The organism is Selenomonas sp. AE3005 (genome assembly GCF_000686945.1).
Lineage (GTDB): Bacteria > Bacillota > Negativicutes > Selenomonadales > Selenomonadaceae > Selenomonas_A.
The window spans coordinates 1-57671 of the sequence record NZ_JMME01000013.1; the positions used below are offsets into that span (position 1 = coordinate 1).

At 50.8% G+C, this 57671-nt stretch carries 50 protein-coding genes, 3 tRNA genes and 1 other RNA gene (1 of these 54 running past the window's edge); 14 read left to right on the forward strand and 40 right to left on the reverse strand.

Annotated elements, in window-relative coordinates:
• On the reverse strand, positions 1-3139 hold a 3139-nt coding region (locus DL94_RS15320; RefSeq protein ID WP_028129757.1), incomplete at its 3' end, for an autotransporter domain-containing protein.
• 273 nt (positions 3140-3412) lie between these two features.
• Here DL94_RS15320 and DL94_RS0108340 point away from each other — a divergent pair.
• From DL94_RS0108340 to trxA, 4 genes are all read left to right on the forward strand, one after another.
• Positions 3413-3892, forward strand: coding sequence for an Lrp/AsnC family transcriptional regulator (locus DL94_RS0108340; RefSeq protein ID WP_028129758.1), 480 nt, complete (start codon positions 3413-3415; stop codon positions 3890-3892).
• Between the two features lie 8 nt (positions 3893-3900).
• Positions 3901-5085: an aminotransferase class I/II-fold pyridoxal phosphate-dependent enzyme gene (locus DL94_RS0108345; RefSeq protein ID WP_028129759.1), complete on the forward strand. Its 1185-nt coding sequence runs from the start codon at positions 3901-3903 to the stop codon at positions 5083-5085.
• Between the two features lie 39 nt (positions 5086-5124).
• Positions 5125-5201 (forward strand) — tRNA-Pro (locus DL94_RS0108350).
• A 173-nt stretch (positions 5202-5374) separates the two neighbouring features.
• Positions 5375-5683 (forward strand): thioredoxin, encoded by a 309-nt coding sequence (trxA, locus tag DL94_RS0108355; RefSeq protein WP_028129760.1) that lies wholly within the window; start codon positions 5375-5377, stop codon positions 5681-5683.
• Positions 5684-5746: 63 nt separating this feature from the next.
• On the opposite strand, the gene DL94_RS0108360 is transcribed toward trxA, so the two are convergent.
• The 6 genes from DL94_RS0108360 to DL94_RS0108385 form a co-directional block, all read right to left on the reverse strand.
• On the reverse strand, positions 5747-6286 hold the full coding sequence (locus DL94_RS0108360) for an LOG family protein (RefSeq protein WP_028129761.1): 540 nt from the start codon (positions 6284-6286) through the stop codon (positions 5747-5749).
• A gap of 18 nt (positions 6287-6304) precedes the next feature.
• A complete protein-coding gene (locus tag DL94_RS0108365) occupies positions 6305-8410 on the reverse strand; it encodes a heavy metal translocating P-type ATPase (RefSeq protein WP_028129762.1) in 2106 nt (701 codons plus the stop codon).
• Positions 8407-9048, reverse strand: a complete 642-nt coding sequence (locus DL94_RS0108370) for an HMA2 domain-containing protein (protein WP_028129763.1) — start codon at positions 9046-9048, stop codon at positions 8407-8409. The genes DL94_RS0108365 and DL94_RS0108370 overlap by 4 nt, the downstream gene beginning before the upstream one ends.
• A gap of 3 nt (positions 9049-9051) precedes the next feature.
• The gene (locus DL94_RS0108375) at positions 9052-9333 is read right to left on the reverse strand and encodes an HMA2 domain-containing protein (protein ID WP_037371649.1); all 282 of its coding nucleotides are present in this window, start codon (positions 9331-9333) and stop codon (positions 9052-9054) included.
• A gap of 89 nt (positions 9334-9422) precedes the next feature.
• Positions 9423-9632: a hypothetical protein gene (locus tag DL94_RS0108380; RefSeq protein WP_028129765.1), complete on the reverse strand. Its 210-nt coding sequence runs from the start codon at positions 9630-9632 to the stop codon at positions 9423-9425.
• A 419-nt stretch (positions 9633-10051) separates the two neighbouring features.
• Positions 10052-10537: an HMA2 domain-containing protein gene (locus DL94_RS0108385; protein WP_028129766.1), complete on the reverse strand. Its 486-nt coding sequence runs from the start codon at positions 10535-10537 to the stop codon at positions 10052-10054.
• A gap of 161 nt (positions 10538-10698) precedes the next feature.
• Between DL94_RS0108385 and DL94_RS0108390 the strand changes: the two genes are divergently transcribed.
• A complete protein-coding gene (locus DL94_RS0108390; protein WP_028129767.1) occupies positions 10699-11268 on the forward strand; it encodes a biotin transporter BioY in 570 nt (189 codons plus the stop codon).
• A 6-nt stretch (positions 11269-11274) separates the two neighbouring features.
• Here DL94_RS0108390 and DL94_RS0108395 read toward each other — a convergent pair whose 3' ends face one another.
• The 5 genes from DL94_RS0108395 to ispE form a co-directional block, all read right to left on the reverse strand.
• Complete coding sequence (locus DL94_RS0108395) at positions 11275-11970, reverse strand: Crp/Fnr family transcriptional regulator (RefSeq protein ID WP_081798789.1); 696 nt, start codon at positions 11968-11970, stop codon at positions 11275-11277.
• 129 nt (positions 11971-12099) lie between these two features.
• Positions 12100-13047 (reverse strand): ribose-phosphate diphosphokinase, encoded by a 948-nt coding sequence (locus DL94_RS0108400; protein ID WP_028129769.1) that lies wholly within the window; start codon positions 13045-13047, stop codon positions 12100-12102.
• Between the two features lie 137 nt (positions 13048-13184).
• Positions 13185-14549 (reverse strand): bifunctional UDP-N-acetylglucosamine diphosphorylase/glucosamine-1-phosphate N-acetyltransferase GlmU, encoded by a 1365-nt coding sequence (gene glmU, locus DL94_RS0108405; protein ID WP_028129770.1) that lies wholly within the window; start codon positions 14547-14549, stop codon positions 13185-13187.
• Between the two features lie 6 nt (positions 14550-14555).
• Complete coding sequence (locus tag DL94_RS0108410) at positions 14556-15287, reverse strand: GntR family transcriptional regulator (RefSeq protein ID WP_028129771.1); 732 nt, start codon at positions 15285-15287, stop codon at positions 14556-14558.
• Positions 15288-15314: 27 nt separating this feature from the next.
• Entirely contained in the window at positions 15315-16184 is an 870-nt protein-coding gene (gene ispE / locus DL94_RS0108415) for a 4-(cytidine 5'-diphospho)-2-C-methyl-D-erythritol kinase (protein WP_028129772.1), read from the reverse strand.
• 157 nt (positions 16185-16341) lie between these two features.
• Between ispE and speD the strand changes: the two genes are divergently transcribed.
• Positions 16342-16803, forward strand: coding sequence for an adenosylmethionine decarboxylase (speD, locus tag DL94_RS0108420; RefSeq protein ID WP_028129773.1), 462 nt, complete (start codon positions 16342-16344; stop codon positions 16801-16803).
• A gap of 49 nt (positions 16804-16852) precedes the next feature.
• On the opposite strand, the gene thrS is transcribed toward speD, so the two are convergent.
• Positions 16853-18772 (reverse strand): threonine--tRNA ligase, encoded by a 1920-nt coding sequence (gene thrS, locus DL94_RS0108425; RefSeq protein ID WP_028129774.1) that lies wholly within the window; start codon positions 18770-18772, stop codon positions 16853-16855.
• A 429-nt stretch (positions 18773-19201) separates the two neighbouring features.
• On the opposite strand from thrS, the gene DL94_RS0108430 reads away from it, so the two are divergent.
• Positions 19202-19582 (forward strand): PH domain-containing protein, encoded by a 381-nt coding sequence (locus DL94_RS0108430; RefSeq protein ID WP_028129775.1) that lies wholly within the window; start codon positions 19202-19204, stop codon positions 19580-19582.
• Between the two features lie 36 nt (positions 19583-19618).
• Complete coding sequence (locus tag DL94_RS14560; RefSeq protein WP_028129776.1) at positions 19619-20410, forward strand: vWA domain-containing protein; 792 nt, start codon at positions 19619-19621, stop codon at positions 20408-20410.
• A 104-nt stretch (positions 20411-20514) separates the two neighbouring features.
• On the opposite strand, the gene DL94_RS0108440 is transcribed toward DL94_RS14560, so the two are convergent.
• The 6 genes from DL94_RS0108440 to DL94_RS0108465 are packed head-to-tail and all read right to left on the reverse strand — an operon-like array spanning position 20515 to position 25249.
• Positions 20515-21411 carry a prephenate dehydrogenase gene (locus DL94_RS0108440; protein WP_028129777.1) on the reverse strand — a complete coding sequence of 299 codons (897 nt, stop codon included), beginning with the start codon at positions 21409-21411 and terminating at the stop codon, positions 20515-20517.
• Positions 21412-22425: a 3-deoxy-7-phosphoheptulonate synthase gene (gene aroF, locus DL94_RS0108445; RefSeq protein ID WP_028129778.1), complete on the reverse strand. Its 1014-nt coding sequence runs from the start codon at positions 22423-22425 to the stop codon at positions 21412-21414.
• Positions 22426-22447: 22 nt separating this feature from the next.
• Positions 22448-22900 (reverse strand): N-acetyltransferase, encoded by a 453-nt coding sequence (locus tag DL94_RS0108450; protein ID WP_028129779.1) that lies wholly within the window; start codon positions 22898-22900, stop codon positions 22448-22450.
• A 14-nt stretch (positions 22901-22914) separates the two neighbouring features.
• Complete coding sequence (nth, locus tag DL94_RS0108455) at positions 22915-23544, reverse strand: endonuclease III (RefSeq protein WP_028129780.1); 630 nt, start codon at positions 23542-23544, stop codon at positions 22915-22917.
• A 47-nt stretch (positions 23545-23591) separates the two neighbouring features.
• Positions 23592-24953, reverse strand: a complete 1362-nt coding sequence (locus DL94_RS0108460) for a PFL family protein (protein ID WP_028129781.1) — start codon at positions 24951-24953, stop codon at positions 23592-23594.
• 26 nt (positions 24954-24979) lie between these two features.
• Positions 24980-25249, reverse strand: a complete 270-nt coding sequence (locus DL94_RS0108465) for an ACT domain-containing protein (protein ID WP_028129782.1) — start codon at positions 25247-25249, stop codon at positions 24980-24982.
• A gap of 377 nt (positions 25250-25626) precedes the next feature.
• Between DL94_RS0108465 and DL94_RS0108470 the strand changes: the two genes are divergently transcribed.
• Positions 25627-27015, forward strand: a complete 1389-nt coding sequence (locus tag DL94_RS0108470; protein WP_028129783.1) for a pyruvate carboxylase subunit B — start codon at positions 25627-25629, stop codon at positions 27013-27015.
• A gap of 211 nt (positions 27016-27226) precedes the next feature.
• Here DL94_RS0108470 and DL94_RS0108475 read toward each other — a convergent pair whose 3' ends face one another.
• Positions 27227-28180 carry a magnesium transporter CorA family protein gene (locus tag DL94_RS0108475; protein ID WP_028129784.1) on the reverse strand — a complete coding sequence of 318 codons (954 nt, stop codon included), beginning with the start codon at positions 28178-28180 and terminating at the stop codon, positions 27227-27229.
• A 322-nt stretch (positions 28181-28502) separates the two neighbouring features.
• Positions 28503-30491 carry a methyl-accepting chemotaxis protein gene (locus DL94_RS0108480; protein WP_028129785.1) on the reverse strand — a complete coding sequence of 663 codons (1989 nt, stop codon included), beginning with the start codon at positions 30489-30491 and terminating at the stop codon, positions 28503-28505.
• A 230-nt stretch (positions 30492-30721) separates the two neighbouring features.
• Between DL94_RS0108480 and ssrA the strand changes: the two genes are divergently transcribed.
• From ssrA to DL94_RS0108500, 5 genes are all read left to right on the forward strand, one after another.
• Positions 30722-31062, forward strand: a transfer-messenger RNA (tmRNA) gene (gene ssrA / locus DL94_RS15640).
• 159 nt (positions 31063-31221) lie between these two features.
• Complete coding sequence (locus DL94_RS0108485; RefSeq protein ID WP_028129786.1) at positions 31222-32871, forward strand: RNA-binding domain-containing protein; 1650 nt, start codon at positions 31222-31224, stop codon at positions 32869-32871.
• 179 nt (positions 32872-33050) lie between these two features.
• The gene (locus DL94_RS0108490) at positions 33051-33311 is read left to right on the forward strand and encodes a hypothetical protein (RefSeq protein WP_028129787.1); all 261 of its coding nucleotides are present in this window, start codon (positions 33051-33053) and stop codon (positions 33309-33311) included.
• A gap of 116 nt (positions 33312-33427) precedes the next feature.
• Entirely contained in the window at positions 33428-35053 is a 1626-nt protein-coding gene (locus tag DL94_RS0108495) for an IS1182 family transposase (protein WP_028129788.1), read from the forward strand.
• A gap of 253 nt (positions 35054-35306) precedes the next feature.
• Positions 35307-35585: a hypothetical protein gene (locus tag DL94_RS0108500; RefSeq protein WP_028129789.1), complete on the forward strand. Its 279-nt coding sequence runs from the start codon at positions 35307-35309 to the stop codon at positions 35583-35585.
• Between the two features lie 197 nt (positions 35586-35782).
• Here DL94_RS0108500 and DL94_RS0108510 read toward each other — a convergent pair whose 3' ends face one another.
• The 19 genes from DL94_RS0108510 to DL94_RS0108600 form a co-directional block, all read right to left on the reverse strand.
• Positions 35783-36772, reverse strand: coding sequence for a restriction endonuclease (locus DL94_RS0108510; protein ID WP_028129790.1), 990 nt, complete (start codon positions 36770-36772; stop codon positions 35783-35785).
• 195 nt (positions 36773-36967) lie between these two features.
• On the reverse strand, positions 36968-37735 hold the full coding sequence (locus DL94_RS0108515) for a ZIP family metal transporter (protein WP_037371654.1): 768 nt from the start codon (positions 37733-37735) through the stop codon (positions 36968-36970).
• A gap of 29 nt (positions 37736-37764) precedes the next feature.
• Positions 37765-41634: a helicase-exonuclease AddAB subunit AddA gene (addA, locus tag DL94_RS0108520; RefSeq protein ID WP_028129792.1), complete on the reverse strand. Its 3870-nt coding sequence runs from the start codon at positions 41632-41634 to the stop codon at positions 37765-37767.
• Positions 41618-45190 carry a helicase-exonuclease AddAB subunit AddB gene (gene addB / locus DL94_RS0108525; protein WP_028129793.1) on the reverse strand — a complete coding sequence of 1191 codons (3573 nt, stop codon included), beginning with the start codon at positions 45188-45190 and terminating at the stop codon, positions 41618-41620. The genes addA and addB overlap by 17 nt, the downstream gene beginning before the upstream one ends.
• A gap of 54 nt (positions 45191-45244) precedes the next feature.
• Positions 45245-46222: a phenylacetate--CoA ligase family protein gene (locus DL94_RS0108530; protein WP_028129794.1), complete on the reverse strand. Its 978-nt coding sequence runs from the start codon at positions 46220-46222 to the stop codon at positions 45245-45247.
• A 33-nt stretch (positions 46223-46255) separates the two neighbouring features.
• Positions 46256-47044, reverse strand: coding sequence for a CheR family methyltransferase (locus DL94_RS0108535; protein WP_028129795.1), 789 nt, complete (start codon positions 47042-47044; stop codon positions 46256-46258).
• 240 nt (positions 47045-47284) lie between these two features.
• The gene (locus tag DL94_RS0108540) at positions 47285-47731 is read right to left on the reverse strand and encodes an Hsp20 family protein (RefSeq protein ID WP_028129796.1); all 447 of its coding nucleotides are present in this window, start codon (positions 47729-47731) and stop codon (positions 47285-47287) included.
• 128 nt (positions 47732-47859) lie between these two features.
• Positions 47860-47934, reverse strand: a tRNA-Glu gene (locus DL94_RS0108545).
• Positions 47935-47936: 2 nt separating this feature from the next.
• Positions 47937-48011 (reverse strand) — tRNA-Glu (locus DL94_RS0108550).
• Between the two features lie 32 nt (positions 48012-48043).
• A complete protein-coding gene (gene gltX / locus DL94_RS0108555) occupies positions 48044-49498 on the reverse strand; it encodes a glutamate--tRNA ligase (protein ID WP_028129797.1) in 1455 nt (484 codons plus the stop codon).
• Positions 49499-49527: 29 nt separating this feature from the next.
• Positions 49528-50151 (reverse strand): dihydroxyacetone kinase subunit DhaL, encoded by a 624-nt coding sequence (dhaL, locus tag DL94_RS0108560; protein WP_028129798.1) that lies wholly within the window; start codon positions 50149-50151, stop codon positions 49528-49530.
• Positions 50152-50279: 128 nt separating this feature from the next.
• The gene (locus DL94_RS0108565; protein ID WP_028129799.1) at positions 50280-51191 is read right to left on the reverse strand and encodes a serine acetyltransferase; all 912 of its coding nucleotides are present in this window, start codon (positions 51189-51191) and stop codon (positions 50280-50282) included.
• 114 nt (positions 51192-51305) lie between these two features.
• Complete coding sequence (locus DL94_RS0108570) at positions 51306-53081, reverse strand: methyl-accepting chemotaxis protein (protein WP_028129800.1); 1776 nt, start codon at positions 53079-53081, stop codon at positions 51306-51308.
• A 791-nt stretch (positions 53082-53872) separates the two neighbouring features.
• On the reverse strand, positions 53873-54037 hold the full coding sequence (locus DL94_RS16060; RefSeq protein WP_156031759.1) for a hypothetical protein: 165 nt from the start codon (positions 54035-54037) through the stop codon (positions 53873-53875).
• A 24-nt stretch (positions 54038-54061) separates the two neighbouring features.
• Positions 54062-54925 (reverse strand): 4Fe-4S binding protein, encoded by an 864-nt coding sequence (locus DL94_RS14565; protein WP_037371638.1) that lies wholly within the window; start codon positions 54923-54925, stop codon positions 54062-54064.
• Between the two features lie 4 nt (positions 54926-54929).
• A complete protein-coding gene (locus tag DL94_RS14570; protein WP_037371639.1) occupies positions 54930-55070 on the reverse strand; it encodes a CD1871A family CXXC motif-containing protein in 141 nt (46 codons plus the stop codon).
• Positions 55067-55603 carry a TlpA family protein disulfide reductase gene (locus DL94_RS14575; RefSeq protein ID WP_051586387.1) on the reverse strand — a complete coding sequence of 179 codons (537 nt, stop codon included), beginning with the start codon at positions 55601-55603 and terminating at the stop codon, positions 55067-55069. Before DL94_RS14575 ends, DL94_RS14570 begins: the two co-directional genes overlap by 4 nt.
• A gap of 138 nt (positions 55604-55741) precedes the next feature.
• On the reverse strand, positions 55742-57184 hold the full coding sequence (locus DL94_RS0108595) for an Rne/Rng family ribonuclease (RefSeq protein WP_028129801.1): 1443 nt from the start codon (positions 57182-57184) through the stop codon (positions 55742-55744).
• A 242-nt stretch (positions 57185-57426) separates the two neighbouring features.
• On the reverse strand, positions 57427-57671 hold the end of the coding sequence (locus DL94_RS0108600) for a TIGR03960 family B12-binding radical SAM protein (protein ID WP_028129802.1). Its footprint extends 2368 nt past the window's final position; the window shows 245 of its 2613 coding nt (coding positions 2369-2613); the start codon falls outside the window, past its right edge; the stop codon is at positions 57427-57429.

The following is a 57671-nucleotide window of genomic DNA, read 5'->3' on the forward strand; positions in this document are numbered from 1 at the left end:
CTATGCCCGTTATGCCGCGGCTCAGGTCATTTTTCAGCCAGCCATGGTTCAGGTAAACATAGCCCTCATGCGGGCCGCGCTTATAGCCGGCGTATACGCCCAGGCGCGTATCCTGCACTTTACTGCTGGCCGAATCGGCCGCAAAGGAGCTGTTGCCATAGCTGACAAAACCGCCCACACGCCAGTTTTTCCCGGCCGCCTTGTCATAGCCCAGGGCAAAAGTCGTACCATGATAATTGGCGCCGCCTTTTAACTCGCCCCAGTTCTTGGCCGTCTTGAACCAGATATTATTTTCCACGGGCTGGTCAACTTTAGCCTGCAATTTCAGCCCTTCATTGACAGTTGACGCCTTATCATCAGCCAGTTTGGCCACGGGAACACTGATATCAACATTCTTCATGGCAAAAGCCTCTGACAGACGTGTGGACAGAATATGACTGGTCACCGTATTGGTCTGTGTCATACTTATGCCCTGTGCCGCAGCTGGGGAAGAAATCTCCTTCAGGGCCTGTCTGGCATCTTTCGGCGATAAAGTAAATAGTTTATGCAACTCTACATTCTGGTATTTTTCTTCCTCCATGTTGTCATACATCTTAATTACATCATCGTAAGTTTCAATTACCTCTTCGTCTGTGGTGTCCAAGTTATTGGCAGCTGTTGTTTTTACGGTAATCGTAGTACGGTCACTACTGATTTCCCCCCGGGCATTGAGCATACCAGATACAGGCACTTCTTTATCAGTGATCTTACCTTTGATTTCATCTGCCTTAAGGACAGTCCGATTCTCCTCCCCGGGCAGCATATTGTAGGCAGTCACTGTGGAGCCTTCAATATTGGCCGTACCATTGACGATTATCTGGCCTTTATCACCGCCGCCATAGGCCTGCAGTTTGCCATCGGATACCAAAGTGCCGTTAATTGTCATATTTTTATCAGCCGCCGAGGCGCCGATAGTACCGTGATTGATAAGCTGGCCTGTAGTCGTATCCGCAGCAAAATCTGTATGCTGTTTGCTGCTCATATCATTTACGGTATACGTACCGCCCAACAACGTCGCATCTTTGGCCACCTGTACGCTTACCACATCAGCTGAACCTTCATAAGTCAGCGTGCCGTCATTAACATTCATCTTCATGTTATCTTCGCCGGTGATATTGCCGCTATAGGTCATATTCGTATTGAAATTAAGATTGGTCACCAGGTCTGGAATATACACATCATATTCATACCCAGCGTCCTCATACTGCTGATTATATTGAATACGCAGCGTGTCCAGATCTTCATCATTACTATCACCATCATAAGCCTTTTCACATTCCTTTGCCCCAAACTGTTTCCAATCGGAAGTAATATTGCCCTGAATGCGGGCGCCCTCATTGATGTTGATATTTTTTACAAAGGCATTCTTGGAAATGTAGATGGCATTCTCGCTGCCGATAAGCGTACCGGACAGATTATAGTCATTTACCAGGGGCCCATTTAATTCATCTTTATTGGCATTGTAGGTATTTGCGTCCATATCATTCAGGACAAGATTTTCAGCCGAATCAATTACTCCAGTATTTTTATTAACCGTTCTCTTATAGCGAATATACGAGCCACGATACTCATCACTGGCTCCAATTGAGCTCGAACCAAAGTCAAAGCGTACCCCCGTACCGCCTTCACCTTTGGCCGTTACTGTTCCGACCTGATTTATCGAATGGTTCCTACCATAAGCTATTAACAGACCATTGCCACGCTTGCCGTCCGCATGAATTTCGGTATCTTCCGGCACCACCAAAGTATTGCCCGTACCATCCACACGAATGCCGACAGCCCCCACACCATTGGTCATAATATCCGCATTCTGCGTCACCTTATTATCCGAGCCGTAGATATGCAGACCAACTCCCAACGGCACGAGGCTGTAGGTATTGGCCAGATAATCTGTGCCCTCAGCATTGCGCGCGAAATATCCCTGATTGTTGATGATATTGCCGCCGTTGCCATAGATAGACCGGCCGTAAAAGGCTTTGCGGTCAATCTTGTAGCCCAGGTCCTGCATAACCGCCAGTTCCACCTCTAAAAAGGTCGTATAGTTGGAGTAGGGCCTATGGCTCATCATGCCAGCTGTCTGCAAATGGGCGCCATCAAATTTCACAGGCGTGTTACTATTGTTGTCATCATCTTCCCAGCCATTTACCGGCAGGGCGGAACGGCCGAAGAATTTCGCCCCGTCCAAAACTTCTGTCACATGGTCCCCATAAAAATAAGCATAGCCTTTCCCATCGTTTGTTATTTTCTCATCCACCACAAAATAATTTTTAGCAGAACCTTTTATATCTTCAGTATCCACAATTGGCAGCCCAGCCCGGGCAGGGTTGCCGTTTTGATCCCGCAAATGCAGCGTCCAGGAATTCTTATCCGTTATATTATCTATAATTTGTGTTCTCGCGTCATTAGTTGCCAAACTTATGCCCAGAGCATGTCCGAGTTCATGACGAAAAGCGCCCACAAAATCATTAGCCTGTTCATTGGTCGGCAGTACCGTCTCCGAATCTATCCACCAACCATAACCACCATCATGTCCATAAGCTGTCGCCTGAGTACGCTTAGCTCCCATATACTTGCCAATTGCCACCATACTATAAGCATATTGCCCGGCAGGCAATAAATCATCCTTTGCCTCCTCATAGGTAAGAGGTGTAAACACTTTCCCCTGTTGCAGCTGCTCGCCTAAATAAAACTCAGCATTATAAAAACTATTCGATGCCGGATGCTTTCCATCAGAATTTATCGAGTGTGAAGACGCCGAGGCGTTTTGTATGTCGTATGTTCTGACAAAAATCTGCCAGGGTTTGCTATTTTTTGCTCCAGGCCCCAGAATATTTGTCCAATAATCCGTACTGGTCTTTGTTGCTGCCATGAGGGCAGCAGGTAAATCATAGGTTGACGAGTCAACCAGCCATTTATCCCCGCCAGCACCAATCCCGTAACCTATTTTCAAGAATTTTAATTCCGCAAAATGCTTGCCGTTGTAATCAGAGTATTGCGTTGCCAGATACGGATCTGCTTCTGCTGCCGCTGTATACGATAACGGCATGGCCAGACTGGACAAAACCGCTAATGTCAAAACACAATTCCTTTTGTTTTTCATCGAAATAACATCCTTTCATCGGAAATCCTCTGATTTTAATTTGCACAATCCATTATCCCTATATCGCATATATCGACTTTGGGGAGCAATTTATTAAATTAGAATTTCATTAGAGTATTTATTAGATAATTCCCGGCAAGATTCCTGCACGCTCCGGGCAATTTTCTTGTTCATAAGCCGGCTATATGATATAATTAGCAGGTACGAAATTTGACAAAAAGTCCTCGTCCCCACCGGGCGGGGATTTTACTGTAGCTGGAAAGGGGTTTATATATGCGTGAACTTTTGGAACTGCTGGAACACGATGCCCGTCGTCCTGTAGGCGAACTGGCCTCCATGCTGAAACGCAGCGAATATGAAGTGGAAAAGAACATCAAAGACCTGGAGAAGAACAAAATCATTCTCTCCTACAACACCCTTATCAACTGGGAAAAATTTGGTGATGATACAGTAACCGCTGTCATCGAAATCAACCTGACTCCCCAGCGTGAAGTAGGCTTTGATGCCATTGCTGAACGCATTTACCGTTTCGATGAAGTACGCACCGTTTACCTCATGAGCGGCAGCTTTGACCTGCTCGTTATCATCGAAGGCAAATCCCTTAAAGAAGTGGCCAACTTTGTTGCCACCCGTCTGTCCACCATCGAAGGCGTCACGGCTACGCGCAGCCATTTCATGCTGAAAGCCTACAAAAAAGACGGCGTTATCATCAACGATGAAGAACGCGACCGCAGATTGGTGGTGTCCCCCTGATGGCCGAAATGAATTGGAACGACCGCCTGTCACCGGCAGTAAATGCCATTGCTCCGTCGGGCATTCGCAAATTCTTCGACATCGCCGCCCAGATGGACGATGTTATCTCCTTAGGTGTCGGTGAACCGGACTTCGTCACCCCCTGGTCCATACGTGAAAGCTGCGTCTACGGCTTAGAGCAGGGCTACACTTCCTACACCGCCAACCGGGGCATGCCCGAACTGCGGCAGGAGATTGTAAACCTCTTTAAACGCCGCTATGACGTCGATTATGACTATAACACTGATGTACTTGTTACCGTCGGTGTCAGCGAGGCTCTGGACATTGCCATGCGCGCCATTCTGGCCCCCGGCGATGAAGTGCTTATTCCCGAACCCTGCTATGTGTCCTATCAGGCCTGCACGATTTTAGCCGGTGGTGTGCCTGTAGCCGTGCCGGCAAAAATTGAAAACGAATTCCGCATTACCCCGGAGGAGCTGGAAGAACATGTAACCCCTAAAACCAAAGCCCTTCTTATCGGCTATCCCAACAATCCGACCGGTGCCATCATGACGCGTAAAGACCTGCTGGCCATTGCCGACTTTGCGGAAAAGCACGACCTCATCGTTATCTCCGATGAAATTTACGGGGATTTAACTTACGGCGAAGAAGAACATGTCTGCTTTGCCTCCCTGCCCCGCATGAAGGACCGCACCATTCAGTTAAACGGCTTTTCCAAGGCCTATGCCATGACCGGCTGGCGTATCGGCTACGCGCTGGGTAATCCGGCTGTCATCGCCGCCATGACCAAAATCCATCAGTACACCATGCTCTGCGCGCCCATCACGGCACAGATTGCCGCGGTAGAGGCCCTGCGCCATGGCGAAAAGTACATGAAAAAGATGGTCGCTGAGTACGACCGCCGCCGCCGTCTTATCTATGACGGTTTCATCAAGATGGGGCTGGAATGCTTTGAACCCAAAGGCGCATTCTACATTTTCCCCTCCATCAAATCCACCGGCTATACCTCCGATGAATTTGCCGAAAAGCTGCTGAACACCGAACACGTAGCCCTTGTTCCTGGCAGTGCCTTTGGTAAATGCGGTGAAGGTCATATCCGCTGTTCCTACGCTACCTCCATTGACAAGATTTCCGAGGCCCTTAACCGCATCGAAAATTTCTTGAAAAACCATAAAAAATTAAAAAAGTGTTGACAAGCGTCCCGTTAATCCGTATAATATTTCTTGTGACTACGGGATGTGGCACAGTTTGGTAGCGCGCTTCGTTCGGGACGAAGAGGCCGCAGGTTCGAATCCTGTCATCCCGACCATTGTTAATTCAAGGCGCTGTGATAAAGTTTTACATTTTATCACAGCGCCTTTTTGGTATTTAGTTTTATTTCCGCCTTGTCCCATCTGTGAGTCGGTCACATATATTTATCTGACCTCTTGCTATAATGTAACCAATAAGACAACGTACACACGCAAAGGAGGATTCTATCTTATGGCAACTACGATTCTCACCAACGATAATTTTCAGACTGAGGTCTTAGACTTTTCCGGTACCGTGCTCATCGACTTTTGGGCAGAATGGTGCGGTCCCTGCCGCATGCTGAGCCCCGTCATTGACGAAGTGGCCGCGGAAAATCCTCAGATAAAAGTCGGCAAGGTCAATGTTGATGAACAGCAGGAACTGGCCGCCCAGTTCGGCATTATGAGCATTCCCACGCTGCTCGTATTCAAAAACGGCACTAAAACCAATGAGTCCATCGGACTTATCCCCAAGGAACAGGTGGAAAACTTAATAAAATAAGCCAAGGGCTATGACAGCGAAAATAAACTGTCATAGCCCTTTATCATTGGCGTATATATAATTTTATGCCTTATTCTCGATAAAGCTGTACAAAGCCGCCAGCGAATCAGCATAGAATACTTCCCTGGCCCAGGGCTCTTCCAAAAAGCCCTCTTTCACCATGTGCCCCAAAAACTGCCGCAAAGGCTCATAATAGCCCTCGATATTCAGCAGGCAAAACGGTTTCGGCAGCTGACCGATTTTGTTGAGCGTCATGACCTCGGCAATTTCTTCCAAAGTGCCGATACCACCGGGAAAGGCCACAAACACATCGCCAAGTTCGCGCAGTTTCTCCTTGCGCTGTGCCATGGTGTCCGTGACAATCAGCTGGTCAATGGCGTCATACTGTATCTGCCCGTCCACAAAATAACGGGGCTCCACGCCGATGACCTTGCCGCCGGCCTCTATAACGGCCTCTGCCAGCGCGCCCATCAGCCCCACCCGGCTGCCGCCGTAAATAAGGGTATGCCCCGAGCGTCCGAGCCATGATCCCAACTCCGTCACCGCCTGCCGGAAAACCGGTCTGTTTCCCTCACTTGAACCCAGATAAACCGTAACGTTCATTAAAAGACCTCCAACGATTTATCGCTGCCGGCGGGCATAGCCGCGTTTGCTGGGTGTGAGGATTCGGCAGCTGTTCAAGACCACCGCCAGGGTAGCAGTATTATGAATTACCGCCGCCCACAGGGGATTTATCTTGCCCAAAGCACCCAGGAGCATAGCCGAAGAATTGACCAAAATGGTAGCCATGAAATTCTGGTGTACCAGGTCCATGGTGCGCCGTCCCAGGTCCAAGGCCTCCATCAGACGCGACGGGTCCTCGGAGTGAATGGTCACAGCCGAAGATTCAGCCGCAATATCCGTCTGCCGTCCGCCCAAAGAAACGCCCACATCAGAGAAAGCCAGCGCCGGGGCGTCATTTATGCCGTCCCCTACCATCATAACCGTACCGCGCTGTTTGAGCTTGTTCACATAATGTGACTTATCCTCCGGCAGGATTTCCGCATAGTAGGAATCAATATCCATGCTGTGCGCGACTTCAGCCGCCACTTCCTTGCTGTCACCGGTGAGCATGACGATTTCGTCCACCCCATGACGGCGCATCTGGTTAAGCGTCTTTTTCATCTTGGGACGCACAGGGTCCTCGATACCGATAATCCCCAACAGCTGCTTGTCGCGGGCCACATAGAGGAGGTTTTTAAATGTCTGCCCCTCTGCGAGGCCTTCCGTATCTTCAATGCCATTTTCACGCAGGAATTTCAGGCTGCCGACACGCACGAGGCCGCCCTTGTACCCTTCGAAGTCAGGAACTTCGGCCTGCATGCCCCGGGCCACAATGGTCTTGGAGGACTTATGCTGCGGCGAAGTCCATTCCTTGCCCTGCACGTATTTCTGAATAGCCACAGCCAAAGGATGAACAGAATGCTGCTCGGCGGAGGACGCCAACAGAATCATTTCCTTTTCTTCCACGCCCTTGGTCGTCTTGATAAAAGCAATCTGCGGAATCCCTACCGTGAGGGTGCCGGTCTTATCCAGCACCACCGTATCGGTTTCTGCCAGAGCCTCGATGTAGTTGCCGCCCTTGACCAGAATACCGCGCTTGGCAGCAGCCCCGATGGCCGCCGACATAGCCGTAGCCGTGGACAGTTTCAGACCGCAGGAGAAGTCGATAAACAGCAGGTTCAGCACACGCTGCCAGTCACGGGTTGCCCCGTAGACAATCCCGGCACCGATGAAGGAAATCGGTACGAGGAAGTTGGCCATCTTATCGGCAAAATTCTGTACCGGCGCCTTGCGGTTCTGCGCCTCCTCCACCAGATGGACGATATGGGCCAGCGAGGTATCCTTGCCGACCTTTTCCACCTTGATGGTAAGCTCACCAGCCTCCACCACACTGCCGGCATACACCGCCGATTCAGCATGTTTCATGGCCGGATTCGATTCACCGGTAATGGAGGCCTGATTGACCGCCGCATCACCATTGATAACGTGGCCGTCCACCACGATTTTTTCACCGGTATGGGCCGCAATAACGTCCCCAACCTTCACCTGCTCGACGGGAACCTTGCGCTCCACATCACCTTCCACCAGCCACACATAACGCTGGTCAAGAGACAACAGGCCGGAAATATGGGTACGTGCTTTCTCTGCCGCATAACTAGTGAGCATTTCCGCACCGTTGGACAAAGCCAGCAGCGTCAGACTGGACTCCGGTTTCCCGGCCAGTACCGAGGCAATCACCGCCGTAGCGGTCAAGGTGTCGGCATTGGGCTGGTGGTCCTGCACCACACCCTGCACACCATTCTGAATGAACTTACGGGCAATGCCGAGCACCAGCAGGCTGCGCAGCACCGTAGCTCCGGCAAAAGCCGCCGGCGAAGTACGTTTTAAGATTTCCATGCTGGCAAAGCTGGCCAAAGACATCACGGCGTCACGGCGGTATTCTGCCAGACGTTCGGCCGGCGTAACAGCTGCCTCCTGTGCCTTCTTGACCACTTCAATCAGCATTTTCTGAATCTGTTTTAACTGATAGGGCGTCATTTGCCGCTTGTACCAAAGATGTACCTTGCGTTCATCAACCGTTACCGCCACGACATTGCGGTTGCGGCGGATTTTGGCGGCCAGTCTGGCCCGTTCCTCATGGGACAGAACTGCCTGCAAATGAAAATAACAATTTCCGTATATCATACGGTACGCCATCCTCTCATCAACGTCACAGCCCACCATAACATTTGCGAACCGGAGGGATACTGACCTGTAAGCAGCATTTTACGCAGGCCCCTTAGCAGGAACAACAGGGAGGCCAGTGAACTCATGTCAAACCAGCCGCAGGTATGGTCCTTAATCCACTGGCTGAAAGCTCGGGCCGTATTGCGTACACTGCGCGTAATGGAACCGGCATGGGCCTCACTGCCAGCCAGCAGAGCCATCTTCGCCTTGTTCAGCGGACTGCTGAAGAACTTATTCTCCAGCCACTTGGCCAACTGGTCAATGCTGGCCTCATCGGCCTCCGCAAAGGTCAGCAGAATGCTGCCGCTGACAGCATTTACGCTTACAGACTGCACATAGCTGAGCTTTACCAGCTGTTCTTCGAGCAGTTTCGCCAGTTCCGGGGACACCTTGCCCACACGGTAACGGCGGCGTCCCGGCAGGCTGGATACCAGTTTAAAGCTCTGGGCCGGGCAAACGGCTTTTAAAGCCGCTTTTTTCAGCTGACAGCCAGCTGCAGGTCTTGGCCCGGCAACCGATGCACCGCCTCCGGCTACCATACGGCGAATGCTCTTGCCGATAGCCGCCCCCATCATAAATCCAGATACATACGACATTCGTTATTTCCTCCTTGCATGAGTCATAATATATTCTTCCACCTTGCGCAATTCCGCATTCCGGCGAAGTCTTTCCGGCTGATAAAGGATAAGTATAGAACCCGACGTGGTATTAGTCTGTACGCTGTCTATCTCCGCAAACGCCATCAGCTGTGCCTTAACCTGCAGCTCCAGCTCACTATTGCCAATGAGATTATTAGAATACAGCCGTACCCGTCCCGGCAGATAGGACGATATTTCCACTGAACGGATGAATAAATCCAACTTATTGGTTGGGATTTGCATTTTACCCAGCAAACTCAAACTCTTTCCCTCCACATTATAAGAAAAGACTGCCGCATAAAAGAGCGGCAGTCTCTTTTCGTCAAAAACGATTATTTAGCCTTTTTTGCTTCCTGTGCAGCAATGAGGTCTTCCAGAGCCTCTTTCTGACGCTGCAGTTCAGCCATCGGCAGTTCAGCAGCTGGTTCAGCCTGCTGCATAGCAGCCAGCTGAGCTTCGCGCTCCTGCATAAAACGATAGCCAAAGATACCAGCAACAGCACCTACAGCCAGACCAATCCAAAAATCAGTTTTCTGGAACATCTAATCCATCCTCCTTAAAAATAAACATCCACAAACGGGTTATTCCCGTCTATAGCCAAAGTTTACATGGGCATCCAAGTTTCCCCATTCTGCCATTGGAGAAGAAAACCAATAATGTAGAAATATTATCAATTTCATTCTTCATAATAACAAAATTGAGAGTTCTTGTCAATTCCCGATTATCTTTAACATAAATATATTATACATTTCTGATTTTTTAATTGTCAATAAATTAAGCACAATCATAAATAATTATTATTTATAACGCCGTTGTTCCAGTTTTGCCGTAGGCAAAACTTCCTCTTGGCGTTTCAACGAGGCGGGAGATATGTGCTCACCGCCTGTTATGATATTCGCCCCCCCCACCTGCAGAGGTGGGGGACATCTTCTTCCGAGTTATAATTGACTCTCTTTCCCAATTAGCTTTGTGACTCTGCCAGCCTGGCTATAGCCTTTTCCAGGGCTGCCAGCTTGGGCTTTTTCTGCAATTCATCAGGTTTATAGGTAATGAGCAGCGAACCCGTCAAGGGAGTTACCACCGCGCTTTTTACGCCTGTAAAGGATTTTACATACTCCTCCACCGGCTGCTGCCACTGCGGATTGGCCGCCAAAAGCAAGCTGCGCAGGCGCACCCGGCCCGGCGTATAGGCATCTACCTGAAAGCTGTCCACCATGGCCGCCAGGGTGTTTTCCGCCGGCTCGCCAGCCTCCTTACACCAGGGAATACGACAGACATCAGCCTGCATTTTCTTGCGGTGCTGCCAGCCATGCCATAGTGAAAGCACCGTCCATACCGCACCAAAACCGGCATGAAACCGCTTGCCGGCCACTAGTGTCGCCACGGTACCAATAGAGGCCAAAGTCAGCGGCAGCCCCAGAGGTAATGATTTAAACTTATCTTGCATGAAAATCCCTCCTTTGCAGTTAATTATAACTCTAGTAAAGATTTTTTTCCAAACGAAAAATCCGCACAAGTAAACTATGTGTAATTTATTAGTTGACAATAATAAACAAGCCGTCTACAATGAAGAAGGCTTGTTATAGAATAATATTAGGAGGCTCTCTTATGTCCAATAAATCATTAACTGCAGATTTTCCCCAGGAACACTTTACTCCCCGGGAAATGATGAAAATGGCTTTGTGCATTGCCTTTTGCGCGGTGTCGGCCTTTATTTCCTTTCCTCTGCCCTTCACCCCGGGCCTGGTTACGGCGCTGACCATCGCCCTGACCGTCACGGCTCTGGTACTGCCGCCGCGGCTGGTGTTCATCACCGTAGCGTCCTACCTGTTTCTCGGTGCTATCGGCCTGCCCATTTATCCCGGCGGCGTCGGCGGCCTGGGCCGCCTTTTCGGCCCCACAGCCGGCTTTTACATCGGCTGGCCCTTCGTCTGTGCTATTGTCAGTATGCTGAAAGGCTCTGCCATTAACTTCCGCCGTTACGCGCTCGTTTCCGTCCTGGCCGGCGTACCGCTCACCTATGTCGGCGGCGTTATCTCCATGATGCTGGTACTCCAGATTGACCTCTGGCAGAGTCTGGCCATGGCTGTTCTCCCCTTCATTCCCGGGGATATACTAAAGGCCCTGTTGGCGGCCTTTATCGGCTATCGTGTCAACAGGGCACTTGCTAATCGCTAAACCAGCTTACATATCCACTTGATTTCCCGCGAGCTCCTGCAACGAATCACGCTTAATGATGGTTATGCAGCCGCGGGAATTTTTTATCCAGCCTTCCTGATTGAAGTATTTCACCAGACGGCTGACAACCTCCCGGGCCGTGCCCATATAGCGCGCAATCTGCTCGTGCGTCAGATGAACTTCGTCCCCGCCGTTCTTTTCCGTTTCCTCCAACAGGAAGATAGCCAGCCGTCTGTCGGCCGACAGGAACAGTACCTGTTGCATTTTCCACAGCATTTCCGACAGGCGCTGGGTGGCCAGCTGATAGGCATAGCAGCGGACGTCCGTGTTGGCCTCAGCCAGCCGCCGGAAAGCCGCCACCTCTGTCAGCAGCACCTCCGTATCTTCCTCAGCATCAATATAAACGTCAAAGGTCAGATACTCCAGGGCACAGGAGGCCGTCAGTATACCCACATCGTCAGCAAACAGACGGTAGAGTGTCACTTCCCGGCCGTCTTCCGAGAGGGTATACACCCGGAGCTGTCCTGATTTGATAAAGACTACACCGATACAATCCAAGGGGCCCTGATGAACATGGTCGCCCTTGCTGTAATTAACAATTTTAGTATTTTCACTCAGCAGCTGCTTTTCCTCTGCTGACAATTTAGGCCAAAAGTCAAAATGCTGGATAAATAAATCTGTGGCTGACTGCGTATTCGCCAACAATAACACCTCCTAAAGTATTATTATTTCAGTATAAACAATTATTATTTATATTTCTGTAACCAACACACAAAAGCCTTCCTCAAAGAGGAAGGCTTTTAAAAATATTTTTTTCGTTACAATTTGCAATCAGCGGAACAGCTGGCTTACAGAACGGCGGCTCTGAATCCGCATGATAACGTCACCGATGGCATTGGCCAGGGACAGCGTTACGAACTTTTCGGAATGTTTCTCCGGCGGCAGCGGAATAGTATTGGTGATAACCAGCTTTTCAATGCAGGATTCATTGATGCGCTGCACAGCCGGGTCACTTAAGATAGCATGCGAGCAGGAGGCAAACACACGCTTAGCACCACGTTTTTCCAAAGCCTTGGCACCTTCACAGAGGGAACCGGCCGTATCAACGATATCGTCGATAATGATGGCCGTCTTGCCTTCCACATCACCGATGAGGTTCATAACCTCAGCACAGCCCGGCTGCGGACGGCGCTTTTCAATGATGGCAATCGGTGCATGCAGATGGTCTGCCAAAACACGGGCACGAGTTACGCCGCCCAGGTCAGGCGATACAACCACCACATCGTCCAATTTCTGGGAACGGAAGTAGTTGGCAATGGTCGGAGCTGCTGCCAGATGGTCCACAGGGATATCGAAGAACCCCTGAATCTGACCAGCATGGAGGTCTACGGTTACGACACGGGTTACACCGGCCGTGGTCATAAGGTTAGCTACCAATTTAGCAGAAATCGGTTCACGACCGCGCGTCTTGCGGTCCTGACGTGCATAAGCATAATAGGGCACAACAGCCGTAATGCTGTGAGCCGACGCACGTTTGCACGCATCAGCCATAATCAGAAGTTCCATCAGGTTGTCATTAACCGGATAGGAAGTCGGCTGAATGATGAAAATGTCCTTGCCGCGAATACTTTCGCTAATCATAACCTGGGTTTCACCGTTGTTGAAATGACCGACGTATGCATCGCAAAGGTTTACACCGATGTGGTCCGCAATTTCTTTGGCAAGCTGCGGGTTAGCGTTACCAGTCAGGATGCATAAGTTGCCTGTGTCTAAAGCCATTTTGTAAAAGTCCTCCAAATCTTTCTTTTCCTACAAATTAACTCTTCTTGGGGAAGTGACGACTGCCACTTTCTATCTACAACAGTATAACACTGTTTGTATTTAACATAAAGCCTTATTTATGATTGTTTGCCCAATTATTTACGCTTGTCAGCCCAGCCAGTGATATTGGTCTGACGGGCTCTGGCAATGGCCAGCGTGCCCTGCGGCACGGTCTTGGTGATGGTGGAACCGGCACCGATATAAGCACCGTCTTCAACCTCTACCGGGGCTACGAGATTGGAGTTGCAGCCCACAAAGGCGTCATTGCCAATCTTGGTGCGGAACTTGGTCTTGCCGTCGTAGTTGACCGTGATAGTGCCGCAGCCCATGTTGACGCCGGAGCCCATGTCCGTATCACCGATGTAGGACAGGTGCGGCAGCTTGGAGCCTTTGCCCACCGTGGAATTTTTGACTTCCACGAAGTTGCCCATCTTGACGCCCTCCTGCAAATGGGAGTCAGGACGGATATGATTGAACTGGCCCAGAGCCACGCCATCATCAATTACGCAGTCATGGTAGTAACCGAACTGGCCGGTTACCTTATTGCCCATTTTGACATTCTGGAAACGGACGGACGGCCCGATTTCGCATTCTTCACCGATAACCGTATCGCCTTCAATCCAGGTCATGGGATAAATTACCGTATCACGGCCGATTTTTACATCGCAGTCCACATAAGTGGTATCCGGGTCCATCAGCGTAACGCCGTCAGCCATCAGCTCTTCATTCTTGCGGCGGCGCAAAATCTTTTCTGCCCCGGACAGCTGCTGACGGGAGTTAATGCCCAGCGTAGACTCGTAATCATCAGCGGCTACGGCCCAGATTTTTTCGCCCTGTTTCTGGAGAATTTCCAGTACGTCCGGCAGGTAGTACTCGCCCTGGGCGTTGTCATTGGTAACCTTGCTCAGGGATTCAAAGAGAGCGCGGGCGTCAAAGCAGTAAATACCGGAATTGACTTCGCGGACCTGACGTTCTTCTTCCGTAGCGTCCTTATGTTCCACAATTTTCAGCACGCTGCCGTCATTAGCACGGATAATACGGCCATAACCAGTGGCGTCCGGCATGATAGCCGTCAGCACCGTGGCCTTGGCCTGTGCCTCTACATGGGATTCATAGAGTTTTTTCAGCAGGTCGCCCGTGAGCAGCGGCGTATCACCGCACAGTACCATGACTGTGCCCTGTTCATCTTTCAGCAGGTCTGCCGTCTGCAGTACTGCATGACCAGTACCGAGCTGCTCCTTCTGCTCAGCAAATTCAGCCTGATTGCCCAGTGCCTCACGCACCATATCACCGCCGAAACCGGTTACCACGATGTTGCGTTTTGCCCCGGCAGCTTTGGCCGCGTCAATAACGTGCTGTACCATGGACTTGCCAGCGGCCTTATGCAGGACCTTCGGCAGTTTGGACTTCATACGGGTTCCCTTGCCGGCAGCAAGGATAACAGTTACTAAATCTGACATTGCTCTTTACTCCTTAGCTTTCTTTGTTTTGGCTTTGCCTTTTTTATTTTCATCCCCTGGTTTCTGCAGGGCCTCCATGGCCTTGAGCAGGGTTTTCTCCGAGTTTTCCATGTGGCGCTCAGCAGCTTTGCTGGCGGCACGTTTATCACCATTGGCAATGGCTTCCACTATGAGCTTATGCTCTTCCAGCGTTTCTTCCAGACGTCCGGGATAAGACATGGACAGCGTCCGGAAACGCGTAAGCTGGTCGCGCAGGTTGGAGATAATACCCACCAGCCGCTGGTTACGGGCTGCATGATACATCACATCGTGGAACTCGATATCCGTTTCCACGATTTTCTCGATGTTGCCCTCTTTGATATAACCGCCGATAACCACGAGCAGGCGCTGCAAGTGCTCCAGCTCCTCATCGGTGATATGGTCTGCTGCCAGACCATTGGACAGGGATTCCAGGGCCGTGCGAATCTCAAATATCTCATTGATATCCCGGATAGACATACTGGCCACATACGTACCGCGGCGCGGCATCATCACCACATAGCCTTCCAGCTCCAATTTACGGATAGCCTCACGTACCGGCGTACGGCTGACGCCCAGTTCCTCGGCCAGCTGAATCTCCATAATGCGTTCGCCGGGTTTCAGGACGCCTTCACGAATGGCATTACGCAATGATTCACAAACCACTTCCCGTAAAGGCTGATAGCTGTCTAATCTTATAGGCGCTAATCTACTGCTCATCTGGGTTTCCCTCTCTTGCTCCTAATATTATGCTTTCATTCGGTTCAATTGAAATGTACGGGTGACAAAAACATCAGCATTCTTTTCCTGACGCATAAAGCCGGCGATTTCTTCCGCCTGTTCACGATTCTTGGCCAGGGCAAAAACTGTCGGGCCGCTGCCGGACATCATGCTGGCCATCGCCCCTTTCGCAAGCATCATCTGCTTGTAGCGTTCTATCACATCATACTTATTTATAGTAACACTTTCCAGAACATTACACAACAATTTTGCCACGCCTTTTCGGTTGCCACGGGCAATTTCTTTCTGTATAGCCTCGTTGTCCGGGTGCCGCTCTGCCCCCTGCTCATCATAATTCTGATAAGCCCAGGCCGTGGATACGGAAATCCGGGGCTTGACCAGCACTACCCAGGTTTCCGGCATATCCGGCAGACGTTTCAGCACCTCACCGCGGCCGGTGGCCAGCATGGTGCCCCCAAGCAGACAGAAAGGAATATCCGAGCCCAGCTTAGCGCCGAGTTCACAGAGCTTGTTGTCACTAAGATTCAAGCCGTACAACTCGCTCATGCCCTTAAGTACCGCAGCTGCGTCAGCACTGCCGCCCGCCAGACCGGCAGCCACAGGAATGCGCTTGATAAGTTCAATATGCACGCCGCCTGTCAGGCCGAACTCCTCCTGCACCAAAGCCGCCGCCCGCCAGGCCAGATTCTTTTCGTCTGCTTTCAGCCATGGTACATTGATATTAAGGGAAATTCCCTGCTCCCGCTTTTCCAGTGTCAGTGTATCATGCAGGCCCACAGTCTGCATGACCATCGCCACCTCATGATAACCATCAGGACGCTTGCCCAAAATATCCAGCGTCAGATTTATCTTTGCATTTGCCTCTACCGTTACCATACCTTGCTCCCCACCTTTATTAGCATTACAATATAAATAAGGATATCAATTTTTTTCCTGTAAGGCAAGGAAAACAGACATTTTCAATTTGACGAAGGCTGCAAATATCCACTATAATATAAGTTATGTCATTAGCAATTTGCGAAGGAGCGAACAAATGAAAATTTTAGCCCGGCACTTAACTGCTGATTTATTTAACTGTCAAAATTACCAATTAAATGATAATGAACTCATAAAGGATATGCTGGTCAATCTCATTCAGAAATTTGAAATGCAGCTTATCAGACTCTCCATGGAGGCGCTGGACTCCAGTCATACTGTCTACATGGCCGTTCTGGGACAGGGCCATATAACCATGCACGTTTACCCGGAACTCAAATACGTTTCCCTCGACATCTTCCTCTGTCAGGAAAATGCCGAACCGGATAAGCTCGGTCAGGCCGTCCGCAACTACTTCAAGCCTGACAAGACAAAAACTACCGTACTGAAACGCGGCGACTTTGGCACCGCCAAGGATTTAAAACCCAAAGTCAAAACCAAGGTTGCCCCCCTGCGGAAAATCCACAACACCGGCGCCAAGGTCATCCGTATCCTGGCCCGCCGCAATAACAACCAGTAAATAAGACATAAAAAACCTCCCTTCCCGGGAGGTTTTTTAGTGCCTTTAATTAAAATTCTTCGCTCTTGCTGGCGATTTTTTCCTGGACGTACTTAATGAAGTCATCAACCTTCATCGTTTCGCTGTCCTTCACGCCGCGTTTGCGGACTGCGGCCGTGCCGTCAGCCATTTCCTGGTCACCGACAACCAGCGTGTACGGCGTTTTCTTGACCTGGCTTTCACGGATTTTGTAGCCCGTCTTTTCATTGCGGTCGTCCACTTCAACACGCAGGCCGAGGTCAAACATTTTCTTCTTGAGCTCGTAAGCGTAATCAGCATGCTTGTCCGTAATCGGCAGGATACGTACCTGTACCGGAGCCAGCCAAGTTGGGAAAGCACCGGCGTAGTTTTCAATCAGAATACCGATAAAGCGTTCAATCGAGCCGTATACCACGCGATGCAGCATAACCGGACGATGCTTTTCGCCGTCTTCGCCTACATAAGTCAGGTCAAATTTTTCCGGCATCAGCATATCGAGCTGAATCGTACCACACTGCCACGTACGGCCAATGGAATCACGCAGGTGGAAGTCAATCTTCGGGCCGTAGAACGCGCCGTCACCTTCGTTGATAACGTACTTGAGGCCGCGGTGCTCCAACGCATTGCGCAGGGCGTTCGTAGCATTTTCCCAGATTTCATCAGAACCCATGGAATCCTCAGGACGCGTGGACAGTTCTGCCGTGTACTTCAGACCAAACGTGCTGTACACTTCATCAAAGAGGTCAATCGTGTGCTGGATTTCTTCCTCAATCTGAGCCGGCGTGATGAAAAGATGCGCATCGTCCTGCGTAAAGTTGCGGACACGGAACAGGCCGTGGAGTGCACCGGAAAGCTCATGGCGGTGAACAAGACCAAGTTCGCCCATACGCAGCGGCAGGTCACGATAGCTGTGCTGATGGGATTTGTACACCAGCATACCGCCCGGGCAGTTCATGGGCTTTACAGCATAATCTTCATCGTCAATCTTCGTGAAGTACATGTTTTCTTTGTAGTGGTCCCAGTGGCCGGACGTTTCCCACAACTTGCGGTTCATAATCATCGGCGTCTTGATTTCCTGATAGCCATAACGGCGATGAACTTCACGCCAGTAGTTAATCAGTTCGTTGCGAACAACCATACCGTTCGGATGGAAGAACGGGAACCCCGGGCCTTCTTCATGCAGGCTGAACAGGTCAAGTTCCTTGCCCAGTTTGCGATGGTCGCGCTTGGCAGCCTCTTCGAGCATGTGCAGGTATTCATCAAGGTCAGCCTGCTTTTCGAAAGCCGTACCATATATACGCTGCAGCATCTTGTTCTTTTCGCTGCCGCGCCAGTAAGCACCAGCAACACTCTGCAGCTTGAGTGCCTTAACCTTGCCCGTAGATAATACATGGGGGCCGGCGCAGAGGTCCGTGAATTCGCCCTGCGTATAGAGCGTAATCAGCGCATCTTCCGGCAGGTCGTTGATAAGTTCGACCTTGTAGCTTTCGCCCTTTTCCTCAAACATTTTAAGAGCCTCGCTGCGGCTTACTTCTTTGCGTTCGAGCTTAAGGTTTTCCTTGACGATTTTCTTCATTTCCTTTTCGATATCCTTAAGGTCGGATTCGCCTAGCTGACGGTCCATATCGATATCGTAGTAGAAACCATTGTCAATAGCCGGGCCGATAGCCAGTTTTACATTATCTTCCTTATAAAGACGCTTTACAGCCTGTGCCAGAATATGAGAGGCCGTGTGACGCAGTGCCCAGCGGCCGTCAGCCTCTTCAAACGTCAGGAACTCTACCGTGCAGTCCTTATCAAGAACAGCCGTCAGGTCCTTCGTTTCGCCGTCAACCTTGGCAGCCAGTACCTTCTTGGCCAGACTGTTGCTGACCTGTTTTACAAAATCCAAAATGCTCGTGCCTGCCTCAACCTCGCGCAGCGCACCGTCCTTCAACGTAATCTTCAGCATTGTATTTCCCTCCTAAAACAAAAAAACTTCGTCCCTAAATAGGGACGAAGTTATAACCTCGTGGTTCCACCCTGATTGCCACAGACTATGCCCATGGCCGCTCAGCGCTTGTAACGATAGCGTAACCGTCTGCCAATACTGATGGGCCCAGCCCACGTTCCTGCCAGCAGCTCCAAAGTGGTAACAGCAACAACTAACCCAGAACCCTTGCACCATACAGGTTCCTCTCTAAGAGCCGTTTCCTCGCTGTCATGTCTCTGTCTTTGCCTTTAACCGATAGACATATTATAGGTTGCCCAAGTTGACATGTCAAGGGATAACACCAAAATCCCCTGTAAAAAATTCCCCTGCCCTTTTCACTTGTCGTGGCAGGGTTATGAGCTGCCAAAGTTGAATAAGTATAGCATAAATCTAAAGGAGGCAGTAAAAATGAGTATTATCAGCGGACTAATCGGCAATGCGGCGGAAACGGATATCGAAGATGTAAAAAAAGACTACGGCAAACTATTGGGCAAGAGTGAACAGGTAATCCAGGCCTACCAATGGGTGCGCGACCTGCTTATCTTCACTGACTACAGACTGATACTGGTGGATATACAGGGTGCTACCGGCAAAAAAGTCGACTACCACTCCATTCCCTACAAGAGTATCCGCCACTTCGCCGTAGAATCCACCGGACACTTTGACCTGGAGGCGGAGCTTAAAATATGGGTAGCCGGTCTTGGTGCTGAACCACTGGTCTACACCTTCAGCAAGGACGCCGACGTCTACCGCGTACAAGCCCTGCTGGCAGAATGCGTCGGCAAATAAGCAAAAAGAACGGATAAAAAACAGGAGCTGATTCACGTGTATAAAACTTTAATATCACTGGCAGCGGTGCTCGTCATGAGTACCAGCCTGTGCTTTGCCCGGGAACTGCCAACGGATAAACCGGTGGAAAAACCGTCCACAGAAGTACAGCAGCCACTGTTCCTGCAGCATGAGCATACGTCTAAATGTATTCTTACCTCTGCCGACCCCGTGCAGATAATCTGCATTCTTGACCGTTCCGGCTCAATGCGCAAGGTAGCCGAAGATACAATTGGCGGCTATAACACTTTCATAGAAAAACAGAAACAGAAAAAAGGACGCGCCGAAGTTACCACCGTCCTATTCGATGACAGATACGAAAAAATCGTAGACGCCAAAGATATCCAGAAAGTACCGGAGCTGACCAGTAAGAGCTACTACCCCCGTGGCATGACGGCCCTGCTTGACGCTGTCGGCCGCACCATCACCGGCACCATGGATAAAATGAATCAGAACGGCATCTGCCCAGCCAAGCGGCGCGTGCTGTTCCTCATTATGACCGATGGCAAAGAAAACAACAGTGTAGAATACACCAAAGCTGACGTAAAAGCCATGATTGATACAGCCTCTAAAGAATATAAATGGAATTTTATCTTCATGGGGGCCAATATCGACTCGGTATCTGAGGCTGCAGCCCTAGGTATCGGTGCTGACCATGCCGTGAATTACAAACACGACGCCGGCGGCGTAAGACAATCCTTCTCCCGCATGGACGCCGCCGCCAGTGAAATGCGCGACAAAGGCAGCGTCGGCGAAAGCTGGAAACAAGCCGGCGAACAGTCACAGTAAATCCTTTAAACATCTCCCCATCGCTTACTGACAAAATTTTCATAGCAAAAGGCAGTGACAAAATGCTTGCGCATCTTGTCACTGCCTTTCAGTATTCTATGCAGTTAGTTCGGGTCGAATTTGTTTTGGGCGTTTTCGAGCAGGGCGTCACGGCGTTTCTTGGAGGCGGTGAAGTAGTCGTAGACGGCCTGTCTGTCCTGGGACTCACAGGCTGTAATCACAGTGCCGATAATTTCCTGCAAGGTCCTGAGGTTGGCAGCAATGGCCTTGCCGTTGGTCATGCAGATATCTGCCCACATATCGGCATTGGACGAGGCGATACGGGTGGTATCCTTGAAACCGCCGCCGATAAGTTTGATACAGGACTCCATATCGCCGCCAGACTGGTTGAGGAGTGTTACCAGCGCTGCCGCCGCTACATGGGGCACATGGCTGATAACGGAGGCACAGCGGTCATGTTTGGCGATATCGAGCGTTGTAAAGTTGGCTCCGGTATGCTTTAGCAGCGCCATGAGCTTTGCATGCGCCTCTGGCGGTGCGCCTGTGTCCTCCACGATGACGTAGGCCTTGCCCACGAACAAGTCTTTTTTCGCTGCGGTCACGCCGCTTTTTTCCCGGCCGGTCATGGGGTGGCCGGCGATGTAGTAGATATCCGGGGGCAGAATCTTTTGCAGATGCTCCCAGATATACTGCTTGGTACTGCCGGCGTCGGTGATAATCGCGCCTTTTTTCAGATAGGGCAGTATCTTTTCCACCATGGGCACGATTTGCAGTACCGGCGGGCTCAAAAAGATGATATCCGCCTGCTCCACAACGGCTTTTACGTCCGGCGAGGCAAAGTCCACTGCTCCCAGTTCCATAGCCTTGTCCATGGAGGCCTGGCTGCGGCACAGGCCGGTGATGTAGATATCATCGCCCAGCTTGTCCTTTAGGCACAGCCCCAAGGAACCGCCAATAAGGCCCACACCGATAATGGCCAGCGTTGTTTTTTCCTGTGCCATTTATACAGTGCGCTCCATTACCGCCGCAATTTTGCCCAGGTCCTCCATCAAGCGGTTGAAATTCTTCGGCGTCAGGCTCTGGTCACCATCGGAAAGCGCCACCTCCGGATGGGGATGTACTTCGATGATGAGGCCGTCACAGCCGGCAGCCACAGCCGCCCGGGCCATGGGCTGAACCATCTGCCAGCGGCCGGTGCCGTGGCTCGGGTCCACGATGATGGGCAGGTGGGAAAGTTCCTTCACGGCCGCCACAGCGCTGAGGTCCAGCGTGTTACGGGTAAAGGTTTCATAGGTGCGGATACCGCGCTCGCAGAGGATAACCTGCTCGTTGCCGCCAGCCATGATGTACTCGGCAGCGTTGAGCCATTCGCTGATGGTCGCCGACAGGCCGCGTTTTAACATAACGGGCTTTTTCACTTTGCCCAGGGCCTTTAACAGCTGGAAGTTCTGCATATTGCGCGCGCCGACCTGATAAACATCAGCGTATTTGCCCACCAGTTCCAAATCGTCTTTATCGACGATTTCCGTAACGACTTTGAGGCCTTCTTCATCTGCAACCTGACGGAGCATTTTGAGTCCTTCTTCTTCCAGTCCCTGGAAGTCATAGGGGCTGGTACGGGGCTTGAACGCACCGCCGCGCAGGAACTTGGCACCGCCGGCCTTCACGGCCTTGGCAGCCTCGCGGAGCTGGTCAATGCTCTCTACGGAGCAGGGGCCGGCCATAACCACGATTTCCTTGCCGCCGATTTTCACCCCGTCCACGTCCACGATGGTTGCCTCGGGATGGAAGTTACGGCTGACCAGCTTGTATTTTTCCGTGATACGGACGGTCTTTTCCACACCGTCCATCATATTCATTTCCAGATTGGCAATCTTGCTCTTTTCACCAATTACACCAACTATTGTTACTTCAGCACCTTCCGATATATGGGTTTTAAGTCCAGCTGATTCAATCTTTTGAATGACACGCTGCAAGTTTTCTTTAGTAGCATTGGGGCTCATTACAATAATCACGCTAATACCTCCATTACTTACATTACACCTTCACCATAGCGATTTCATCGCAGTTAGGGAATTTGGGGCAATCTATACATTCTTTCCACACCTTATGCGGAAGTTCCTCTTTATTTATGACGGTAAAGCCCAAAGCCTTGAAAAATTCCGGCTGATAAGTCAGGGTAAAGAACTTCTCAATGCCCAGGTTTTCGCCTTCGGCCAGCAGGTGGCGGACGATTTCCGCGCCTATGCCCCGGCGCCGCTTTTGGGGTGATACGGCCATGGTTCGCACCTCAGCCAGTTTATCCCAAATGATATGCAGGCCGCCGACACCGGCCAGCGTGCCGTCATCGTCAATGGCCACCACCATATCCCGCAGGGTTTCATAGAGGGTGTTACGGGAACGGGCCAGCATAACTCCCTCGGCGGCATAATCAGCCACCAGTTCATATATTGCCTCCACATCAGCAAATGTGGCTTTGCGATAAATCATGCTCTCATCTCATTTCATTGACAACTGGGGCACACCTCAGCCAAAGGACACTCATGACACAGCGGCTTGCGCGCCTTGCAGATATTCCGGCCATGCCAGATAAGCCAGTGATGGGCTGCCGACCATTTTTCCTGCGGAATGGCTTTCATCAGCCGTTTTTCCACAACCAGCGGTGTGTCGCCCACTGCCAGTTTCAGCCGGTTGGCCACACGGAAAACATGGGTATCTACGGCAATAGCCGGTATGTCAAAGCCTACGCTCAGCACCACGTTGGCCGTTTTGCGGCCGACACCGGGCAATTCCATCAGCAGTTCAAAATCCGCCGGTACTCTCCCCTGAAATTTGTTGCACAGTTCCTGACAGGCGCCCATAATGTTTTTGGCCTTGTTATGGTAGAGACCGCAGTCACGGATTTCTTCTTCGAGTTTCTCCAGCCCCATGTCCATAATGTCTTCCGGCATGGTTACCTTTTTAAACAGCCGGGCCGTGGTCACATTGACGCGTTTGTCTGTGCACTGGGCCGACAAAATCACCGCAATCAGCAGTTCAAAGGGATTGTGGAAAATCAGCGCCGGTTTGGCATCTTTGTAGACTTCCCCTAAAATGCGTATCTGTTCTTCTTTAATTTTATTGGTAACACGCATAATGCTCTCCTAATACTAATGGAGCCGCCAAGCAGCTCCATTTATCTTTAATTGGTAAGACTGCGAATCGGTGCCGGAATACGGCCGCCACGGGCGATAAACGCCGCCGAGCTGTAATCGTTCTTCACCGGCACAATGGGGCAGTAACCCAGCAGGCCGCCAAATTCCACCATATCCCCGACCTTCTTGCCCGGTACTGGGATAACGCGGACAGCCGTGGTCTTGTTGTTAATCATGCCGATAGCTGCCTCATCAGCGATAATGCCGGAAATTGTCGCAGCGGAAGTATCGCCTTCAATAGCAATCATATCCAGGCCGACGGAGCAGACACAGGTCATGGCCTCCAGTTTTTCCAGCGACAGGCTGCCAGTCTTGATGGCGTTAATCATGCCTTCGTCCTCGCTGACGGGGATAAAGGCACCGGACAGGCCGCCCACGTGGGAAGATGCCATCAGACCGCCCTTTTTCACGGCGTCATTCAAGAGGGCCAGAGCTGCCGTCGTGCCTGGAGCACCGCAGGACTCAATGCCCATTTCCTCAATGATACGGGCCACGCTGTCACCCACAGCCGGCGTTGGTGCCAGTGACAGGTCAATAATGCCAAAGGGCACGCCCAGACGCTTGGAGGCCTCCCGGGCCACCAGCTGACCGACACGGGTAATCTTAAAGGCCGTTTTCTTGATGGTTTCAGCGACTTCTGTAAAGTCAGCACCCTTCTTGGCCTCCAAAGCGTGTTTTACCACGCCGGGGCCGCTGACGCCCACGCTTACCACCTTGTCAGCCTCACTGACACCGTGGAAAGCACCGGCCATAAAGGGGTTATCCCCGGGGGCGTTGCAGAATACTACGAGCTTGGCACAGCCCAAAGCGTCATTATCGCGGGTAAGCTCCGCTGTACGCTTGATGACCTCACCCATTTCGCGGACGCAGTCCATGTTGATACCGGTCTTGGTAGAACCGAGGTTTACCGAGGAGCACACCACGTCCGTGGTAGCCAGAGCCTGCGGAATAGAGTTAATCAAGATACGGTCGCCATTGGTAAAGCCCTTTTCCACCAGGGCAGAAAAACCACCGATAAAGTTGACGCCGATTTCCTTAGCTGCCTTGTCCATAGCCTCAGCCACGGGCACATAGGTGTCCGTCTTGCAGGCGTCAGCTGCGATGGCGATAGGCGTTACCGATACGCGCTTGTGAATGATGGGAATACCGTATTCCGCCTCGATATCCTCACCGGTTTTCACCAGGAACTCTGCCGATTTGGTAATCTTATCATAGACATTACGGCAGAACTGCTCCATGTTGGGGTGCGCGCAGTCACGCAGGGAAATGCCCATTGTAATGGTACGCACGTCCAGCTTATTTTCGGTAATCATCTCATTTGTTTCGATGATATCATCTATACTAATCAAAAATTTTTCCTCCTCGTAAGGCCTGCTCAGATATTGTGCATTACATTAAAGATATCAGCGTGCTGTGCCTTGATATCCACATTGATTTCCTGACCGCTTTCCTTCAGTTTCTGCTGCAGGTCCACCAGCTTGATTTTACTGCTGCTGATTTCAGCAATCAGAATCATATTGAAATAACCATCGAGGATATTCTGATTGATTGACAGAATGTTGACATTGTTCTCGGCAAGAATCTGACTGACCATGGCAATGATACCTACACGGTCTTTTCCAACTACGGTGACTACAAGTTTCATTTACACATTTCTCCTCACAATTTCAAATTTAGCCGCCCATTGTGTAAACATAGAACAATGTGTCAACACAAATTAGCTTCTCTCATTATACCAAGGCCTCGCTAAAAAACCAATACTTCCCCGGAAAAACTTTCCCTTTTTAATAGTACACTTTTATTATTCTAAATGGTTATAGTACGGGAAAAAAATCACATTTTACATTGACATTCTGCCAATTAGTACCTATACTGTATTTGTGATGTTAATTATTGTGATACTCCAAAAACCTTGTATACACGCCGTCTGATGGCTGTAAGAACTTCGTTTTTTCAGTTTATCACGTCATAATAAACATAACTAAGGTTTATGTATTTATAGTTTAGAGGAGAGTGTTAGTTATGGCAAAGAAACCTGTAAAGATTATGGAAACCGTACTCCGCGACGGTCATCAATCTTTATGTGCAACCCGCATGCGTATCGAGGATATGCTCCCGCAGCTCAAAGCTCTGGATTCCGTGGGCTACAAAGCCTTGGAAGCATGGGGCGGTGCTACCTTTGATACCTGCCTGCGTTTCCTGGGTGAAGACCCCTGGGAACGTCTGGATACTTTGAAGGCTAACCTCAATACTCCGATTCAGATGCTCCTGCGCGGCCAGAACCTGCTGGGCTATAACCACTACTCCAATGACGTAGTGGAAAAATTCGTCCGCAAAGCCTCCGCTCATGGTGTTGGCGTATTCCGTATCTTTGACGCCCTGAACGATGTACGCAACTTGAAAGTAGCTATCGAGGCTGCTCTGGCCTGCCCGGAAAAGCCGGAAGTACAGGGGTGCCTGGTTTACACCATCAGCCCGGTACACACCAACGAAAAGTTCGTGGAACTGGCCAAAGAACTGCAGGATATGGGCTGCCATTCCGTCTGCATCAAGGATATGTCCGGTCTTTTGAAACCTTATGTTGCTGAAGATTTGGTCAAGAAACTGAAAGCAGCGCTCGACATTCCTGTAGAACTGCATACTCACTGCACCTCCGGTTTCGGCCATGCTACGTACCTCAAAGCTATTGAGGCCGGCGTAGATATCATCGATACGGCTCTGGCTCCGTTCTCCTCCGACACCTCCCAGCCCTGCACGGAAACCATGGTCCGCGCTCTGGAAGGCACGGAATATGACACGGGTATCGACGTACAGAAACTCACGCCGATTTCCAAGCACTTCCTCGATGTTAAGAAACGCGTTATCAACGAATTCAACCTCAAAGGTTACTTCGATATCAACCCCAACGTACTGGACTTCCAGATTCCGGGCGGTATGCTCTCCAATCTGGCCAACCAGCTCAAAGAGGCCGGCATGGAAGACAAATATCAGGAACTGCTCGACGAAATGCCGCGCGTCCGCAAAGACCTCGGCTATCCGCCGCTCGTTACGCCGTCTTCCCAGATTGTGGGCACCATGGCAACCTTCAATGTCATGAGCGGTGAACGCTACAAGATGGTTCCGAAAGAATTCAAAGACCTGGCCCGCGGCAAATTCGGCCGTACGCCGGTTGCTATCGACCGCGATTTCCTCACCAAGACGCTGGGCATTGCTCCCGAAGACATCATCGAGGATTGCTCTGTCGAGGACGCAAAGGCCAAGACCTTTGCCGAGTTCGAATCCGAACTGAAGGAAAAAGGATTCCTCAACCCCTCCGAAGAAGATGTGCTCTCCTATGCTCTCTTCCCGCAGGTGGCCGAAGAATTCTTCCAGAAACACTATCAGAAGGTTACGGCTTACAAACGTTCCTAACCCCAAGAAAATATTCCAAGTCAAAAAAGCAGTACCAGAACCGGCGGTTCTGGTACTGCTTTTATAACGCCGTTGTTCCAGTTTTGCCATAGGCAAAACTTCCTCTTGGCGTTTCAACGAGGCGGGAGATATGCTCGCCGCCTGTTTTGGTATTCGTGCCCCCACCTGCTGAGGTGGGGGACATTTTCTTGCCTCGTTATATTTTATGAGCTTAAAACATATCTTTTTTCCATAAGGCATACGCCCCGGTAATACTGATGCCGAAAGCTATCAGCATGATATACAGGAAACCGAACCTGTTCTCCGTAAAGGGCACAGGCACGTTCATACCAAAGAAACTGGATACAACTGTAGGTATAGCGATGATAATCGTCATCGCCGCCAGGAATTTCATCACGAGGTTCTGATTGTTGGCAATGATGGACGTAAAAGTATCAGCCATGCGGGCCAAAATCTTGCTGTACATCTCCACCATTTCCTTGGCCTGCTTGTTCTCGATAATGACGTCCTCGAGCAAATCCTCGTCCTCTTCGTAGGCCTTGAGAATTGGCGTCAGCGCCGGGTTTTTACGCATGCGCAGCAGTTTATCGAGCACCGCACCATTAGAACGGATAGCGGCGTTGAAGTACGTCAGACCCTTTTGCAGTTCGAGCAGGCGCAGGATTTCACTGTTTTTCATATCATGGCGCAGCTGGTTTTCGATATCATCAGAGCGCTTGCTGATTTGCCGCAGGTAACGCAGGTAGAAGGTCGCGGACTTATACAGAATCTGAAAGAGGAACCGGGTTTTCTTATAAGTACGGAAGAGCTTAGCCGTCCGTTCATTGAACTCAGCCATGACCGGGGTTTCCTCGAGGCAAACGGTAATGATGTAGTCCTCGCTGATGATAATGGCCAGCGGCAAAGCGTCATAGCTGTCATCGCCGCGGTTCACCGCCACATTGGTCAGGACCATGACGGAATCGTCCTCGATATCAGTATGAGAGCGTTCCTCATCATCGAGTGCCGAGCGCAGAAAATCCGGGTCAACCTCTGTAAGGTTGCTGACCACTTTCAGCTCGTAAGGTGTGGGGTCCACAATGTTTATCCAGGCTCCGGACTCCAGCGTCTTTAGAGTCAGTTTCTCCAGCGGCCCACTTTCCATGGACTTGTAAATTTCAAGCATGGTTATCTCCTCTCTATGGGAGGAACCTGCTCACGCCCTAATCAGTATACCGGTCAGGATAACAGAGTAAGTTCCCCATGTTTTTAATGTGCATCGCTTAGGGTTTGCCGTATCAGGGTGATCGTCCATTATCCTCACCAGCCTTTCTGTCAGTAATTTTCCAACCTGTATTATAACGCTAAATTATCTATTTTGCTAGAGGCAAAATAGATAATTTAGCGTTTCGTCGGGCTTGTCCCGGCATAACGCCGTGGTTCAGATTTTGCCAAAGGCAAAATATAAAATCCGGGAAGCTCAAGGCTCCCCGGAAAACAGCTGCTTATTACAGTTTAAACTTATTGATGGCATTCTGCATATCTGCTGCCAAATGGGCCAGGGACTGCGACGCGGCGGCAATTTCTTCATTGGAGGCCGACTGCGACTCTGTGGAGGACGAAATCGTATTCGTGTGCTCCGCGGTCTTGCGGCTGATACTATCGATGGAATCAACCGCCTCGACAATGTTGCCGGCACCTTCCGATACGGAATGAACCGATACGCCAATCTCATCAATCTGATTTTTGATGCCGTTGACCTGACTCATTATATCCTGGAACTGCTCGCCCACCGTGCGGATAGCCTCAGCACCGGACTGGACTTCATTCTTGCCTTCCTCCATAGCGGCTACCGCATTGGCAGTGTCGTTCTGAATCGTGAGAATACGCGCCTTTATCTGTTCAGCCGACTCCTGTGACTCGGCCGCCAGCTTTCTGACTTCATCGGCTACCACAGCAAAGCCACGGCCGTGTTCACCGGCCCGGGCCGCCTCAATGGCCGCATTGAGTGCCAGCAGGTTGGTCTGGTCAGCAATAGCGGAAATCGCCTCGACAATCTGGCCGATTTGCTGGGAGCTGTCCCCCAAAGTTCTAACCACGTCAGCAGAGTTCATAACACTCTTTTCGATATGCGCCATCTTGGTGGTGGCGTCCTGCATGAGCTGTTCACCGCGCTTGGCAGCCTCGGACGTAGTCAGCGCTGCCGTCGTAACCTTCTTTGTTTTTTCCGTCATGGCAGTGATATCCACGAACACGCTGTCCACGTTCTTCTTGGCACCGTCAATATCAGTAAGCTGCTGGTCCATGCCCATGGACACCTCACTGATGGTTTCCGCTACATGCACAGAGGCGTCTGCCGACTGATGGGCATTAGCCGTGAGCTGTTCGGAAGAGGCCGCCACCTGCTCAGAGGTAGCCGCCATCTTGGCAATGAGGTCATGCAGATGTTCCTGCATGGTATTAAAGGCATTGGTCAGGGAGCCGATTTCATCACCGGACGTAACGGGCAGCTTATTCACTCGCAGGTTGCCATCAGCCAGCTGCGTTGCCTGTCCCTCCAGGGCCACAATGGGCCTGGTGATACCGAGTGCAAAGTAAAAGCACATGCCCACTATCAGCAGAAAGCCTATCACGGTAAGCAGGCCGTATACCAGGCGCATATGGTTAAGGGGGCCAAACACATAATCCATCGGCACCGCCATGGCGATAAGCCAGCCGGTGGTAGGTACTGTGGTATAAGCCAGCACCTGGCTGACACCGTCAGCGTCCTCAAAGGTAAAATAGCCGCTGCCGCTTTGGAACATGGAATCCAGCTTTTCCCCTATGCCCTTTATATCCTTGGCCTCGGACATTGGCTGTTCCTTGCCGGACGTCGCCAGCAGCTTGCCCGTCTTTTCAATAATGTAACCAATACCCTGGTCACGGTATTTGATACGCTGTACCTGTTCTTTTAACACTGTCAGGGTGATATCACCGCAGATAGCTCCACGGAACTCCTTGTTTTCCCCATAAAACGGTGCTACAGCCGATACAACGAGGTCACCGGTACTCTTACTCTTGTATACGTCCGTATAAACTGTCTTGCCGGCCTCCCGGGCCTGCGCATACCACGGCCGCATACGTGGGTCAGTTTTCCCCGTTTCATCAGGGCTGTAAAAAGGCAGGAACATGCCGTTTTCATCGCCGCGTGTCATTTCCTGAATATCCTTATCCGAGGCAGCCACGCTCAGGAGCAGCTGCATGTCAAAGGTGTCAAGCTGCATCCACGGGGCCTTTTCCAGTTCCGTCATCAGGTCAGCCTGCGAAGTGACAGGTTTAGCCTTCTCCTTCAACCAGCCATCAACGGACTCACGTTCAGCATTGATATTGGCGACAATTTCCTCGTTCACCGCCTCTGACAAATTGTTGTAGGCCGTGTAGTAACCTGTCAAGGATACCGTCATCAAAATAACGCCCACCACACCTGCCAGCAGGATAAACTTCTGCTTGATGCCCATTTCTTCACTTCCTTATATTCTTATGCCATCACATACCATAAAGCAATTTCATTCTAGAGATATTATCCGAAGTAATAATTCTACATCAGGCATAAATATCCTGCCTTTACCTGCCATATTTTAGACAGGCAGGCCTTGGTTTTACTCATTTTTTCAAACTAAATATGGAAAATATCTTTCCCTTGACAAACATGGCACATAAATGTTATATTATGTGTTACAATCAATTTGGGGATGTAATGGTTTCGACGGGGTATTGAAGCCACGAGGTTCGCAGGCCAATGGTTATGAAGCCTAACTCTTAACCGCTAAATGTAATTGACGAATTCGATTACGCTTACGCTGCCTAAGCCTCGCGCTTAGTTAGCCCCCTCGGTATCACTAGCTGTGGGCAGGGCTGAGGGTTTTAAATAAGCACAGCAGTTTTCCCTGTTTTCGCAAAACCGGGTGGTGGAGAACTCTGAATCCCAGAGTAACGCGCCTATGTTGCTGGCATACTCCAGCTATTGCGATAATGCCTTGTGATGTGGATGTATTTCGGACAGGAGTTCGATTCTCCTCATCTCCACCAAAAATGGAGATACAGGCGCTGACATGTCATTTTTGACAAGTCAGCGCCTTTTTTGTGTTTCAACTCAATATAGTAAAGCTTAACGCCTAACACACGCGTGCATTAAAATTGATTTCAATACACGCGTGTGTTAAAATATGTGTAAAGGAGGCGATAGCCATGTGTATTCTCCCTCAGGCAGAAACTTTGACTATTGAATTTAAGAGCGATAAAACTCCCCTGCCGGACAATGATATTATTGACGCAGTAGTCGCTTTTGCCAACACCGAAGGTGGCGATTTATACCTGGGCGTAGAAGATGACGGCACCATAACCGGACTTCATCCCAGCCATCAGGATATCACCCGGCTGACTGCTTTTATCGCCAATAAAACCGTCCCCCCCGTCAGTACCCGGGCCTCCGTCCTTACCGCTAAGAACCAGCCAGTGCTGAAAATCAGTGTACCGAAATATACATCTATCGTTGCCAGTTCCACAGGAAAAATTCAGCGCCGCCGGCTGAAGGCTGACCACACGCCCGAAAACGTCCCCCTCTATCCTTACGAAATTCCCCACCGCCTGTCCAGCCTTTCCCTGCTTGATTTTTCTGCGCAGACTCTGCCTGACACCACACGCCAGGACCTCGCTGCCACGGAACGGGAGCGCCTGCGCAATATCATCCGCACCTATCATGGCGAATCCACGCTGTTGGAACTTGATGATTTGGAACTGGACAAAGCCCTGCGGCTTGTCGCCAAAGTCGGTGAAGAATACGTGCCCACCGTTACCGGCATGCTCCTTATCGGCCGTCAGGAGCGCTTGCAGGAACTTATACCCACCGCTGAATCATCCTTGCAAATTATGGATAACGGCCAGCTCCGCATCAACGAAACCTATACAATGCCCTTGTTGGCCAGCATTGAAAAAATCAACAATTACTTCACCACCATCAATCAGGAAGACGAAATGGATGTGGGTATGTTCAGAGTACCTATTCCTCATTATTCTCCACAAGCTTTCCGCGAGGCATTGGTCAATGCCTACAGCCATCGTGATTATTCCCTGCTGGGCCGGGTTCGCGTCCTCATTGAACGGGAAGGCATCACCATCAGCAACCCCGGCGGCTTTATTCAGGGAGTTACTTACGACAAGCTCCTTGACGCCGAACCGCACGGGCGCAATCCTGTGCTGGCTGACTGCCTGAAACGTATAGGTCTTGCCGAACGCTCCGGCCGTGGCATTGACCGCATCTATGCAGGCAGCCTGCGCTACGGAAAAATGCTCCCGGATTACAGTGATTCCACAGCAGATAACGTACGCCTTTACATCCCGGCCAGCCGCCCGGATAAGAATTTTATCCATCTGCTGACAAAAAAACAGGAACAACTTCACCGCGATTTCACTATTTATGAATTGATGGTGCTCAGACAGCTAAAAGGACATCATTTACTGACGTGTCAGGAAATCTCTGCTCGCACAGGTATTCCTGCTTACAAATTGGAAAGCACCCTGGAAACCCTGACTGCGGAAAAAATGATAAAAACCAGCCAGCAAGGAAAATGCACCTGCTATACCTGCACGGGGCAATCATACCAAACGCCCCCAAGCGAAATAAACTATATCAAAGAGCCCATCACAGACTACGCCGATTACAACCAACGCATTATGAAACTTGCCAATAAAAACGGAAGAATAACCCGGTCAGATGTCACCGCCCTTTTACCAGTTTCCCCAGCGCAGGCTTATCGGTTGTTAAATAGGCTAAAAGAGCATAATTTGCTTATTTTAGAGGGAAAAGGAAAGTATGCTCACTACAAGCCTGTTTTGTAATTTAAAAGTATTACAAATATCTTAATTTTTTTCGCAGGACAAGCTTCCGTAACCATATTTGGTGATTTAACAAAAATATAATCGTATTTTTATGGTATTCCAATCTCCAGCGCCTAGAATAAGCCCATGGAAAATAATCCCAAGGATGGCTTGATGTATTTTGAAAGGGGATTATCTCTATGAAAAAGAAATTTATGTTAGCCGCCGCTTTAGCTGTAACGACTTTCTCCGCTGGTCTTATGGGCAATGTTGCCAATGCCAGTCAGGCCCCGGCGCCGAAACCACCTATCGTCCAGCAGCAGGATAAGAAAGATGTAAAACCGGCCAAAGCCGAACCTCAGAAGAAGGACGTCAAAAAGCAGGCGCCTCAGAAACCAGCCAAGGACAAGAACGACAAAGATAAACAGCATAAGGAATATCAGCCCCCCAAAGCTCGCTGACTTCTATTATGGAAAATGGGCTGTTGCACGTAATGTGACGTGCAGCAGTCCTTTTTCATGTGCAAAAAAATAATCCCGGGGCTTGAATGCCTCGGGATTAGGTGTAGAATTTAGATATGCAAAAACCAAATTCACAAAAAGATTATACGTCTTTTGAAGGAAGCTATCAAGTATTTCTTCCATTTAATCTTGAATTTCAGATTGGCAAAGATGACCCCGTCCGCCTGCTTCGCCATTGTATTGGGGGTATGGATATTACGGCACTGGAAAAGACCTATCAGCGAATAAATCGAAATTTGGCGTCGCCAAGGCAGATGTTGGCCATCATTGTCTATGCCGGAATGAATCATATTTTCAGTTCTCGCAGAATAGAACTTGCCTGCAGGCGGGATATCAATTTCATGTACCTGCTGGAGGGGAAGCCTGTGCCTGACCATACAACCATCGCCCGGTTCCGTTCCAAACATTTGGCTTCCTGCATTAAGGAACTGTTTGCCCAGATGGACTTCATGCTGGAAGATATGGGGGCTATTTCCCTACTGGACATTTTCATCGATGGAACAAAAATCGAATCCGTTGCCAACAAATACAAGTTTGTCTGGAAAAAGTCTGTTCAAAAGAATCAAGCCAAGCTTATGGAAAAGATGCCGGACTTCGTGGACAAAGTCAAGGAAGATTTTTCGGTTTCCCTCTCACATGGCAAAGATATCCAACTGCACCATCTAAAGAAGCTGCGCCGCAAATTGAAATTCCGGCAGAAAGAGCAGGGAATCCAGTTTGTCCATGGAATTGGGAAACGCAAAACTAGCCTGCAGAAAACCATGGAACAGCTGGACGAGTTCATCGCCCGGCTCAAGAAATACAACAAATACCTGCACATCATGGGAAAACGCAACAGTTTTGCCAAAACAGACACAGACGCTACATTTATGCGGATGAAAGAAGATGCCATGAAAAACGGCCAGCTAAAACCTGCCTACAACATCCAGTACGGCACGGATTCTGAATTTGTTACATGGGCTACAGTTGGCCCGCAGCCAACGGACACCACAACCCTGATTCCCTTTTTGCAGGAAATTGAACACTATACACACAAACGTTACCGTAATGTTGTAGCAGATTCAGGCTATGAAAGCGAGGAAAACTATCTTTACCTCGAAACACACCAACAGCATTCTTTTATCAAGCCCAGTAACTACGAAAAAAGCAAGACCCGAAAATGGAAACAGGACATTGGCCGCAGAGAAAACATGACCTATCTGGCTGATGAGGATGCCTACCTCTGTGTCCAAGGCAGAAAGCTGACTGTAACCAAGGAATTTACCCGCAAAAGCAAAACCGGATTTCAAAGCAAGATAACCCATTACAGCTGCGAAAATTGCAAGGACTGTCCGGTAAAAAGTCAGTGCATACATGGAAATCACTGCAAAACGCCACTGGAAGAACGAACCAAGAATATAGAAGTATCCAAACGGTTCCAGCGCCAACGGCAGGAAGATTTGGAACGGATAACCTCGCAGAAAGGCATCCAATTGCGTGTAAATCGCAGTATTCAGGCAGAAGGAGCCTTTGCCGTGGTAAAAGCGGATATGAGCTTCCGCCGATTTTTAACCCGTGGCAATAAAAATGTCCTTGTGGAAACGATGCTGCTTGCAATGGCTTATAACATTCAAAAGCTGCATTGCAAAATACAGGCAGAAAAGCTTAACCGGCACTTAATCCCTGTGGATAACGCTGCTTAAAAAATCAAAGAGCGCAAGAAACAAAGACGATTTTCAGACCGTCTGGTGTCTTGCGCTCAAAATTCCTGTATTTTGCTCTTACTTTTAAGATATCGTCAAGTTGAAAAGCTAATGGGGCTGTGCATAAGTAATTTCTCACTCATGCAACAGCCCCTTTTTACTGCACTGACGTTTCTTATTTCCATTATGTTATTTTCGTTATATAATTAAAGTATCCTAGCAAGTAGTCATGTAATAGCTAAGGAGGCCAATTATGTTGTACTCAACTTTTTTGTTAAAAAACAATATCCATCTTAATGTCTATGTCCTTAGAGAATACGAGGACAGAGACGGTGGAATCAATTTAGCTATCCGCATTGAGCAGGAAGGCCATGCCGAAAACTATAGCGAATGGCGCCTTCCTGATGTTGCCTGTGCTAAGTCATTTGGCTTTTCAGAATCAGACAACTTCAAGGTTGAGGATTATCTGATAACCAATGAGTCCATTATTTGGGACGATTGGAGGGAACATAAAAATGCCCGAACTGCTTGATATATATCTTGGCTACAATTTTTATGTAAAGTCTGATGGTGATAATGAACCTGTCCATGTTCATGTAGCAAAAGGGCATCCTGAACACGCCACCGAGGCTGTCCCAAATTTTGGATAACCACCGACTCCGTAGAACTTGCAAAAGATTGCGGAACAGTTGACGCCAAAGACATGAGCAAAGTTCTGCGATTAACATTTTACTCCGACTTCGCTATCGGAATATAAACCATCTTCAATGGAATCATCTTTTTATATTTATCGCTCAAATTATCATAATATTTCAATATCAGTTCGACAAGCTCTGTACCATTTATCCCCCTAATTATCGGCGTGGTTTCAAGATACTTCTGAGCATTTTTCGTATAATTAGATAGCGTAACAAACAACCCATAATCCCCTTCACGCATAGCACCTTTTAGGGACTGAATTGTTGCTTCTTTAATATCGCTATCCTGGCTCTTAACCTGCACCAAAATTCGTGGTGGCAATTCATCCTTATACGCAGTAATATCTATACCGCTATCTCCTCCATGTGGAGAAACTATCGTTCGATAGCCCATCGCACCTAAAAGGTCAGCCACAAACTCCTCTAAATCATATCCTTTTAATTGACGGCTTAGCTCTTTAAGTATGAAGTCTTTCGTATTTTCAATTATATCATCGGCAGTTGCCCCGACACTTTCATCTTCGGCATCTGCGGATAAAGACTTCTTGAATTCGTTCTTGAGTGCCCCCAAGAACTCTTCTGCGTAGTTTTTCACACTAAAAAACGTCATAGCTGAACCAATTTCATAAAGTGCTCCTTGCGAAAATGCCATACGCGGCATATGTTTCAGCCACTTAACTTTTCTAGTCTGCACATATTCTTCCTGCGTAGAATCATAAATATACTCACCTTCTATCACACCAATATTTACCTCGCGATTAATTTTGGATGGAAATACAACATAATCCCCTATCTGCACTTCATGGCAAAATCGATAAAGCATCCCCGCGCTAGTCGCAACGTTCCCCTTCTTAGCATCAGGATAAACCTGCACATATTTTTCCTTAAATGCCTCTCTGTTTGCTTCCACTAAGACAAGGTTCCCCATCTTCGGCCAACCGATTGCAATTATATTATCTTTAAGAAACAGATTATCATTCAATGTATGTATTCCCCAAAATCTGCTTTCTTCATTTTCCATAATTATATCCTTCCCTCTTCCAACAATCTTCTTAAGCATAATTCGCTGTTATCCTCTTTTTTCCTGCCTTTCCTCTGCAAAACAGGCTGTGAAGTTACGGATATTCAATCCGTAGTTTCACAGCCTGTTTGTCTAAAATATATAATTTGCTTATATAGTACAACTTGTTCCATTCTGGAACAAGTTGACCTTCCTTCACCCCAGTGCCACATCCAAGGTCATCATCAGCGTAAATCCCACAGCAAAAGCAACTACACCGATATTACTGTGTTCGCCGGCTGACATTTCGGGGATTAGTTCTTCCACTACGACATAAATCATAGCACCGGCGGCGAAGGCCAGGAGATATGGCAGGATTGGCAGGACGAGGCTGGCGGCGGCGATGGTCAGCAGGGCACCAATTGGTTCAACGACGCCAGAGAGCATGCCGCTGAAGAAGGCTTTATGTTTCCCCATGCCTTCCGCCCGTAAGGGCAGGGAAATAATCGCGCCTTCGGGGAAGTTTTGGATGGCGATACCGATGGACAGGGCCAGCGCACCACTCAGGGTGATATCAGCATTGCCTGCCAGCCAGCCGGCAAAAACCACGCCCACCGCCATGCCCTCAGGAATATTATGCAGGGTTACGGCCAGCAGCAACATGATATTTTTCGGCAGTTTGCATTTTATGCCCTCTGCCTCTTGCGCGTCCATGTGCAGATGCGGAATGATATGGTCAAGGGCCAGCAGGAACAGCGTCCCTGCCCAAAAGCCGATGACCGCCGGCAGAAAAGCCATTTTCCCCATAGCTGCACTGCCCTCCATCGCCGGAATCAACAGACTCCAGACAGAGGCCGCGACCATGACGCCGGCAGCAAAGCCAGTCAGTCCTTTCTGCACGCCCGGCTTTAGTTCTTTTTTCAGTATGTAAACACAGGCGGCTCCCAACGTGGTTCCCAAAAAGGGAATCAGCAGTCCCTGCATTACTTCGATTGACAATCGCACCGCCTCCTTTACTCTGCTTTATCCATCGGGACAAAGCTGCCATTCTGCAAAAGATACAAATACGAACGGCTCACCTTGCGCCCTAAGATGGCCTCCACGGCGTTTTTATACATATCCAGCTGAATATGATAGCGCCGCCGTATGCGGTCATGGTCGGTCAGCCTGTCAGTCTTGTAGTCGATGAGGATAAGCTCCCCCTCTGCCGTTTCCACCAACAGGTCAATCACGCCCTGGGTAAATACCAGTTCCTTTTCCTCCTGCACTTCGGGGTAAAAGTCCTTAGCGCGCAGCATACGGCTGAAGGGCAGTTCCCGATATACGTGCGGTGCGACCTGCACCAGACGGCCGATTTCCGAGTCAAAGAATCCCTGTATGCCCTTAATATAAACCACCTTGCCGGCGTCCTCCGGCAGTATGCCTTTGGCCTCCATCGCCGCTACCTGTTTTTTTATTCCCTGATAGCTGATATCGCCGGCAAAATCCAGGCGCTGCATGACGGTGTGCATAATGGTGCCCCGTTCCATGGCGGAGATTTTCTTTGCCTGCTCCTGCAAAAAACGCGGCTGCGGCCAGTCCGTGGTATCCTTGGCGGCCACGGCGGTGACAGCATTGGTGTCAGTGTCCACGGCCTCCAGTTCTTCATTGTCATGCATGACGATGAGCTGCCGGGGGCCGGGAACTTCCTCTTCCCAAGCCTGATTATCAGCAAAGCGCCGTTTTATTTCCGTGACGGTGAGTTTGGCCGGTACGTTTGCCAGTCCCCTATCCTCATATTGCCAGCTCAGCAGGGACTCCACGCTGTCCTTGGCCGCTGATGACGGCATGGGTTTAAGGGCAGCTGCCGCCTGCAATAGTCCGTCCTGCTTGCTTTCCTGCGGCGCTCCTGCGGCCAGTTCTGATTCTTGATAGAGGTTAATCTTTATCTGCGCCTCAGGTTCAAGCTGTTTTTCCAGACCGCCGTCAGCGCTTATGCCGGCCATTTCCCACAGGGGGCCAGCCGCACTGTGCCGGCATAAGGCCGCTGCCACCCAGTCAAGATAACTGTCGGCCTTGGTGATGGCAAAGTCCGGCAGCTGGTATTCTTCCCGGTCAGCGTAACGGCAATAGCCCTGCGCTTTTTTTTCGCTGTTTTTGCCGGGGAGTACCCCCGTCAGTATCAGCTTTTCCCGGGCTCTGGTCATGGCCACGTAGAGAATCCGCATTTCCTCGGCCTTGGATTCGCCCCGTATTTTGGCGGCCACCGCCTGCCAGGGCAGGGATTTGTAGATTTGCCGTCCCGTCCGGGAACGCTGGGCCAGGCGCACGCCAATCCCGAGTTCCTTATGCCGCAGGAAGGTTCCTTGCGCGTCACGCAGGTTAAATTTCTTGGCAATATCTGCCACAATCACCACGGGAAATTCCAAGCCCTTGCTGCGGTGGATACTCATAATCCGCACGACATTTTCGCTCGCCCCCAGGGTACGGGCTACTGACAAGTCCGTATCGCGTTTCTGCAGATTCTCGATAAAGCGCAGGAACCGGAACAGTCCGCGGTAATTACTGCGTTCATATTCTGCGGCCCTGTCGGCCAGCATGCGCAGGTTGGCCTGACGCAGCAGGCCGCCCTTCAAGCCGCCCACATAGTCATAGTAACCTGTTTCCCGGTACAGGAGCCAGATGAGTTCCGGCACGCTGTGGCTGGCGGCAAAACGCCGCCACCGGGCCAGTTCCGCCTGAAAGTCCGCCGTCCGCGCGGCCAGTTCCTGCGGCAGACTGCTGTCTACGGAAAAACTGGCCAACAGGCCGTCATATAAATCCCCCGTCGCCGAGGCCAGGCGGATTTGCGTGAGTTCCGTCATGGAAAAGCCGCCGATAGGCGAGGCGAGCACGGCGGCCAAAGGAATATCCTGCCGCACGTTGTCAATTACGGTCAGCAGGGCCAGCACCAGCCGCACTTCGGGGGCCTCAAAATAGCCGCCGTCCACATCAGCATAAGCCGGGACGCTGTTTTTCCGCAGGGCCTCGAGCAAAATATTGGCCTTGCCGCTCACGGCACGCATGAGCACAGCAATATCACGGAAAGCCAACGGACGGTAGCTGTCCGTATCCTTGTCTTTGACCATATAGCCCTGTTCCATGAGCCGGCTGATACGCCGGGCAATATACGCGGCCTCCAGATTAAAGCCGGAGAGGTCCTCACCTTCCTCATCGTCCGCACCAGGCTTGCCGTCTTTTTCCTGCACTTCCCGTTGAATCAAATCCAGTTCCAGCGCACCGGCAGCTCCGGCAAAAGTATGTTCGTGTTCCTCATAAGCCGCCCCGGGATACAGTTTGCTGTTCGCGTCATAGGCAATTTCCACCGCCTCCTTGGTCATAATCTGGTCAAAGATAAAGTTTATCGGTGCCAGTACCTCCCCACGGCTGCGGAAATTTTTCTTCATGTTGATAAGCTGATTTTTATCGTCAGCCTGCGGCTCTAATGGGAAACTATCGTATTTCGCCTGGAAAAGATACGGGTCGGCCAGGCGGAAACGGTAAATGCTCTGTTTCACGTCACCCACGGTAAAGCGGTTGTTATCCCGGGCAATGAGGTTCAAAATCGCCTCCTGCACGCCGTTGGTATCCTGATATTCATCGACCATAATGGATTTATACTTTTCCTGCAAAGCCAGGGCCGTTTCTGTGGGCGCAATTGCCCCCCCATCGTCTGCCGTACACAAAATGGCCAGCGCATAATGCTCCAAGTCGTTAAAATCGAGGATATTACGCTCCTTCTTAGCCGCCTGCAAAGCCCGGCCAAAATCCAGGGCCAGGCCGGCGTAAACAGCCGCCGCGCGGTGATTGGCGGCAATATCTTCCTCTATCTGCGCGGCCTCCTGGCTAAGATAGTTTTCCGCAAATTTTTTCAGCGCCTTTTTGACAGCGTCCCGGCGTGCGTTGAATTCTTCCCTGATATCCGGGTACAGATTTTTCAAATCGCTGTAGACTTTGCCGCGCATGGCTGTCCAGGAAAACTTGCCGACCTGACGGGCTAGTTCGTCCCATTTGGCTGCGTCCGGCTTATGTTCCAGCACGTTAAAAGCCTCGCGGATAGCGTCCAGGCCGGCTAAATCCTGCTGTATCAGTTCTGCATATGGCACCCAGGCGGCGGTGAGCGCCGGGTCTTCTGTGCCGGCAGTCAGCCCGGCTGTTTCCTCGTACTCGCTGATAACCGTCATAAGGCCGGCCCGCATTTCCGGCACGGCTGCCGTCAGCCACGGCGAATCTGCAATACTCTGCCCCTGTCCCTCCTGCTGGCTTAGCAGCCACTTTTCAGGGAACGGCTGGCTTTGGGCAAAATTATGGAGGTCCAGTATGGCCTTTTTTACCTCTTCGTCGCCCTGCTCATCGCCGTAATCGTCCATAAAGGAAATAAACTCCTCCCAGGCCGGCAGTTGTTCTGCTGCCAGTGGCCGCTCATATTTATCTTCCAGCAGGGATTCGAGCGTGTCGTTTTTCAGCAGGACGAGCTCCTGTTCACTGGCCAGACGAAATTTGGGGTCCACGTCCAGGGATTCAATATGCTGGCGGATAAGCCGCTGGCAGAAGGAATGGAAGGTGCAGATATCGGCCCCGGTCAGGAGTACCATCTGCCGTTCCAGCCGGGCTGCCTCTTCCTTTTTGGCCGCGGCCGCCAGTTCCCTGGCCAGTGCCCCTTCAATGCGTTCGCGCATTTCGGCCGCCGCCGCATTGGTAAAAGTCACCACTAAAAGCTCATCAACGTCCAGTTCACCTGCAGTAAGCTGGCGGATAATACGCTCCACCAGCACCCGGGTTTTGCCGGAACCGGCAGCAGCAGCCACCAGGATATTCCGGTCACGGGCCTTTATGGCCGCCAGTTGGTCATTGGTGTATGGCATCGGCTAAATCCTCTCTTCCTATTTTTTCCGCCATGCGGCGTTCCATTTCTTCCTCGTCAAAATTGCTAACTTCGTTGTAAGTATAACCATCTACGCCCAGCTCAAAGCCGCAGAGAACACGGTAGTTACAATACCTGCAGGCCGTGCGCTCGGAATTTTTATCATAGCGGCAGGGATTTACACGGATATCGCCGTCTAAAATGGCCCGGCCGGTGTCGCGCAGAATATAATCCACATAGCCCAGCATGAGTTCAAATTCCTGCTGCGTGCGGATATAATGCCCCTTGATGGTGGTGCTGTCCAGCTCCCCGTCTTTTTTCGTCTGCGGCTTGATATGTTCCAGGTTGGCATCAATGCTGCGGATAACGTCCATATCAGCCAGCACCCAGCCGGGCATGGTGAGTTTCTTTTTGACAGCCTCGGCCATCGCCTCACTGCTCAGGCGTGTATCCGTGACAATGGTCGGATTATGGAGCAGCGCGTAAAGAATGCCGGCCGGCAGGCGTTCCGTATCCTGCTGTTTTAATAGTTCCTTGGCCACCAGCACATAGACCAGCAGCTGCAGTTTCAGCCCGTAATAAACTTCAAAGAGATTGATAGCGGCCTGCCCGGTCTTGTAATCGAGCACCAGGAAATAAGGATTATCCTGATGAACGTCCAAGCGGTCAATCTGCCCCTTTAAGGACAGGGAATAGCCATTGCCCAGCGGCAGGGGGGTGAGTTGTACTTTGTCAGCAGCGTGGCCAAAGCCCTCCTCAAAATACGCCGGCTGGAACTCTGACATGGCCGCCCAGGCTGACAGGTGATTGACAGCCTGCAGGGCTGTAGCCTCCATGCGCCGCTTGTAATGGCGGTAATCGGGACGGCTCAACAGGATTTCACTTTGCAGGCGCGGTGCAATCTCCTCCACTAAGTCATGGCAGATGGCACCGCGTTTATCCTCCGGCACGTCCTGCCAGCGGCGGTTGTAGTCACGGCTTACCAGCTCGCCATACTCGCGAATAACTTCATGCAGCAGCTGGCCTAAGTCCATGTGACGGAACTCGTAGGTACGCCGTTCCGTCAGTTTCAGGCCGTAGCTGGCAAAATGGGCAAAGGGACAGCGGCGGAATTGTTCAAACTGGGTGACACTGCCGCGCAGGAATTTCCCCCGTAAGTAGATAGCCTGTGCGAGCTCCGGGGGAATATTCTCCACCTGCGCCTGCGGCGCGAGGCCGGCCAGGGCCAGCTGCAAGGGACGCTGCAAAGCCTCCTGGGACAGCGCCCAGTTATAAACGTCCTGCCAAAACTCGTCCATTTCGCCTTCATCGCGCCGACCACGCAGGGCACTGGCCAGTCCTGACACCGCCGGCCCGGGCGCAGCGAGCTGCTGTATATCATGCCGCCCCAGTGTTTCCAGCGGAATGGATACTGTCTCCAGCTCCGGAAAACACTGCCGCAAGCGTCCCACCAGCGAGGCCGGCTGCAGGCCGCTGCCCTCCTCGTCCGCCAGGGCGTAGGAAATCCAAAGATAATCACTGGCCTCCGTAAAGCCCCGGTAGAGCACAAAACGCTCACCGAAACTACGCTCCTGTCCCCCCCGGGAAATAACGGCCGTTTCCCCGTTATCGGCCGGCATTTTTGCTAAAGCCTCTGCTAAATGCAGCCTGTCGGCGTCAGTGAACATGCCTGTATCCACTGTGCGCCGGGGCATGGTACCGGCATTGGCCCCCAGAATGTACAGGGCTTTCGTGCCGGCTAAACTGTTCTGGTCAAACATCGCCACGGTCACATAGTCAAGACCGGGGGGAATCAGCGATAAGGACACCGCGTCCAGGCCATCGCCCAGGACAGACGCAAAATCACTCAGACTCAGTTTTTCCTGGCCGCTTATCTCCACGAGCTGGTCAAAGAAGGCCATGATATCGGCCCAAATCTGCCGGTGTTCGGCAGCCTCGGCCAGCCGGCCTTCGCCTTCGGCCACTTCCTGCCACTTGGCCAGATGAGCCGGCACTTCCAGGGCTATGAGGAAATCATACAGCGCCTGCACCTGACTTGTCACCGTGTCCGCCTGACGAATTGACTGGTCAAAATCACCCAGTGCGGCCACAGCCTGACGCCGCAGGCCGTCTATGAGCACCAGGCGCTGCTGTGTTTCCGCGTCCACGGCCTCGTCCTCCCCGTCCAGCGAGTAACGGCGGTGCCAGTTCCAGTCCTCAGCCTGCAGCCAGCGTTTACGGCCGCGCAGGCCAAACTCGAGCACATAGTTTTCCAGTTTGTCCACGTCTTCCTGCACCAACGGGAAAAAGCCCGTACGCAGGCAGCGGAAGATATTTTCGTAGTTCCAGCCCTTCTGTACCACTTCCAGGCTGGAACGCAGGAGTTCGGCCAGGGGGTGATGGATACTCTGACGCCGCCCGTCCTGAAAGAAGGGAATGCCGTAATCCTGAAAGACCAGCGGCAAAATACCATCATAATCTTCAGCATTGCGAATAAGGACGCCGATTTCCCGGTAGCGATAGCCTTTCTCCCTTACCAGACGCAGGATATCGGTGGCCGCCGTTTCGAGCTCAATGCGGCGGTTGGCCGCCTCCACCAGCCGTATATTTTCCGGCTTGCCTGCTGCTGCCTCCACCTGCCCAAACAGCCTGGCCTCCAGCCATTTCAGCTCAGGATTATGCGCCCGCTGATTCTCCGTCAACAGGGTAACCGGCTGCCAAAAGCCTGGCTGTCCCGGGGCCAGTTCCTGCATTAACCGGCAGATATTTTCCAATGTGCGATAGGGACGGTTAAAGAGTCCGGCCTCGCTTATGTTTTCTGCCAGCTGAAATTTCACCTGTCCCCCCGGCAGGGCCTCGCCCTGCATAGGCAGGGTAATATGCACCTTATCTGCTGCGGCCAGAATCGCCGCGAGCACATTCATTTCCTGCGGATTGAAAAAAACAAAGCCGTCTATCCAGACTTCTGCCCCCTGCAGGAGCTGCGTCTCGGGAATTTTTTCCGCCAGCAGATTCATCAGGTCCTCTGCGTCATTTTTGCGGCCGGCCATGGCCGCGGCGAACTCATCAGCCAGGGTGCTTAGTTCGCGCACCTTGCCCGACAGGCGTTCCTGCCCCGTCCCCACCATGTCAGCTGCCTGCCGCAGGGTGTCCGTACTCAGGCGGTAACTTTTAATTTCCTTAATGGCCTCCGATAACGTCTCCGTAAAGCCGCGCTGCCGGGCCGCCCGGGCAAATACCGTCAGGTCTTTGTCCTTCTGATGGCGGAGCAGGAGCTTTTGCAGCAGCAGGCGCCGCCCTACATCACTTATACGGGGCAGGTCGCCGCCGGTTTCCAGCAGTATCTGCCGCGCAAAACGGCGGAAACCAAAGACATAGGCCCGAAAAAAGCCCTGTCCCGTCTTTTCCATCATGGTGGCCAGTTCCCGTTCCGTCTTATAGGTCATGTGTTCCGGCAGCAACAGGATAAGTGCCGGCCCTAAAGGCCGCGCCGTCATTTCCTGCTGCATGGCCTGCAGGCAGGCGTGTGTCTTGCCAGTGCCGGCACGGCCAATGATGAAATCTAACTTTGCTGTCATGCTTATTCCTCAACTAGAAAAGCCTCCCTATAAAGGGAGGCCGTTTAACATATCTTACATAAAGGTAAAGGGTGTTGTCACCCGGTACAGCGTGCGGCCGCATTCGCAGGGATCTGTTTCCAGCATTACCGCCTGCCCTGTCCGGTAGCGAATCAGCGGCATGGCCTCCGCCATCAGGGTTGTCACTACGAGCTCGCCCATCTGATGCGGCTCTGTCACCACCTGGTCGCTATGGAAAGCCACTATTTCCGGATAGAAATAATCCTCCTGAATGTGATAACCCTTATGAGCCTCACACTGGTACAACATGCCGGCCATGCCCAGTTCCGCCGGTTCATAGAAGTTATAAACCTTGGCGTGGGTTCTGTCGGCAATATGACGCTGCATGGCGTTCTGTAAGCCCTGCTCATTCAGACAGATAATCCGGTTCAGCGGATAATCAGCAATATTCTTGCCCGTGGCCTGCAGCTGGATAATCAGCTGCATGATAAGCTGCGGCGAGCTGATAATCGTATCCATGCTGACCAGTTCCATAAAACGCAGCCATTGCCGGTAATCCGTGCCCATGTTCACCACGGTCGCGCCAATCACTTCCAAAGCGTACTGAATGTCCAGCATACGGCTGTCAGCCATATCCCCCTGCAGGGCCACTACGGAAGTCTGATTGATATCTGCGGCCACTAAAGCCCGGGCCATCATATCGACATTATGCCCGATATCACCGTTGGTATACAGCTTGACAACTTCCCCATTCTCCTGGGACACCACGCTGAAACGCAGGATACTGGATAAGGGTGTCGTCAAAATGTCCAGCGAATCAATCTGATAAATTTCATTTGCGGTCAGGAAAGGAAGCTTGGCAATATCAGCCAGAGATTTAATATCTCCGACAGACACACCATGCTTTTCAAATTTCTGCTGGTAGAAAAAACTTTTCTCCTGCACCCAGCTCAGCTGCTTTTGCAGTCTGGCCAGCTGCAATTCCTGCAGCTTATCCCTTGCAATTAGTTCTATTTCTTGATTCGCGTACATGTCTAAGCTCCGTTCTCTTGCTATATTTGGGTTTTACGCCAGCGGTTTCTGATAGAAGAAAGGCTGGAAACTGGTATAACCCAACTTGCGGAAGTTCAGAATTGCCTCCGTGGCGCCTACAAAGAGGATACCACCCGGTTTCAACGCCTTAAAGAAGTTTGCATAAAGCTGGTCCTTGGCCTCCTCTGTGAAGTAGATAACCACGTTACGGCAGAGGATAAGGTCAAAATTGTTTTCAAAGGGGTCCTTCAAGAGATTATGACGTTTAAACTCAATGCAGTTCTTAATATCCTGACTAACCGCGTATTTGTCACCTTCAACAGTCTTGAAGTATTTGGCCAGACGGTCAGGTTTCATGGCCTTGATTTCTTCTTTAGTATACACGCCACGTTTCGCCTTGGCCAGGATTTCAATATCCAAATCCGATGCCAGAATGCGATGACGGGTATTCGGCGTCATTTCCTTCATTATAATGGCCAGAGAATAGGGCTCAGCGCCAATGGAACAGCCGGCACTCCAAATATTGAGTTTGGGTGAACGTTTCATCAAATCGGGAATAACATCTGTTTCCAGCTTGTCAAATTTCTCCGGGGTACGGAAAAATTCCGAGACGTTTATCGTCAGATATTCGATGAAGGCTGCGAAATCATCTTTGTTCTTGGCGGCATTATCAAAGTATTCCGTATAGGAATTCATGCCGGCTCTGGTCACCAGGTTGCCGATACGGCGTTTCATCTGCGGCTCTTTATACAGGTCAAGGTCTATTTCCGTTTTGCCTTTTAACTTCCGTTTAAATTCCGCCCAATCCTTTTCGTCCATCATCATTATTCCCTCCCAAAACCTCTGGCTGATTTCAATTTATTGCTTTAGTTACTATTCCCTTTTCCCCTGTAAAAATCCTGCCTGTTTTCTGCGAACATGTTAATTTTTTCGCAAAAAAATTCATACATCTTCCTTATTTTATCACAAATTAAGGCTGCTGGCACGAAAAACACGCTTTTCGCAACAGCAGCCTTGCCATTTTTTCACGCCACAGGGCGGAAAACCTCTTCTTTCACGTCGTCACTCGATATCAAATACGGTCCGGTTGTCCTCTTCCTTCTGTTTGGGCAGGACAACGTGCAAAATGCCGTTTTCAAAAGCCACGTTGACAGCCTTCTTGTCAATCATATCGATGTAGAAGGTACGTTCAAAGTCACCGGTCTTGCGCTCACGGCACAGGTATTTAATGCTCGCGTCCACCGCCTCGGCCCGCTGGGCTTTAATCCTTAAGTAATTGTCATCATCATAGGAAACGGTAATCTGTTCCTTGTAGAACCCGGGCAGCTCCGCAAAGAGTTCATAGGCCGTCTCTGTCTCAATCACATCCACCTTGAAAGAGGACAGGGCGCCGCTGACCTTGCCTAAGGGATTCAAGGACTGCTCTGCCGCATAGCTCAAAACTTTTTCCAAAACGTCATAACCCCGCTCAGCATTTTCACGGAGATTAAACGGTACTGCTCTAAACATAAAAACCCCTCCCTAGTATGAATTTACTCGATATGACATATTGTACTATAATTTTCTGAAAATTGCAAGCTGACATATAGCATAAACTAAAAGCCCCTACCGCAAATACGATAGGGGCTGTAATTTCCTGGTGACACCTACGGGATTCGAACCCGTGAACCCGGCGTGAGAGGCCGGTGTCTTAACCGCTTGACGAAGGTGCCGCTGGTGACGCCTACGGGATTCGAACCCGTGAACCCGGCGTGAGAGGCCGGTGTCTTAACCGCTTGACGAAGGCGCCGCTTGTCTTAGCTGACTCAAATTATTATAGCACTACGCCGTAAGGTTGGCAAGGCTTTTTTGCAGACGAGCCAAAGAATTTTCCTTGCCCAGAACGGACAGGATTTCCGTAGCACCGCCGGGAGTAACAGACTTACCGGCTACGCCGATACGCAGCACCCACATGACGAGGCCTTTTTTAAGCTCATTGGCAGCAATGTACTCCTCCAGTTTGGCATAGAGGCTGTCATTGTTCCAGTCAGACTCGCTGACATTTTCGAGCAGGGCCACGAGTTTGGGCATGAGTTCCGCGGCCTTTTCGGGGTTGACCTTGTTGCGCTTGTTGTTGTAAAGGTCAGCGTCGAAAGCCGGCATGTCAACGAGGAAGTCGATTTCTGCCTGCACATCGCTGAACCGCTGTACACGCGTCTTTAAGAGGGCTGCGACCGTCTGCCAGTTGGCCTCCAGATAGTCAGGCAGCTCCTGTACGAAGTCATGGGCACGCTTGGCAAATTCTTCATCGCTCATGGCCTTGAAATATTCGCCGTTAATCCAGCCCAGCTTGTCATAGTCAAAGACAGCCGGGGACTTGGACAGACCGTCCAGACCGAAATGGGAAATGAGTTCTTCCATGGAGAAGATTTCCTGATTGGTAGTCTTGGGGTTCCAGCCTAAGAGAGCCACATAGTTGGTGATGGCCTCCGGCAGATAACCGAGTTTCACCAAATCGTCAAAGCTCGTAGCGCCATGACGCTTGGAGAGTTTGGAAACGCTGCCGTCCTCATTCTTGCCCATAACCGGTGCCAGATGAATGAAGGTCGGCACTTCCCAGCCGTAGGATTCGTAAAGCAGAATGTACTTCGGCGTGGAAGTGATGAATTCCGCACCGCGCATGATATGGGTAATGCCCATCAGATGGTCATCGATAACGTTGGCAAAGTTGTAAGTCGGCATGCCGTCACGCTTTAAGAGCACCTGGTCCTCCAGCTCGGAGTTGGGAATGGTGATGTTGCCATGCAGTACGTCAAAAAAGGTCGTGGAACCGTCCAGCGGCATCTTCTGACGGATAACGTACGGGTCACCGTTCTGCAGGTGTTGCTCGATGACAGCAGCATCAAGGTCACGGCAGGTGCGGTCGTAGCCGCCGAACTCGCCGGCAGAATGGTCCTCATCGGGGTCACAGAAACAGTAATAAGCATGACCGCTCTGCACCAGTTCTTCCGCGTATTTCTTATAAATGTCCATACGTTCGCTCTGCACGTAAGGGCCGCAGTCACCGCCGATATCCGGGCCTTCATCAGGCACGATATGGGCCATTTCCAGAGTGCGGTTGATGAAATCCACCGCATCAGCCACATAACGGGTTCTGTCCGTATCTTCGATACGCAGAATGAAATCACCCTTCTGGGCCTTGGCATAGAGATAACCGTACAGGGCAGTACGAAGGTTGCCGATGTGCATATAGCCCGTGGGGCTTGGTGCAAAACGGGTACGAACTTTCTGACTCACTTAAACTTCCTCCTAATATAAACCGCTTATCAGTATTTCAAGAACTGATAAAGGGCACGATACATAATCATGGTGCTGACAGCGCCAGGGTCTTCTACGCCAATGCTGCGTTCTCCCACCAGACTGGCACGGCCCTTTCTGGCCGGAATGGTCTTGGTGTAGCTGACGCCGTCACCGGCAGCCTTGGAGGCCTCCTGCAGCACTTCATAGAGATTCTTGTCCTCGGTATTTTCCGGCAGGAAACAATCTCTGATGGGAATCAGGGCGTCCAGAATGGTCTTATCACCCTGCTGGGCATGACCGCGGTCCTGAATGGCCTTAACAGCTGCATCGAGCAGCTTGGCAAAGCTCTGTTTGTTCATTGCCGTGTCATCGTCACAGGCCTCCGCAGCCTTGACAAAAGCAGCACCGTAGAGCGGGCCGGCCGCGCCGCCCACATTCTGGATAAGTGCCTTGCCGATGGTTTTCAGCACAGGCCCGGGCTTGGAGGTATCCTCCATTTCGTCCACAGCGTCACGCGCAGCTGTAAAACCTCTGGCCATGTTAAAGCCGTGGTCACCATCACCGGCTTTAGCGTCAATACCGGACAAATAGTCCTTCTGGGAAATGATGGTATTTGCCACAGCGTCAAATGCGTCTTTGATTCTCGACATTGTTTAACTCCTTGCAGTAAAAATTTCTGTAAATTTCATCAATTGGGGAAGTAATGAATAATTTTCAAAACAGATACTAACCATTATATCACGCAGAAAACAAAGCGCAAGAGTTGATTTTACAGGAGTTATATCTCTTCGCTGCCGTGTTTGTAGCGCAATTCCTGATTCTTGACACTAACTCTGGTTTCCGGCGGCACCGAATGCGTCAGGAATACGTTGCCGCCGATAAGCGAACCGCGGCCGATAACGGTATCGCCGCCCAGAATGGAGGCCCCGGAATAGATGGTCACATAATCCTCAATCGTCGGGTGGCGCTTTTTATTGAAAAGTTTACGGCCACCGGAGGTAGAAAGCGCCCCCAGTGTCACCCCCTGATACAATTTCACATGTTCACCGATTTGCGTGGTTTCCCCGATGACAATCCCCGTGCCATGGTCAATCATGAAATACTTGCCAATCGTGGCCCCGGGGTTGATATCAATCCCCGTCTTGCTATGGGCCAGCTCCGTCATAATCCGCGGAATAACCGGCACATTGAGTTTATACAGTTCGTGGGCAAAGCGGAAAATTGCCACCGCATAGAGACCGGGATAGGCAAAGATGATTTCGTCGGCACTTTCCGCCGCCGGGTCACCGTCAAAGAGTGCCTCCACATCTGTAGCCAGAAACTCTCTAATCTGCGGTATGCGCCGCAGGAATTCCAATGTAATGCGCTGCGACTCTTCCCTAGTAGCCGCCAAAGTTTCCTCGTCCAGTTTCATACCATAGCGCATGGCAATGGCAATCTGCTTGTTCAGGCGGAAGGCAATATCCTCTATCACCATGGCCATATTCTGCCGAATATCGTAAATACGGTAATTATTATCCTTTACATAGCCGGGAAAGGCCACACGCGTAAGCTCGTGAATGAGTTCGTAAATCACCTTGGTGTCCGGCTGATTGAATACATCTAATTTGTCAATGTGACGCCCTTTGTCATAGTCATCAATAATGGCCGTGCTGATAGCTTTGATTTCCTTGCCGATAATATCCTGCATAATGACTCCTTTATATATACACGAAAATGGCTCCAAACGCGGCAGGGCCGCGTCTGAAACCATTTAATTTCACCATATTGATATGGTAACATTCCCCTCGGGGACTGTCAATATTTAAATCTTGAACTTCTCTACCGAGGCCTCCATGCTATTGGCCATTTCCGTCAGCTGACGGCTGGCACCAGCAATCTCGTTCATGGTAGCCGTCTGTTCCTCAGTAGCCGCCGAAACAGTTTCTGCCTCCGCAGCCACGTTGCGGCTCATCTCGCTAATCTTGTTGATAGCCTCGGAGATGGTAACGGCATTGCTGGCCAGACCGGTTACGGTGCGTTCCATTTCATCGGTTTCATCAACAACCTGCTGTACCATTTCTGCAATATCCTTAAAGCTGGTGCCGGCACCGTTGACGGCTCCTACACCATTCTGCACCTGCGTAACGCCATCGTGCATTACGGATACGGCATTTCTGGCCTTGCTCTGAATCGAAGTAATGAGGCTGGCAATCTCACCGGCCGAAGAACTGGACTGTTCAGCCAGTTTTCTGACTTCATCAGCTACGACAGCGAAACCACGGCCATGTTCACCGGCTCTGGCGGCCTCAATTGCCGCATTGAGTGCGAGCAGGTTGGTCTGTTCAGCAATCTGGGAAATAGCGTCGACAATGGCACCGATTTTATCGGATTCATTGCCCAGTTCCTCAATAACCTGCGCGGACTGGCTGACGGACTGCTCGATGAGTTCCATCTGCTGTACGGCGCCGGATACTTCCTTCTCACCACTGTCAGCCTGAGATTTTGCCCGGGCTACAACCTGACCGGCTTTTTCGATGGTAGCTTTAAAGCGTTCCATACTCTGGGAAAGGCTTTCGATATGCGAGCTGGCATTTTCCACTTCCGTGAACTGCTCACTGCAGGCACCAGCCACGTTGACAATGGAATCTGCCACCTGGCCGCTGACTTCTGCGGACTGTTCGGAACTGTTGGTCAGCTGCTGGCTGGAAGTAGCAACCTGCTGACTGGATTCCACAATCTGCCGCATCATATTGCTGACCTGCGTCTGCAATTTATGCAATGCCCGGCTCATTTCACCAATTTCATCACTACGATGGAACAAATCCTCCAGGGAATTGTCTTCGCGCAAGTCGCCGGTAGCCATAACGCCCAAACGGCCGGTTACGTTGTGCAGCGGACCGACAATGCTCTTGGCGGCAAACAGGCCGGCGAGGGAGAAGATAGCCAGCAGAACGATATTGATGATGAGAGTTTTAATCATCGTGGAGTTAAAGGCCTCGTCGGCTGCAGCCTGCTCGGCGGCTACGCGGCCATCAATGTAGTCAATCCAGACACCAGTACCCAGTACCCACTGATAGGGAGCAAAAGTGGTAGTATAGTTACGCTTGGGCAGCGGCGTAGTTTCGTTAGGCTTGGCAAACATCAGGTCTGTATAACCGCCGCCGTCTTTACGGCCGTTTTCAATCATTTCCTTGATGAAATGTCTGCCGCTCGGGTCAGTGAGGTTAATACGGGATTTTCCTTCCGTGTCACGGCCTAAAAGTACTACGTTTACGCCGTCATAAGTATCAACCCAGAAATAGCCCTTGCCATCATCATAGCGCAGGTCACGAATATAATCCGCAGCCATTTTCTTGGCCTGCTCTTCCGTCAGCTCACCCTTCTGCTGACGATTATAGACCTGTTTAATGATGGATACAGCTGTTTCCGTTTCGATTTTCAGCTCACGCTCCACATCTTCGGTCAGCGTCTGCCGAATCGACGCCACCTGACGTTCCGATTCCGATTTAAGATTCATGATGAATACTGCGCTGACGCACAGGGTGGTCATAACCGCAATGCCGACCACCATCAAAACAAACCGCCCTTTTAGTGACATTCCTTATCCCTCCAAATCCTCACAAAATATATTTTAGATAATTCAATATCTTTTCTAAAGTCACTATTCGACAACAAGAAAATTTCTCCTGCAAAAAAATATTTTTATGTATAAAATACGATTGTGCGGCGGCCATATATATAATTGCAGATTATCCGGTAAAAAGTTCTTAAAAATATCCCGTCAGTCCGTGCCTGGGGTTCACGGGGGAGTAATTTTGCTGCCTCCGCTAAACGACACACCTCGGGAAATAGAACTGTCCAGTAACCTGCGCCGGGCAGGCCAACGGCGCTCCTTTCAGCGTAGTTGCTTAGCGATTGTCTACAGTGTGCCGGCCTTCGCTGCGCTCAGGCAGTCGCTCCCCGCAGAAAAATCACTCCCCCGTTCGCCCCCTGTAACGGTCTATACAATTGCTGCGAACCCGTTTTCCCGTTACAAGAACATCGATGTGCTTGTTCCCTGTCACTGCGAAATAATCAATTTATACGGACGCCGCTTAGGGGTGGAGGTGGTGATGCTTTTCGCAGTGGAACGACTGTCCGAACGTAGTGAGGACTGGCCCACAAACAACAGTTCCTGGAAACTGAGTTGAACAATCGCGCCGACTGCTTGCCGGCGCATGTAACTGGAAAAGTTCATATATTGCTGGTGGGTCATTTAGTGCAACAGCGAAAAGTATTACCACCTCCGCCCCAACTGAGTTGTATCAAATAAAATAAAGCACACGATAACCAACAGACTGCAATAAAAAAAGCCTGCTGACTTTCCGCAACAGACTTTTTATAACGGTGTTATTTATTGCCGCCTCTTCTCCACGGGCACACACCATCTTTACAGCCATTATCGCTTTGCTGGTAATTGCTGCTATTATTTTCATCACTCTCTGCCGCCATGGCCGGGGCAGATACTGCCATTACTACCAGCGCCAGCAGCAGGGCAAAAATTTTCTGTTTCATACTTAAACCTCCCAAGACTTTACCTCATTGTGAATCCGCAGCCGTTTTAGCTGCCGGAGCCTTAATCCCCAGGTGCAGGGCTTTTTGCGGACAGGCCTCGACGCATTGACCGCACATAATGCACTCCGGCGAATGGAGCTGCGCCACCGGGTCTATATCCATAGGGCAGACCTTGCGGCAGCGGCCGCAGGACACACAACTTTTTTCGTCCAGATGCAGCCTGCAGATACTAACGCGATTCAGCAGGCCGTAAATTGCCCCCAGCGGACAAAGCATTTTGCAAAAGAACCGGCTGATAAACAGGCAGCCGATAACCACGGCTATCAATATTACGGACTTTAACGCAAACAAGCCGCCGACAGCCTGCCGGTATTCCGCATGTGTTAACAGCAGCGGCACTGCAGCCTCCAGTGTACCTGCCGGGCAGATGTACTCACAAAAGGCCGGTGCGCCCACACCTTTAAACAGCATGAGCAGCGCGGGCAACAGCAGGACAAAGACCACCAGCAGCACGTACTTCACATAACGCAGCGGCGGATACAGGCGTCTTTTCCGTACCGGCAGTTTGCTCAGCAAATCCTGCAGCAGGCCGAAGGGACACAGAAAGCCACAGGCCAGCCGTCCCCAGAGCACACCCAGCAGCAGCAAAAAACCGCCGGCATAAAAACTGAAACCATAACCGGCTGTACCGCCGGCTGCCTGCAGCGCCCCCAAGGGGCAGGACAAGGTGGCGGCCGGACAGGAATAACAATTAAGTCCGGGCGCGCACAGATTCTTGGCACTGCCCTTGTAGAGCTTGCCTGACGTCAAATTCAGCAATTGCTGATTAGTCAGCACAGCCGCCAGCAGCTGGATAAAACGACGATTAACAGAACGGGTGATATTCATCTGCTCACCCCAATCCTATACATTCCATGCACACACGCACGGCTTTATGGAGTATAATCCGGGCCTCACCGCGCCACAGTCCCCACAGTATACAGCAGACGGCCAAAGCCAGCAGCAGGCTGCGGATTTTGCCCAGTCTGGTCACTTGAGGTACCTCTTAACCTGCTCTTTGTATTTAGGTACATCAGCACCTACAACCTTTTCCCCGATGATATTGCCGTCCGCATCAACAAAGATGGTCGTGGGTACAGCATCTTCTTTTTCCAGGAACTTCAGCAGGCCTTCGTCAGGCAGAATGTTGACAAAACCGGCATTGGCCTCATTTAAGATTTTGATAGCTGCTGACTTGGTTTCATTATCGTTCGGGCCGCTGGCGTCACATACAATACCGATAATCTGCGCGTCCTGCGGCATTTCCCGGGCCCATCTGCCTAGTTCCGGCATTTCGCCAATACAGGGCGGACAGAATGTTCCCCAGATATTTACGACAGTTATTTTCTTGCCTTTGAAAATATCCTGCGTAACGGTATTGCCGTTTACGTCCACGGTCTTAAACGCCGGGAACTTATTGGCTGCGCCCTGGGCAGGTTTGCCATTTTCAGCCGAACAACCTGCGGCTAAAAAGATGGTCGAAAATGCTACCATCGACAGCAAAAGAATTCTAAACAGTTTGTTCATACCATTTCCTCCTCTTGTTTGCCACGGGGATAAATCTCCCCCAATTACCTTCTAACTATTATTATCGGTGAAAAATGTGATTACTTAAGAAAAAAGCAGCCAACCATCTTTATGATGGCGGCTGCCTGCGCAGTTCGCTTAACTTTGCTGCAAAATGGAATAATTTTCCGGGTGCATGCCCGGCGCTGCTGTTACCTTGATATCCATGCCGAACTCTGCAGCCAGATTCATCAGCAGCTGATTGTGCCGGAGCTCTTCAGCCACGGTCTCATGGACTTCAATTTCATAACCGCCATCAGCATGGAATTTGTGTTCCATACGGCGGATATCCCCGGCAATGCGGATACTAACCGTTTCCGGGGATTCCACCCGGCCACGGCCATGGCAGACCGGACATTCACTGTAAATAATGCTGTCCAGATTCTGCCGTGATTTCTTCCGCGTGATTTCCACCAGTCCCAGGCTGGTAATATCCACGATATTGGTCTTGGTGCGGTCCTCTTTGGCCAGCTCACGCAGCAGGGTCAGAAGTTGTTCCTTCTGCTCCTCTTTTTCCATATCGATAAAGTCGACAATGATAATGCCGCCGATATCCCGGAGCCGCAGCTGCCGCATAATTTCCGCTGCCGCCTCCAGATTCGTGCGGTAGACGGTTTCCCCAAGATTGCTGTTGCCCGTGTACTTGCCGGTATTCACATCAATAACCGTCAGGGCCTCGGTCTTATCGATGACCAAAAAGCCGCCGGATTTCAGTTCCACCTCACGGCCGCCCACGTTTTCCAGCTCTTCTTCCAGACCGTAGTGCTTAAACAACGGTTCCCGTTCCTCATATAGCTTAATGCGTTCCACCAGGGCCGGCGATAACAGCTGAACAAACTCACAGACACGCTGGTAAACAGCCCGGTCATCAATGAGCATTTCCCCCACGTCCTCCGTAAGCGAATCACGGACTATGCGGATGATGAGGTCGGCGTCCCGGTACAGGAGGCTCGCCCCCTTGCTCTTGATATTAAACCGGGCCAGCAGCGAATGCCACAGTTTCTCCAGATACTGTACGTCCTCAGCCAGCGCCGTTTCACTGGCTCCGGCTGCCACTGTGCGGACGATAAGTCCCATGTCCTGCGGACAGATTTTTTCTGCTATCGCATGCAGACGGCTCCGCTCCGTTTCATCTTCAATGCGCCGTGACATGCCGATATACGCCGCCGTCGGCAGCAGCACCACATGACGCCCCGGCAGGGTGATATGCGTTGTTGCCCGCGGCCCTTTGCTGCCGCTGGCGTCCTTCACAATCTGCACCGGCAGCTGCTGGCCGATATGGATTTTCTGCGGCTTGGGCAGGGTATGCAGGGTATCTGCCGGCAGGCCGTCGCCAATATACATAAAGGCATTCTTGCCCGTGCCAATATCCACAAACGCTGCCTGCATTCCCGGCAGTACATTCTGCACCTGCCCTTTGTAGATATTCCCCACTAAATGAGAATGCGTCGCCCGCTCCACTTCCAGAGCCATCAGCCGCCCCTCATCCAGAACCGCCGCCCGAGTCTCCTCCGGCACTACCGTAATCAAAATAGTTTTCATCCACACACCTCCCCTCTAGCAGGTAAATAAAATTATGTCAATCAACAGGGCCAGCAAAGCGTTGCCCCAGTCATAACCGCCATCTAAAACAAATTAACTACAATCATCTGCAAGGCAAATACCAGCTATTTGCCCAGCGCCCAAGGACGGGCGCTAAAGGCCTTCAAATCCCGTGATGGGATTTAGGCCTTCGCTTTCTTTTGGTTACTTTTCTTCGCAAAGAAAAGTAACTGCTCCTCGAACTACACGAGTTCAAGCAAACCTTTCCCCCCGGACAGCATGGCTGTGCGGGTAATCTTCGCCTCAGCCGGGTTGACGGGCAGCCCGAACTGTTCCGTCAGTACCAGAATAACCTCACTGGGCTTGACACTGCCGGACTGGGTGATGGCAATATCCAGCTCCATTTCCAGCTGACCGCCGTTTTCCCGTAAGGTCAGCGGCTGCAGCATATACTGCTTTAACTCAATATCACGTTTCTTCTTGGGCG

Excerpts from the sequence above, each read along its gene's own strand:
- DL94_RS0108570 (WP_028129800.1), bottom strand. The coding sequence starts at position 53,081 with ATGTCACTAAAAGGGCGGTTTGTTTTGATGGTGGTCGGCATTGCGGTT.
- DL94_RS0108510 (WP_028129790.1), bottom strand. The coding sequence starts at position 36,772 with ATGGAAAATGAAGAAAGCAGATTTTGGGGAATACATACATTGAATGAT.
- speD (WP_028129773.1), top strand. The coding sequence starts at position 16,342 with ATGAAAATTTTAGCCCGGCACTTAACTGCTGATTTATTTAACTGTCAA.
- DL94_RS0108380 (WP_028129765.1), bottom strand. The coding sequence starts at position 9,632 with ATGTTCCAGAAAACTGATTTTTGGATTGGTCTGGCTGTAGGTGCTGTT.
- DL94_RS0108465 (WP_028129782.1), bottom strand. The coding sequence starts at position 25,249 with ATGAAACTTGTAGTCACCGTAGTTGGAAAAGACCGTGTAGGTATCATT.
- DL94_RS0108430 (WP_028129775.1), top strand. The coding sequence starts at position 19,202 with ATGAGTATTATCAGCGGACTAATCGGCAATGCGGCGGAAACGGATATC.
- DL94_RS0108535 (WP_028129795.1), bottom strand. The coding sequence starts at position 47,044 with ATGATGGACGAAAAGGATTGGGCGGAATTTAAACGGAAGTTAAAAGGC.
- DL94_RS0108485 (WP_028129786.1), top strand. The coding sequence starts at position 31,222 with ATGTGTATTCTCCCTCAGGCAGAAACTTTGACTATTGAATTTAAGAGC.
- DL94_RS0108370 (WP_028129763.1), bottom strand. The coding sequence starts at position 9,048 with ATGTCGTATGTATCTGGATTTATGATGGGGGCGGCTATCGGCAAGAGC.
- DL94_RS0108375 (WP_037371649.1), bottom strand. The coding sequence starts at position 9,333 with ATGCAAATCCCAACCAATAAGTTGGATTTATTCATCCGTTCAGTGGAA.
- trxA (WP_028129760.1), top strand. The coding sequence starts at position 5,375 with ATGGCAACTACGATTCTCACCAACGATAATTTTCAGACTGAGGTCTTA.
- DL94_RS0108365 (WP_028129762.1), bottom strand. The coding sequence starts at position 8,410 with ATGATATACGGAAATTGTTATTTTCATTTGCAGGCAGTTCTGTCCCAT.
- DL94_RS14575 (WP_051586387.1), bottom strand. The coding sequence starts at position 55,603 with ATGAACAAACTGTTTAGAATTCTTTTGCTGTCGATGGTAGCATTTTCG.
- DL94_RS16060 (WP_156031759.1), bottom strand. The coding sequence starts at position 54,037 with ATGAAACAGAAAATTTTTGCCCTGCTGCTGGCGCTGGTAGTAATGGCA.
- DL94_RS0108345 (WP_028129759.1), top strand. The coding sequence starts at position 3,901 with ATGAATTGGAACGACCGCCTGTCACCGGCAGTAAATGCCATTGCTCCG.
- thrS (WP_028129774.1), bottom strand. The coding sequence starts at position 18,772 with ATGCTGAAGATTACGTTGAAGGACGGTGCGCTGCGCGAGGTTGAGGCA.
- DL94_RS0108470 (WP_028129783.1), top strand. The coding sequence starts at position 25,627 with ATGGCAAAGAAACCTGTAAAGATTATGGAAACCGTACTCCGCGACGGT.
- DL94_RS0108450 (WP_028129779.1), bottom strand. The coding sequence starts at position 22,900 with ATGATTTATCGCAAAGCCACATTTGCTGATGTGGAGGCAATATATGAA.
- DL94_RS0108360 (WP_028129761.1), bottom strand. The coding sequence starts at position 6,286 with ATGAACGTTACGGTTTATCTGGGTTCAAGTGAGGGAAACAGACCGGTT.
- DL94_RS14565 (WP_037371638.1), bottom strand. The coding sequence starts at position 54,925 with ATGAATATCACCCGTTCTGTTAATCGTCGTTTTATCCAGCTGCTGGCG.
- addA (WP_028129792.1), bottom strand. The coding sequence starts at position 41,634 with ATGCCATACACCAATGACCAACTGGCGGCCATAAAGGCCCGTGACCGG.
- DL94_RS0108500 (WP_028129789.1), top strand. The coding sequence starts at position 35,307 with ATGTTGTACTCAACTTTTTTGTTAAAAAACAATATCCATCTTAATGTC.
- DL94_RS0108400 (WP_028129769.1), bottom strand. The coding sequence starts at position 13,047 with ATGGCTTTAGACACAGGCAACTTATGCATCCTGACTGGTAACGCTAAC.
- glmU (WP_028129770.1), bottom strand. The coding sequence starts at position 14,549 with ATGTCAGATTTAGTAACTGTTATCCTTGCTGCCGGCAAGGGAACCCGT.
- DL94_RS0108495 (WP_028129788.1), top strand. The coding sequence starts at position 33,428 with ATGCAAAAACCAAATTCACAAAAAGATTATACGTCTTTTGAAGGAAGC.
- DL94_RS0108440 (WP_028129777.1), bottom strand. The coding sequence starts at position 21,411 with ATGGCACAGGAAAAAACAACGCTGGCCATTATCGGTGTGGGCCTTATT.
- addB (WP_028129793.1), bottom strand. The coding sequence starts at position 45,190 with ATGACAGCAAAGTTAGATTTCATCATTGGCCGTGCCGGCACTGGCAAG.
- DL94_RS0108390 (WP_028129767.1), top strand. The coding sequence starts at position 10,699 with ATGTCCAATAAATCATTAACTGCAGATTTTCCCCAGGAACACTTTACT.
- DL94_RS0108385 (WP_028129766.1), bottom strand. The coding sequence starts at position 10,537 with ATGCAAGATAAGTTTAAATCATTACCTCTGGGGCTGCCGCTGACTTTG.
- DL94_RS0108480 (WP_028129785.1), bottom strand. The coding sequence starts at position 30,491 with ATGGGCATCAAGCAGAAGTTTATCCTGCTGGCAGGTGTGGTGGGCGTT.
- DL94_RS0108565 (WP_028129799.1), bottom strand. The coding sequence starts at position 51,191 with ATGCAGGATATTATCGGCAAGGAAATCAAAGCTATCAGCACGGCCATT.
- DL94_RS0108410 (WP_028129771.1), bottom strand. The coding sequence starts at position 15,287 with ATGAGCAGTAGATTAGCGCCTATAAGATTAGACAGCTATCAGCCTTTA.
- DL94_RS0108595 (WP_028129801.1), bottom strand. The coding sequence starts at position 57,184 with ATGAAAACTATTTTGATTACGGTAGTGCCGGAGGAGACTCGGGCGGCG.
- DL94_RS0108340 (WP_028129758.1), top strand. The coding sequence starts at position 3,413 with ATGCGTGAACTTTTGGAACTGCTGGAACACGATGCCCGTCGTCCTGTA.
- DL94_RS0108530 (WP_028129794.1), bottom strand. The coding sequence starts at position 46,222 with ATGTACGCGAATCAAGAAATAGAACTAATTGCAAGGGATAAGCTGCAG.
- DL94_RS0108490 (WP_028129787.1), top strand. The coding sequence starts at position 33,051 with ATGAAAAAGAAATTTATGTTAGCCGCCGCTTTAGCTGTAACGACTTTC.
- ispE (WP_028129772.1), bottom strand. The coding sequence starts at position 16,184 with ATGGTAACGGTAGAGGCAAATGCAAAGATAAATCTGACGCTGGATATT.
- nth (WP_028129780.1), bottom strand. The coding sequence starts at position 23,544 with ATGCGTGTTACCAATAAAATTAAAGAAGAACAGATACGCATTTTAGGG.
- DL94_RS0108515 (WP_037371654.1), bottom strand. The coding sequence starts at position 37,735 with ATGCAGGGACTGCTGATTCCCTTTTTGGGAACCACGTTGGGAGCCGCC.
- dhaL (WP_028129798.1), bottom strand. The coding sequence starts at position 50,151 with ATGTCGAGAATCAAAGACGCATTTGACGCTGTGGCAAATACCATCATT.
- DL94_RS0108475 (WP_028129784.1), bottom strand. The coding sequence starts at position 28,180 with ATGCTTGAAATTTACAAGTCCATGGAAAGTGGGCCGCTGGAGAAACTG.
- DL94_RS0108540 (WP_028129796.1), bottom strand. The coding sequence starts at position 47,731 with ATGTTTAGAGCAGTACCGTTTAATCTCCGTGAAAATGCTGAGCGGGGT.